Origin of the sequence: Pseudomonas sp. LS-2 (genome assembly GCF_003605735.1) — a bacterium.
Taxonomy (GTDB): Bacteria; Pseudomonadota; Gammaproteobacteria; order Pseudomonadales; family Pseudomonadaceae; genus Aquipseudomonas.
On the sequence record NZ_QXTJ01000008.1, the window covers coordinates 1 to 57,671 of the forward strand.

The following is a 57,671-nucleotide window of genomic DNA, read 5'->3' on the forward strand; positions in this document are numbered from 1 at the left end:
CGGCCCTGGCATTCCAGCTCGCCCATGCTTCTGGCCGAAAGCCCTGTCATTCCGGCTCGCCCATGCTTCTGGCCGAAAGCCCTGTCATTCCGGCTCGCCCATGCTTCTGGCCGAAGACCGTGGCATTCCGGCCCCCTATGCTTCTGGCCGAAGGCCGTGGGAGGCCAGCTTGCTGACGATCTGCCGCGCAGCGGTAGCAACCCGGCCAATGCGGTTGACCTGACCCACCGTGCCAAAGAGCCTCAGGACCGCTTCGCGGCCCATCGCTGCCGTCGTAACCTCCGAGAGCTCCCACGCCCTGCGGGCACAAGCGAGTTAGCGGCGTGATGCCTGTCTGCGCCTCTGGCCAAAGGCCGTAGCAGTCCGGCTTGCCGGCGGTAGCGATCTTCCGACCGTCACCGCCTGCAAGCCATGCTGCTACTGATTTTTTGCGTCCAGGCGCGGAACGGTCATACGTTGACCCACGAGTTGCTGTGCCCGGTCTTGGCGATACGGCCCAGTGGCAGGTAGGTACGCTGCGCCTGCTTATAGGTTTGCCAGTCGATGATCGCGGCTCTGTTGACGGTCGGGCAGGCCACAAGATTGATGGTCTGACGCAGCCTGTACAGCTCAGGTAGCGTGCGGTCGACCACGTCATTGAAGACGCCAGGGCCTGTCAGCCAGCTGAGTTGTCTGGCGAAACGTTCGAACCCGGCCTTGTCGAACTGGATATCGGGCTTGGTGCGGTAGAAGTCAGGGAGTTGCTCGAAGCGTCTGCGAATTTCAGCGGAGATCAGGTCCAGGGTCGGGTTGCCGGCGTGGCTGCCGATCATGTTGGTGTTGTACAACGCGTGCATCGACAGTGTTTCATTGGCCACAGGTGCGGCCACCAGCAGGCCGTTGGCGGTCGTATGCAATTCGGTCTCCTTGATGCTTTCACCGGGTATTCCGAAGTTCTGGCCGTCAATCTGGTGGGGATACTCACCGGTGGCGAGAAATGTGTCGTCTAGATCCATGTACAACCCGCCTTCGTGATGTAGAAGACGATAACGCAGGATGTCTACTGCCGAAGCGTAGGTGGTCGCTTGCCCGCCATTACCGGTCATTGCGGCCTGGTATTGATCGTAGTATTCGCTGTCCTGGAACACCTTGAAGAAGTCCTGATCCTCCAGCACCCGAACCTCCAGCGACGGCGCCCGCTCCCTCAGGTTCTGGATATTAAAGGCGTAGGCCTCCGGATTAGCGTTCGACAGGTACAAGCGGTACGCGTACTGACTGCCTTCCAGGTGTTCGGCATTGCGGGCGATGTTGCTTAGCAGTTCCGAACTGATCGTCTTGTCGCCCACCCAGATGTGCGTGACCACTCGGGGAATAGGGCTTGAAAGGCCGCCGCTGTGGGCGGTGAAGTCCACGGGTAGCTTCAGATCGATCCCCAGACCTCTGAGTGTCTGCATTCGCGCTTCATCGCTGACATGCGCGTTCACGTCACGCACGGGTACCAGATTAGTTTTTGGCGGTTGCGGCGCCGCGTAGTAGACAGGGTTCACTTCGTTCAAGTCGTCTTTCAGCAGAAAAGCGTTGCGTTCGACGTCGTAAACGACTTCAGCGAGATAGCCGTCCACGCTGGCTTGAAGCAGATCCGGGAAAGTTCTGTAGTTGGTCGTTCTGACAATGGCATCGGCAACCGCGCTGTCTCCTCCGGGTAACAGCCCGATCACATCGCTGTACTCAAAGCTTTCGGCAACCTCGGGTTCCGGCCAGTGGGGAGGATTCACCGGGCTCAGGGGATACCCAAGCTCGCCGTTTACCTCGCTGGGACTGACAAACCAGTTGCTTCGGGTACGAAATACCTCCGCGGTTTTCGACACGCCTTGTTCAACCGCCGGTAAGGCATTGAGCACACCGAATACCGCCTCCCCGACGCCAGCCGCCTTTTGTTCAAGGTTTTTGGAATTGATTGCCTGATCCAGTCCAAGGCCGAACTGTGCGACGCCACCGGCGGCGAACACCAGCGCAAGTTCTGGAGCCAGCAGAACCAGAGGCGCGAGCATGTTCATCGCTGAGTACACGTAGCCGCGCCACTTCGCCTTGGTGACGTCATGGTCAGTGGTAATGATGAAATCGGCGTCTTGATAGCTGCGGTCTTTCTGTCGGTTGGTCAGGGCAAGAAACAGATCCGCGTCAATCCAGGGGCTGTACTCGCTGGCTTTGTAGTTAACGTACTCACGTGCCGGCCACACGCCCACCGTGGTGAAGCCGGGTCGATTGCTGGACAGAAAGAAAGGTTTCGGGAAGCTGGCAAGACCTGAAAGCGCGGTGTCGACGCCGCTGTAGCTCAGGCCATTATCACGATCGGACAGGGCGAAATGTTCGCTCAATGCCTCGCGTTTGCGTGTATCCCGGCATTGAAGTGCGAACCAGTCCTGCATCAGCCCCTCATTGGCGAACTCGTGGAGCGGCGAGGCGTTGCCGGGGATGTAGAGCAGGGTAAGACCGCTTACGTCGTTGCTGATGCAGATCAAATCGGTACTGGCATAGCCGTAGACATTCAATGCCCTGACTTTGACAGAGCCGGATGTGCGCGGTTTTTCCAGACCCGCTGCCTGCCAGGCAAGACGCCGCCCGGCATCAGTCAGGCTGCCTTCACTGACCTGCTTGTTGCAGGCTGTAATGAAAGCGATCTTCACGGCGGTGCGGTAGGCGCTCAGGTTGGTTTCCCAGTAGCGGTCCAGCGCGGCTTTGTAAGGGGTGTGGAAGTTGAGGTCCCAGATGAACTGCTGGAAGTCCTCGGCGCGAATCGGCACATGGGTATCGGCGCTGTAACGTTGCGGCGTGGTCTGACGAAACAGCCCGTTGAAAATCGTATAGGCGGCGCCGTAATGGAACACGCCCGGGGTTTGCATGGCGTCGACCACCGTAATGGGCTCGGGCGGGAAACTTCCGGCCCACGGTGCACCCAATGCCGCGCCGACAACGTTGTTGTTGGACTCGCCTTGCCAGTTGGCGAGAACGGCCTGAGTCAATGTCATTTTCTGGGTCACAACGCCGACCCAATTGCCTTGGGCATCGCTCTGGTAATGCAGAGTGACTGCGTCGATGCGGTCGGGGTCGATCGTATTGCCGTGTTGGCTGGCCCATCGGCGGATGGCGTCGGCGGCCATGCGGTCGGGGCGGGGAAAGTCGATCAGTGTGTCGCGCACATGTCGTACGCCGGTTGCATTTACGTAGTTGCGGGCCATGTCGGTCACCTCGCTGGGTTGATGCGACAAGGTTGGCGGCTACGCCGTGCAGCGATGCGTTACATATGTATTGTTCTGATGATCGATCATCACGCGGTGTTTCTGTCAGTCCCGGCTGGGCGTGATATCCCGCTCCACCGGCTCAGGGTCCGGATCGAAACCCACCGGAAACTTGCCCTTCAGGTGCCACGCGAACGCGATGATTTCAGCGATGGTCAGGTACAGCTCCTGCGGGATGCTGTCGCCCAGTTCCATGCGCGCGAGCATTTTCACCAGTTCGGCGTTCTCGTAAATCGGGACCTTGTACTCCCGGGCTATCGCCAGAATGGCCTCGGCCAGCGCATCGTCGCCCTTGGCGGTGAGGGTGGGCGCTTGCTGGCCGTCGTAGCTCAGGGCAATGGCCTGTCGCGGGTTCTGATCGTGGTTGTTCATCAGGCGTTCTCGTCGATCCAGCGTTGTTCCAGCACGGTCCGCGAACCCTGGGCCGGTACGCCGCGATTGCATTCCAGTTCCTTCACGTTCAAACCGCAGGCCACCAGCCGGGCGCGCAGGTTATTCAGCTCACTGGAGATCAGTTCCGCCGCGCCTTCGCGCTCGGCCCACATCTGGCTGGAAAGGTTGCCCGCGATCAATTGCGCTTGTACCTGCAGCGGGCCCAGCGGCTCAAGATCGAAGGCCAGTTCGACGCGCCAGAGTTTTTCCTTTTCCTTGACCTCTTGGGTCGCGTTTTCTGGCGTCTGTTCGCGTTCGGGGGTGTCTTCGCGCTGAACCTTGACCTGCAACGGCACGATGTCGTGGGCGTTGCGCATGGGGATTTCCAGTTGCCAGGTGGTGACCTGCGTCCCGTCGGCGTTGGTGCGGGTCTGTTCCAGTCCACCGAGCTGATGGCTTTGCAGGCGCGAGATGGCACCTGCAGCCAGTTTCAGCAGGGTTTCCAGGTCGTCCTTGTTGTCCGGGCTGCCCAGGGTGCGCGCCGGTAATGGGAAGTTGATCGGCAGGCTCGGCGCAGCCACCAGGCCAAGCGTACCCAAGGCATTGCGGATCATGCTGGGCATTGCCCGCGCCAGGGTGTTGGCCGCAGCGGCCGCGTCATAGCTGGCATTGTTCGGCAGGCCGGGAAGGATCTGCGCGATGACCCGCAACAGGTTGGCCTTGAGGTCCGGGACCAGCGTCGGGTTTTCGCCCGCCAGCAGCCGCGACTCCATGAACAACCCGCTGGCGCTCAAGGCTTGCGCCACGCCTTTGGCGGTGGTCAGTTGCTGTACATCGGGCAAATCGGCGAACAGTTGATCGATGCTGGCGCGCAGCGACGGCGGCAGGTTATCGGGCGCATCCGTTGTGGGTGGCGACAGATTCTGCAGAGCGGTCAGCAGACTTTGCAGCGAGCCCTGACGGCTTTGCTGGGTCGACAGTTGCTGGGCAAGTGCCAGTTCGTCGAGACGATTGGGCAGGGCGATGAAATTCAGCGCCTGGCTATTTTGCACCTGCGCACTGAGCAGGCTGCCGACGCGCAACGGCTGGGGGCTCTCGATGGTCAGGCTGCTACCGGCCAGCGCCGTATTGAGCAGCATCACGATGGAGCGGTAAGCGGCGGGGGCGTTGCCAGACGATTGCCCGGTCAGTTGCGCGACATTCTGCGCCGCGACCTGAGTGGTCAGCACTTTGCCCTGAAGCAAAGTACCGGCAGGCAACTGGCGGGTATCGATGCTCGTCAGGCTGTTGGCGACGGCCTTTTGCAGGTCCTGCACGCTGATCGTCAGGGTATCGGCCGAGCCCTGGGCGACATTGACGTTGGTGCCTGGCGTCAGCGGCAGCGTGCTGCTGACGGGCAGGGTGGTCTGCTGGCCGTTGTTCATGGTCAGCCTGAGCAGCAGTTGAAAATCCTGGCCCAGTTGTTTGAGGCTGACGACTTCGGCGTTGGCGACTTGCCCCGAGCTCAGCAGGCCGTCACGGGGCTCCATCAACTTGAGCACCTCGCCCGGCGGCACGCCCGCGCGCAACAGGGCCGTGGCAGCTGCTACTGGAGAAAGATTGGGTATATCGCCTGTCATCGGATCCCGACTCGTTGAGGAGGTGCGCGGGGTCAGCCGCCGTGCCCGGCCTTACCACGAAAACTGCCCGTGTCAGCAGGCACGCGGCAACAGCGCCTATCTATGTATAATCCTGCGCCGACGTCATCGGCGGGCGACCGTTAAGCTGCATCAGTATAACGGCCGTCGCACCGCTGACTTGAACCGCCGTGCACACCTGCTATCCGAAAAGAAGGTCCCCATGTCGATCCCCGTTCTTGAAGCCGTGGCGCTTGCCTGCGAGCGTGACTGGCGCCTGCTGTTCGAGCATCTCGACCTGCGGCTCACGGCGGGCGACATGGTGCAGATCAGCGGCCCCAACGGCAGTGGCAAGACCAGCCTGCTACGCCTGTTGAGCGGCCTGATGCAGCCCACCGCCGGCCAGGTGCTCCTGGACGGCAAACCCCTCGGCGCACAGCGCAGCGAATTGGCGCACAATCTGTTGTGGATCGGCCATGCTGCGGGCATCAAGGATTTGCTTACCCCCGTTGAAAACCTCTCCTGGCTCTGCGCCCTGCACCACAGCGTGGAATCGGCCGACATCTGGCGAGCCCTCGAAGCGGTTGGACTGCGCGGTTTCGAGGATGTGCCGTGCCATACGCTGTCCGCCGGACAAAAGCGTCGCGTCGCGCTTGCCCGTCTTTACCTGCCGGGGCCGGCGCTGTGGATGCTCGATGAACCCTTTACCGCGCTGGACAAGCAGGGCGTCGCGCAACTCGAAGCGCACCTGGCCGATCACTGCGAAAACGGCGGCGCCGTGGTGTTGACCACCCACCACACGCTGAGCCGCACGCCGGCCGGTTACCGCGATCTGGATCTGGGGCAGTGGGCCGTATGAGTCATGTGTTTACCCTGTTGGTTGCCCGCGAAGCGCGTCTGTTGTTTCGTCGTCCCGCCGAGCTGCTCAACCCGCTGGTGTTCTTCGCGATCGTGATCGCGTTGTTTCCGTTGGCGGTAGGGCCCGAGGCGCAACTGCTGCAAACCCTGTCGCCGGGGCTGGTCTGGGTTGCAGCCCTGTTATCGGTGCTGTTGTCCCTCGACGGGCTTTTTCGCAGCGATTTTGAAGATGGTTCACTTGAACAATGGGTGCTTTCGTCGCACCCTTTGCCGCTGCTGGTGCTGGCCAAGGTGCTGGCACACTGGGCGTTCTCCGGTCTGGCGCTGGTTTTACTGGCCCCCGTACTGGCGTTGATGCTGGGTTTGCCGAGCGCCTGCCTGCCGGTTCTGTTGCTGTCGCTGTTGCTGGGAACGCCGGTGTTGAGCCTGCTCGGCGCGGTGGGCGCGGCGTTGACGGTGGGGCTCAAGCGCGGGGGGCTGCTGCTGGCGCTGTTGATTCTGCCGCTGTACATCCCGGTGCTGATTCTGGGCAGCGGAGCGCTTCAGGCTGCACTTCAGGGCATGCCCGCGACCGGCTATCTGCTTTGGCTTGGCAGCCTGACCACGCTGGCGATAACTCTGACACCTTTTGCAATTGCTGCTGGCCTGAAAATCAGCGTTGGCGAATAATCGGGTTCTGACCGATCGGACAGCTTTTTGTCGATCAGCGCCGGGTTGATAACGATTAAAGCCAGGACCTTCAGCGAATAGAAGCGCCTGACGTGAAATGAGCACCGTGATGAAAAGGCAACGTGATGAACACTAGCGCCAAGGCTAAGAGCGGTATCAGTTGGGCCTGGTTCCATAAACTGGGCTCGCCGAAATGGTTCTACGGGATCAGCGGCCGCCTGCTACCGTGGCTGAGTATCGCTGCCGCCTTGTTGATCGGTATCGGCGTGGTCTGGGGTCTGGCCTTCGCGCCCCCCGATTACCAGCAAGGCAACAGTTTCCGCATCATCTATATCCATGTTCCTTCTGCCATGCTGGCGCAGTCCTGTTACGTGATGCTGGCCGTATGCGGCGTGGTCGGGCTGGTCTGGAAAATGAAGATGGCCGACGTCGCCCTGCAATGCGCCGCGCCCATCGGCGCCTGGATGACCGCCGTGGCACTGGTGACGGGCGCCATCTGGGGCAAACCGACCTGGGGCTCGTGGTGGGTCTGGGATGCCCGACTGACGTCCATGCTGATTCTGCTTTTTCTGTACTTCGGTCTGATTGCGCTGGGCAACGCTATCAGTAACCGTGACAGCGCCGCCAAGGCCTGCGCGGTGCTGGCGATCGTCGGGGTGATCAACATCCCGATCATCAAGTATTCGGTGGAGTGGTGGAACACCCTGCATCAGGGGGCAACGTTCAGCCTGACCGAAAAGCCGGCGATGCCTGCCCAAATGTGGCTGCCGCTGCTGTTTACCGCGCTGGGGTTCTACTGTTTCTTCGGTGCGGTCCTGCTGGTGCGTATGCGCCTGGAAGTGCTCAAGCGCGAGTCCCGCGCCAGTTGGGTCAAGGACGAAGTGATGAAGAGCCTTGGGCAGATGCCTCGTACAGGAGCCGATAAATGAGCTTCGATTCGTTCGGCGACTTTCTGGCCATGGGCAAACACGGGCTGTTCGTCTGGACCGCCTATGGCATCTGCCTGAGTGTACTGGCCATTAACGTCGTGTCACCGCTGTTGGCGCGTCGGCGATACCTGCAACAAGAGGCGCGTCGTTTGCGCCGGGAGAGCAATACGTGAATCCGCTGCGAAAAAAGCGACTGTTGATCATCGTGGCGATTCTGGCCGGAGTCGGCATTGCCGTGAGTCTGGCCCTTAGCGCCCTCAAAGAGAACATCAATCTGTTTTACACCCCGACCCAGATCGCCAGTGGCGAGGCGCCCCAAGACACCCGCATTCGCGCCGGTGGCATGGTGGAGAAGGGCTCGCTGCAGCGCTCCGCCGATTCGCTGGACGTCACCTTCGTGGTCACCGATTTCAACAAGTCGGTGACCATTACCTACCGTGGCATCCTTCCCGACCTGTTCCGCGAAGGGCAGGGCATCGTCGCGCTGGGCAAGCTCAATGCCGATGGCGTTGTGGTGGCCGATGAGGTGCTCGCCAAGCACGATGAAAAATACATGCCGCCGGAAGTCACCAAAGCCTTGAAGGACAGCGGCCAGTCAGCGCCGGGTACGCCTTCGACGTCAGGCCCTCTCCCAGAGAAACAGGGGTAAACCATGATTCCCGAACTCGGCCATCTGGCCATGATCCTGGCCCTGTGCTTTGCCATCGTGCAGGCCATCGTCCCGCTGTTTGGCGCCTGGCGCGGCGATCGGCTGTGGATGGGCCTTGCCCAGCCTGCGGCTTGGGGACAATTCGCTTTTCTGCTGTTCGCCTTCGGCTGCCTGACCTACTCGTTCATGGTCGATGACTTCTCGGTGGGTTACATCGCCGAGAACTCCAACAGCGCCTTGCCGTGGTACTACAAGTTCAGCGCGGTGTGGGGCGCCCACGAAGGTTCGCTGCTGCTGTGGGCGCTGATTCTGGGCGGCTGGACGTTCGCCGTGTCGGTGTTCTCGCGGCAGTTGCCGCAGGTCATGCTGGCCCGTGTGCTGGCGGTGATGGGCATGATCAGCGTCGGCTTTCTGTTGTTCCTGATCCTCACCTCCAACCCGTTTGCCCGCATCCTGCCGCAGATCCCGCAGGACGGTCGTGACCTCAATCCATTGCTGCAGGACATCGGCCTGATCGTTCATCCGCCCATGCTGTACATGGGCTATGTCGGTTTCTCGGTGGCCTTTGCGTTCGCCATCGCCGCCTTGCTCGGCGGGCGTCTGGATGCGGCGTGGGCGCGCTGGTCGCGTCCGTGGACCATCGTTGCGTGGGCGTTTCTGGGCATCGGCATCACCCTGGGCTCCTGGTGGGCCTATTACGAATTGGGCTGGGGCGGCTGGTGGTTCTGGGACCCGGTGGAGAACGCCTCGTTCATGCCGTGGCTGGTGGGCACGGCGCTGATCCACTCGTTGGCAGTCACCGAGAAGCGCGGCGTGTTCAAGAGCTGGACCGTGTTGCTGGCCATCGCCGCGTTTTCCCTGAGCCTGCTGGGCACCTTCCTCGTGCGTTCCGGTGTGTTGACGTCGGTCCACGCATTCGCCTCCGATCCGGCGCGTGGCGTGTTCATCCTGATCTTTCTGCTGATGGTGGTGGGCGGCTCGCTGACCCTGTTCGCCATCCGCGCCCCGGTGGTAAAGAGCCACGTCGGGTTCAGTCTGTGGTCGCGAGAAACCCTGCTGCTGGGCAACAACCTGGTGCTGGTGGTCGCCGCTTCGATGATCTTGCTCGGCACTCTTTATCCCCTGGTGCTGGATGCATTGAGCGGGGCGAAGATGTCAGTGGGCCCGCCGTACTTCAACGCACTGTTCGTGCCGTTGATGGGCCTGCTCATGGCCGTAATGGCGGTGGGCGTGCTGGTGCGCTGGAAAGACACCCCGGTCAAGTGGCTGATGAGCATGCTGGCGCCGGTGCTGGTCGGCAGCGCGGTACTGGCGGTAATCGCCGGGTTTGCCATGGCCGATTTCCACTGGGCGGTGCTCGCAACGTTCATGCTGGCGGCCTGGGTGCTGCTGGCGGGCGTTCGGGACTTGCTGGACAAGACCCGCCACAAGGGCCTGCTCAAAGGCATGCGCACGTTGACCCGCAGTTACTGGGGCATGCAACTGGCTCACATCGGCATCGCCGTGGTGGCGCTGGGCGTCGTGTTGTCGAGTCAGAACAGCGCCGAGCGCGATCTGCGTCTGGCCCCCGGCGAGTCCGTCGAACTGGGCGGTTACCAGTTCGTGTTCGACGGCGCCAGGCACCTTCAAGGCCCCAATTTTACCTCTGACGAAGGCACCATCCGCGTGCTGGAAGACGGCCAGGAAGTGACCGTGCTCTACCCGGAAAAACGGCTGTACACCGTGCAGCGCTCGATGATGACCGAGGCGGGCATCGACGCCGGTTTCACCCGCGATCTGTACGTTGCTCTCGGCGAACCGCTGGACAACGGCGCCTGGGCCGTGCGTGTTCACGTCAAACCCTTCGTGCGCTGGATCTGGTTCGGTGGGCTGATTACTGCGTTAGGCGGTTTGCTGGCGGCGCTGGACAAGCGTTATCGGGTCAAGGTTCGAAGCAAGGTGCGTGATGCGCTGGGCCTGTCGGGAGCGGCGGTATGAAGCGTTGGGTGTTGTTGATTCCGCTGGCGCTGTTTCTCGGCATGGCGGCGTTTCTTTACAAAGGGCTGTACCTGGACCCGTCCGAATTGCCCTCGGCGCTGATCGATAAACCGTTTCCCGAGTTTTCCCTGCCAGCCGTGCAGGACGGCCAGCCGCTGACCCGTGCGAGCCTGCTGGGCAAACCGGCGTTGGTCAACGTGTGGGGCACCTGGTGTATCGCCTGTCGGGTCGAGCATCCGGTGCTGACCAGACTGGCGCAACAGGGTGTGGTCATCTACGGCGTCAACTACAAGGACGTCAACGCCGATGCCCTGAAGTGGCTCAAGGACTTTCACGATCCCTATCAGCTGAACATCAATGATGAAGCCGGGAGTCTGGGGCTCAACCTCGGTGTTTATGGCGCGCCGGAAACCTTCCTCATCGACAGCAAAGGCATCATTCGCTACAAGCACGTCGGCGTGATCGACGAGACGGTCTGGCGGGAAAAGCTGGCGGGGCTGTATCAAGGGCTGGTCGATGAGGGCAAACAATGAAGCGTTTCCTCGCCGCCGCTGCATTGATCATGAGCTGCGCTGGCATCGCTCACGCGGCCATCGACGCCTACACCTTCAAGGATGAAGCCGAGCGCGCGCGCTACACCGAACTGACCCGCGAACTGCGTTGCCCCAAATGCCAGAACCAGGACATTGCAGACTCCAACGCGCCGATCGCCGCCGACCTGCGCAAGGAGATCTATCGCATGCTCGGCGAAGGCAAGAGCAATCAGCAGATCATCGATTTCATGGTCGATCGCTACGGCGAGTTCGTGCGCTACAAGCCCGAGCTGAATGCGCACACCTGGTTGCTGTGGTTCGGCCCTGCCGGGCTGCTGCTTGGCGGTGTGTTGTTGATTGGCGTGATCGTTGTGCGTCGTCGCAGACAATCCGCTGAAGACGCCAATGTGCTTTCCGACGAGGAGCGTCAGCGCCTCGCCCACCTGCTGGATAAAAACCACGAATGATCGATTTCTGGCTAGCGGCCGGCCTGCTGTTGCTGGTGGCCCTGAGTTTCCTGCTGATCCCTCTGTTGCGCGGTCGTCGTGCCCAAAGCGAAGAAGATCGCACCGCCCTCAATGTTGCTCTGTATCAGGAGCGTCTCGCCGAGTTGCAGGCGCAACAGGAGGAGGGCGTGCTGTCCGCTGCGCAGATGGACAGCGGCCGTGCCGAAGCCGCCCGCGAGTTGCTGGCGGACACCGAGGGCGCCGCTCCTGAACGTGTCTCGCGACTGGGTAAGCCATTGCCATTGCTGGTGGCGGTGCTGGTGCCTGTGCTGGGCCTGGGGCTGTACTTGCATTTCGGCGCCAGCGACAAGGTCGAGCTGTCCCGGGAGTTCGCTCAGGCGCCGGGCTCGCTGGCGCAGATGACTGACCGTCTGGAGCGTGCGGTCAAGGCCCAGCCGGACTCGGCCGAGAGCATTTATTTCCTGGCGCGCACGTACATGGCCCAGGATCGTCCGGCCGACGCCGCTGCCATGTTCGAGCGCGCCGTCGCGTTGGCCGGGCGCCAGCCGGAGCTGCTGGGGCAGTGGGCACAGGCGCTGTACTTCGCCAGCAACAAGGCGTGGACGCCGCAGATTCAGGCGTTGTCCGACGAAGCACTGAAGCTCGACCCAAGAGAAGTCACCAGTTTGGGTTTGAAGGGCATCAACGCTTTTGAAAGTCAGCGTTTTCAGGAGGCGGTCGATTACTGGAAGCGGCTGCTGGCCGTGCTGCCACCGAACGATCCATCGCGCTCGGCGCTGGAAGGCGGCATCGCTCGCGCCAGTGACAAGCTGGTACAGAGCGGCGGCACGCTGCAGGAGGCCCCGGCGGCCGTGGCACAGGGAGCGCGTCTGAAGGTTCATGTGACGCTGTCCGATGCGCTCAAATCCAGAGTGCAGCCCAGTGACACGGTTTTCGTGTTCGCCCGCGCTGTGTCCGGCCCGCCTGCGCCGTTGGCAGTCAAGCGGGTGACCGTGGCCGATCTGCCGGTGGATGTGGAATTGACCGATGCCGACGCGATGATGCCGCAACTGAAACTGTCGAACTTTCCGGAAGTCCAACTCGTTGCTCGGGTATCCCGCGCAGGCCAGCCCACTTCTGGAGAATGGATCGGTCGCAGTCAGCCGTTACCGAGCAACGTGACCGCCCCTCAGGCCTTGACCATTGACAGTCCCGATCAGTAGCCCCGATCAGTAGCCCTGATCCGTGCCGGCATCTTTAGGAAGTTTGCGCTTATGTATCGCGTCGCACGATTTGCCTTGTTGAGTGTGGTAGTGGCCTTGAGCGCTGCCTGTGCGGTTCAGCGCCCCGGCCCGCAAAGCTCGGAGCCGATTCCGACCATCCCCGGTCCGTCGCCGACCCCGCAACCGGGGACCCCGCGGACCACGCCACAGACTCCGCCGTCGACGCCGATTCCAACCGGTCCGAAAACCTCTTCCCACTTCGCCCCGCCGCCGGGTGGCAACAGCCACTGGGACGCGAAACTGGGCGTGCATGTGCTGGATAACGTGCCGAACACGTTCTACCGTCAGCGCACCTATTACCGCTGGAACAACGGCTGGAGCTGGGCGACCTCGCCAGCGGGCCCTTGGCAGGAAACCGATTCGAGTGGCGTTCCGCCGGGGTTGAGCAGGCAGTTCGGGAATTGAACCGTTCTGCCTGACGGCCAAAATAACTACTTCGCCGGATAAATCTGATCAAACACCCCACCGTCATTGAAGTGGGTCTTCTGCACGGTGCGCCAGTCACCGAAGGTTTTCTCCACGTTGAGGAAGTCGACTTTCGGGAAGCGGTCGGTGAATTTGGCCAACACCGCCGGGTCCCGCGGGCGCAGGTAGTTATTGGCGGCGATTTCCTGGCCTTCCGGCGACCATAGGTATTTCAGGTAATCCTCGGCGAGTGTGCGGGTGCCTTTCTTGTCGACGACTTTGTCGACCAGACTCACCGGCGGCTCGGCTTCAGCGGAGACGCTTGGATAGACGACTTCGAACTGATCGCGGCCGAACTCGCGGGCGATCATTTCCGCTTCGTTTTCGAAGGTGATCAGCACGTCGCCGATCTGGTTGGTCATGAAGGTCGTGGTCGCGCCACGGCCGCCGGTGTCGAGCACGGGGACGTGAGCGAACAATTGGCCGACGAACTTCTTCGCGGCGGCTTCGTCGCCACCGTTCTTGAGCGTGTAGCCCCAGGCAGAGAGATAGGTGTAACGACCATTGCCCGAGGTTTTCGGGTTTGGCACGATCACTTCAACGCCATCCTTGATGAGGTCCGGCCAGTCTTTGAGCGCCTTCGGGTTGCCCTTGCGCACGATGAACACTGTTGCCGAAGTGAATGGCGCGCTGTTGTTCGGCAGGCGGGTGACCCAGTTGTCCGGGACCAGCTTGCCGTTGTCGGCCAAGGCGTTGATGTCGGTGGCCATGTTCATGGTGATCACGTCAGCCGGCAGACCGTCGATAACCGAGCGCGCCTGCTTGCTCGAACCGCCGAAGGACATCTGCACCGCGACGTTTTCCTTATGTTCGGCTTCCCAGTGCTTCTGGAAGGCGGCGTTGTAATCCTTATAGAAATCACGCATCACGTCGTAGGAGACATTGAGCAGGGTAGGTGCGGCGTGGGCGGCGCTGCCGAAGGCCAGTCCGGCAGCCAGCAGAGAGGCGGCGAAGAGTCTGTTCACTGCGAATTCCTTTGTTGTGTCGAAGAGTTGTTCTTATATAAATAGGGCTGGCTAATGGCCGGGACTATAACGAAAACCCTTATCCGCCCATAGATTAAAAACGCATGTGCTTATGACTTTTGCCCAGGCTCGACGGCCGAAATCGAATCGATTTTCGGGAACAGCGCATTGCCGCATCGCGAACAGAATGCCGCGCCATGCTCGTGGCTGTTCTTGGCGCAGACCGGGCAGTCATGCTGCAACTGATCGCCGCGCATGGCATTGGCCAGTTCCGCAGTGAATATCCCGGTCGGCACGGCGATGATCGAGTAACCGGTGATCATCACCAGGGACGACAGAATCTGCCCCACCGGCGTCTTCGGCACGATGTCGCCGAAGCCCACCGTGGTGAGCGTGACGATGGCCCAGTAGATGCCTTTGGGAATGCTGGTGAAACCGTGCTCCGGGCCTTCAATGACGTACATCAAGGTGCCGAACACGGTGACCAGGGTCGACACCGTCACCAGAAACACGATGATCTTCTGCCNTAGGGGCTGAGTTTCAGCACGCGGAAGATTCGCAGCATCCGCACCACACGCACGATCAGCAGGTATTGAGCGTCGCTGTAGTAGATCGCCAGAATGCCGGGCACGATGGCCAGAAGGTCGATCAACCCGTAAAAGCTGAACGCGTATTTCAGCGGTCTGGGTGAGCAGTACAGGCGCAGGATGTACTCGACGGCGAAGACGAAGGTGAAGCCCCATTCGATATAAGCAAGCAGGTCGGCGTAGTTGCGGTGGACGGCTTCGATGCTGTCGATGATCACCACTAGCAGGCTGGAGAGGATGATCAGCAGCAGGATCTTGTCGAAGCGTCGACCGGCCGTAGTGTCCGTCTGAAAGACGATGATGCGTAGCTGTTCGCGCCAGCCAGTGTTGCTGTCCATGGGGCAGTTCCGAATGCAAGGTCGGCAGAGCCTGTGACAAACCGCTCAGGAGCGCAACCGGTGATCGTCCACCGATTGCTGCAACAGGCGTCGGCTGGCCTGCACCAGCCAGCAGGCGAGAATGAATGGCGCGGTCAGCGTCGCCAGCCCCAGGCCCGAGAAGCCCGGTTGCAGCAGGATCGCCAAGACGATGGCGATGCCCGGCAGCCAGGGTTTGTAGCGCACGTGACTGAAGGCCAGCGCCGCCAGCGCGGGGTTATAACCTGACAGCCCAAGCAACGCCTGACTGGTTTCCTGTTGCCACACGGCGAAGGCGATTCCACTGACACAGCCCACTGCAGCCCACAGCGCGGCGGTGCGGTTGGAGATCAGCAGGCCGATGCCGATCAGTACGCCTGCGAGCGGGTGGTCCAGCAGAAACACCTGTCCCAACCCGAGCGGCAACGCCTGAATCAGATCTGAAGCAGCGGCAGGCGTGTTCGGCATGGGTGTGGCGAACAGCAGCAACACCCAACTGAACAGCACGAACGGCGCGGTGTAGGCCTTAAGGCACGAGGCCCGAGGCGCGCGTTGCAACCAGCCATGCATCAGCATCGCGCTCAAGCCACCGCAAGCGATGATCAGCAGGGGCAGCAGCGGCGACCATTCGAAGCGATAACAGATCAGCAACCCCAGCAACACGCCGTTGTAGCTATAGACGCCGGACTGACGCTCAGTCTTGGCATAACCGCGCCGTTGCGCCGTGAGCAAACCCGCGACCGCACCCAGCAGCGCACCGCCGAGGGACGAGGGCGCGCTGACGAGAATCGCCAACAGGCAGAACAGGCCGCACAGTGGATTGCGCTGCAGCAGAACCTGGCTGAATCCGTTGAGCAGCGCTTCGGCCCAGTCAGGGCAGGTGGAGGAGGGGGCAGATTTGAGGGTTTCCATACATGTATTCAATATATGTTTTTATTGTATACATAGTGGCTGAAGCCCGGTGTGCATTCAAGGGCTATACGCTGCTCGGCGGTACTCTCGTTCTGTAGCAGTCCGGCTTGCCGACGGTGGCGCTTTCAACGACGCTACCGCCGGCACGGCGAACTGCTTTGGGGATGTGGTCAGACCCTGAACTGTCTCAGCAACCCGTTCAGCTGTTCACTCAACCCTTTGAGCTGGCCACTTGCCGCGCTGGACTGCTCGGCCGCCACCGCCGTGCTCTGGGACAACTGCGCCGCCTGCGTGACGTTCTGGTTGATGTCTTCCACGACATGGGATTGCTGGAGCGTCGCGCTGGCAATCGAGGCATTCAGGCCGTTGAGGTTGCGCAGCGCCTGGCTGATCGACGTCAGACTTTGCCCGGCGAGGTTGGCCTGCTCGATGGTCAGTTGCGAGGAGCGGCTGCTGTCGCCGATCACTTTCACGGCAGCATCGGAATGGGTCTGCAAACGCTCGATCATCGCCTGAATTTCCGCCGTGGACTTCTGCGTGCGTTGAGCCAGCAAGCGAACCTCGTCGGCAACCACCGCAAAGCCTCGACCCTGATCTCCCGCGCGCGCCGCTTCGATGGCCGCGTTCAGCGCCAGCAGATTGGTCTGTTCGGCGATGGAGCTGATGACTTCGAGCACCCCGCCGATCTGCGTGCTTTCACTGGAGAGGGTGCGAATCACCTCCACTGCCTGATTGATGGTGCCGGACAGGTGATCGATCTGCTTCAGGCTGCTGTCGATGTTGGCCTGACCCTGTTGCGCCTGGGACTCGGCGTTGCGCATCTCGCTGGCGGCGTGTTCGGCATTCCTGGCAACGTCCTGCACGCCATACGTCACCTCGTTGACCGCTGTCGCCACCTGTTCCATCTGCAGCGACTGTTGCTGACTGCGTTCCTGCGCCTGAACGGCGTTGCTGCCCAGTTCGCTGGACGCCTGACCCAGCCCGACAGCCGAGCGTTGCAGCTCGGTCACCACCCGCCGCAGCTTGGCGGTGAAGGCATTGAAGTGCTGCGCCAGTTGAGTGATTTCGTCGTTGCCGTGGGTTTCCAGGCTGCGAGTCAGGTCGCTTTCGCCGCTGGCAATGTTGGCCATGGCCTCGACGGTGGTCTTCAGCGGACCGGCGATACTGCGCCCGATGACGATCAACAACAGGGCCATGACCAGAATGATCCCCGCACTGATCGACAGCGCCTTGATCACCTGCTGGCGGAACTCGGCCTGCACGTCATCCACGTATACCCCGGAACCGATGATCCAGCCCCATGGCGTGAACAGCGAGATGTAGGATGTTTTCTGGACCGCATCGCTGGCGCCCGGTTTTGGCCAGCGATAGTTGACCATCCCGGCACCCTTGGCCTTTGCCAGGGTGACCATCTCGTTGAAAACCTGAAAGCCGTCCGGGTCCTTGACGCCCGAAAGGTCCTGGCCCACCAGCTTGGGGTTGGCCGGGTGCATGATCATCACCGGGCGCAGGTCATTGATCCAGAAATAGTCGGTCTGGTTGTAGCGCAGGCCGCGGATGGCTTCCATCGCCTGCTGCTGTGCCTGTTCGCGGGTCAACGTGCCAGCGCTTTCCAGGCCATGGTAGTAGTCGAGCAGGCCGCTGGCGGTCTGCACCACATGCATGGTTTTTTGCGCCTTGGCGTCATAGAGGTCGTCATGGATTTGCTTAAGCATGGCCACAGCCAGCGTGAACAGCATCAACACAGCGACGATAAGGATCAGCCACAGACGCCGACTGATCGAGAGATTGCGCATATTCATAACGTCACTCCGTTCATTGTTCTTGTTATTGCGCCAAGCCGTTTCCACTACCGGCTTGCGAGACGACGTGTCCGTCCACCGCTCGATTGCGAAGACAGGTCGTCTTCAAGCATCTCGGCCCGGCGCGGACAAACGTGAGAGGGGTCACAAAAATTTTCGCAGCCAGCCGTCTGATAAGGCTGAAACGTCGTGTTGCCGCCTTGAAAGTGGCGTCAGATTTTTTACAGGTATAGCCAAAGGCTTACACGAAGTGGAGCATTTGACTCTAGGTTGGATCCCATTTGCGCAGTACATTGAATCCATCAACTGCAGCAACGGACGGCTGCAGGATCAGGGATGATCGACCATTGCCAGGAATGGCTACCGACAGGGAGTTGGATGGTGTTGCACAAACCCGCCTCGGCGGGTTTTTTAATGCCCGCAGAAAACGTTTTTAGCTTCCTGCGCCCCCCGCGTTACAACCGTTTCGACCAAATGTCATTACCCGATGGAATTTCCAGCGCTTGCGCCGTTCACAGTACCGACGATACCCGAGTCCAGGACAGGGCCGGCCGGGCAGGCAATGGGAAGAATTATTGTGGATGCAGCGCAAATGGCAGCAAACGGACAGCAAAAAGGACTCATTCTCGTGGTGGAGGACGAGTCGATCATTCGCGATTTTGTGTGCGAGATTCTAGGCGACGAGGGTTTTACGACCCATTCGCTGGAAAGCGCCGACGAGGCCGCGACGTTTCTCGACGGGCACGCCGACAGGGTTTCGTTGTTGCTGACCGACATTCTGATGCCCGGCACGCTGAACGGTGCCGACCTTGCGAACTTGTCTGGCAACAAATGGCCACAGATTCCGATTCTCATCATGTCTGGTCACGAGACCCCGGAAAGCTCAGGGGTCCAGCACCCTGTGACGTTCATCCGCAAGCCGTGGAGTTTCGGGCAGTTGCTGGACGGCGTCGACAAGGCGCTTCAAACCCGCAAGAGCACTGACTGACGCCAGCAGGCCTCAGCGATCAGGTTCACATCCTTTGAGCACCAGGCGAATGATGGTCTGGGCGGCGGCTTCGTAGTCAGCGTCGTCCAGCCTGGCCTTGCCGGTGACGGTGGAAATCTGCCAGTCGAAATCGGCGTAGGTCTGGGTCGCGGCCCAGATGCTGAACATCAGATGGTCGGGGTCCACCGGTGCGATCAGACCGTCGTCGATCCAGCCCTGAATGCAGTCGATATTGTGCCTGGCCTGACCGTTGAGCTGTTCGACCTGCTCGGGCGTCAGGTGCGGCGCGCCGTGCATGATCTCGCTGGCAAACACCTTGGAGGCGAAGGGCAGGTCGCGGGAGATGCGGATCTTGGAGCGGATGTAACCGCTCAAGACTTCTGAAGGTACCCCATCGCGATTGAACGGCGTCGACGCCTGCATGATCGGCTCGATGATACTTTCGAGCACCTCGCGGTAGAGGTTTTCCTTGGACTTGAAGTAGTAGTAGACGTTGGGCTTGGGCACACCCGCCTTGGCGGCGATGTCGCTGGTTTTGCTGGCGGCGAAGCCTTTGTCGGCGAATTCTTCACTGGCTGCGCGCAGGATCAGTTCTTTGTTGCGCTCGCGGATGCTGCTCATAAAGCTGAATTTCCTTGCCTGCTCGGCGGTGGCGAATGTTAGCACCGGCCTCGCGCAAGGCTCAAGATTGCCGCTGACGCGCACCCGGCCTATGCTCGGGTCAGTGTGTCCAACTCCGTGTCTATTAATCGAAAGGAACCTGGCCAATGGCAGGAAGCAGTCTTCTGGTGTTGATCGACGACATCGCCACCGTGCTCGACGACGTCTCGTTGATGACCAAGATGGCGGCGAAGAAAACCGCCGGGGTGCTGGGCGACGACCTGGCGCTCAACGCCCAGCAAGTCTCCGGTGTACGCGCCGAACGTGAGTTGCCGGTGGTGTGGGCGGTGGCTAAAGGCTCGTTCGTCAACAAGCTGATTCTGGTGCCCTCGGCGCTGGCGATCAGTGCATTCATTCCCTGGGCCGTCACGCCGTTGCTGATGCTGGGCGGTGCGTATCTGTGCTTCGAAGGCTTCGAAAAGCTGGCGCACAAATTCCTGCACAGCGCCGAAGAAGATCAGGCCGATCATGCCCAGCTCACCGAAGCCGTGGCGGACCCTGCGAGCGATCTGGTGGCCTTGGAAAAGGACAAGATCAAAGGCGCGGTGCGCACGGACTTCATCCTCTCGGCCGAGATCATCGCCATCACGCTGGGCACGGTCGCCGACGCCCCGCTGACGCAACAGGTCATCGTGCTGTCGGGCATCGCCATCGTCATGACCATCGGGGTCTACGGGCTGGTGGGCGCAATCGTCAAGCTCGATGACGGCGGCCTTTACCTGAGTGAACTCAAAGGCGAGGGCAGTCTGCGCCGCATGCAGCGGGCGTTCGGAAGAGGGGTGCTGAGGGCCGCGCCGTACATGATGAAAAGCCTGTCGGTCATTGGCACGGCGGCGATGTTTCTGGTTGGCGGCGGCATCCTGACCCACGGCCTGCCAGTGCTGCATCACGGGATCGAGACCATCACCGCTGCGACGGGCGGATTGTCCTGGATCATCCCGCCGTTACTCAACGCTGTGGTCGGGGTGATCGCCGGTGCTATTGTGTTGCTGGCCGTCACGGGAGCGGGAAAAATGTGGCGCCTTTTCAAGAAGGCCTGAACAGGTATTTTGCGGCGAGGTGTCAGCATGAACAGCCCTTTGTTTTCCAGCGTGGTCGCCTATGCCCAGCACTGCGAGCGGCAACTGGTGGAGATTCTTCATCGCAGACCGACGCTGGATCGGCAACAGGTCATGACCTGGGTCGATGAACAGAGCCATGCGATGAAAGATCGTGATCCACTGGACCTGCTGCGTTCGCTCAATGCGAAAGTCCGCGCTGGCAAGCCGTTGCCGTGGGAGAACCACCCTTAGACCAATGCCCTCGTCGTTGTAGCAGCACGGCTTGCCGGCGGCAGGCGATCTTGAGGACGTCACCGCCGGCCAGCCGGACTGCTACAGGGGGGGCTCAATTGTCGGCGTTTAGTTTGTAGGCCTTGGCGGACTTGCGGTTGTAGATCGGCATAAGCAGATCTCGCCGTGCTGCTGAAAGACATTGCGGCGTGGGTTGGCTGGCATCCCACGCCGCCAGATATCAGAAAAACACCTTCACCAACAAACTCGCCGTGTTCTGGTCAGTGTCGAAGTAACGGGTGTCGTTGATCCCGTACTTGTTGGTCCAGTAGTCGTATTCAATACCCACATACAACTGGCGGTCCGGCAGGTTCAGCGCTTTGCCCAGGTCGTATTTGATCTGTGGGTTGAAGTGCAGGTTGGAGTGATAGTCGCCTTTGGTGTTGGACTGTTTGTTGTCCACGACCCAGTCCATGAACCCGTCGATCAGGATGTCGGACTTGCCCACCGGAATGGTGTAAGACCAGACCGGGGTAATCTGCCAGGCGCCGTAACCTGCGCGATGACCATCGTTGTAGCGTTTGTAGAAGTTCAGCTGGAAGTAGTCGAAACCCGGAATCTTCAGGTCGAAGCCTGGACCGATCAGGTAGGACTCGACATCGCCTTCGCCGAATTCGTAAGTGGTCGCCAACAGCACGTCGGTGATAGGGCCGAGTTCGAATTTCTTGTCAAAGATCTTGCCCATGGACAGGCGTGGGGAGATTTCACCGTAGTTGGTCGCGTTACCCACGCCCGCATCTTTCTTGCCGTTGTAATTGATGTAGTCGAAGAAGATGAAGTTATCCCCGTATTTCCAGCCATCAGCATGTTCGAAAGTAAAGGTCTGCTGAATTTCCGGATTGACGGCAAAGTCCTTGCCATAGAGGTACGTCAGGCTGTTGCTCTGCCACTGCAGCAGATCGCCCGACATGGCCGGAGCGGCGGCAAGCAGGCTACCTGCGGCCATCAGGCTGGAAAGCATACGGTTCATTCGGTGACTCCCTAAGGTTTAAGGTCGTTGTTGCCCAGTGATCGACGCTCTGTTTCGGCGCCTTGTTTTGTACTGATTAACCTGTCCAATCGATCAGCTTTTAGTGGATAGCAAGAGCTGAGCCAACACCCTGAAAAAAGACGTAAAAGGCTCGTCGGCTGTTTTGAAAACAGTCGATTCGGTTAGTTATTCGTGCCTTTTCGAGGGCGCAGAGACTGATCGCTAATCTGTCGGGTCGGTCAGGATAAGTTAAGCGGTCGTCTTACCCTGTTTTCGAGCTGTTTCTGAGCGGCGGCGGAGGATACTGACTCGCGCAGCCGGTCTCAAGTGCTCTTTGACAGAGCACGCCAGTCGAAAACGGGGCAGTCTGACCGATCGGTCAGTCAGTGCGAGTGTGCCGGACCTGCCATGGCCGCGCGTTCGGCACCGCCCAGTACGTTGAACAGCAGGTTCAATAGCACCGCGCTCAGGGTCGCCATGGCGATGCCGCTGTGGGTGATCGGCTCCATCCAGTGTGGCAGCTGGCTGAAGAACTCCGGTCGGACCACCGGAATCAGCCCCATGCCGATGCTCACCGCGACCAGCAACTGATTGCGGCGGTCGGAGATGTCGGCTTCCTGGAGGATCTTGATCCCGGTGGCGGCGACCATGCCGAACATGGCAATCGCTGCGCCGCCGAGTACCGCTGGCGGAATCGACGCCACCAGATACGCCGCTTTGGGCAGCAGGCTGAGCAGGATCAGAAAGCCACCGGCGACGATGGTGACCGAACGGCAGCGCACACCGGTCATCTGCACCAGGCCGATGTTCTGCGCGAAGGAGGAGTGGGTGAAGGTGTTGAGGAAACCGGCAAGGAAAGAGGCCGCCGCATCGCACAACAAGCCCCGGCGAAGCATGCCGGGTGTCACTTCGCGGTCGGTGATCTTGCCCAGCGCCAGGAACATCCCCGTGGACTCGACGAAGATGATCACGACCACCAGACACATCGAAAGGATCGGCGCCAGGCTGAATTGCGGCATGCCGAAGTGCAGCGGCGTGACCACTTTCACCCAGTCGGCCTGGGCCAGACCGCTGAGGTCGACCATACCGATGAAGCCGGAAATGATGTAGCCCAGACCCATGCCGATCAGTACCGAAATGTTGACCCAGAAACCGCGCATGAAGCGGTTGATCAGCAGAATGGTCAGCAGCACCAGCGCCGCGATGGCGAGGTACAGCGGATCGCCGAAGCTCACCGCTTTACTGCCGCCACCGGCCCAGTTCACGGCCACCGGAAACAGCGACAGGCCGATGGAGGTGATCACGGTGCCGGTCACCAATGGCGGAAAGAAACGCACGATCTTCGACATGAAGGGCGCGATCAGCATGCCGAAGAAACCCGCAGCGATGGTCGCGCCGAAGATGCCCGGCAGACCGACGCCCGGCATGCCCGCCATGGCGACCATACTGCCGACGGCGGCAAAGCTGGCGCCCATCATGATGGGCATGCGGATACCCAGCGGACCGATGCCGAGCGATTGCACCACCGTGGCGATGCCCGCGACCAGCAGGTCGGCGTTGATGAGGAAGGCGATTTCTTCGCGAGAGAGGCCAGCGGCCTGGCCGATGATCAGCGGCACCGCAACGGCACCCCCGTACATCAACAGGACGTGTTGCAGGCCCACCAGAATCAGTTGCATCAGTGGCAGGGGCTGTCGTGGTGGCGCAGCAGGGATGCGCGCGTGAGTTGACTCGGACATGCAACACCTCGGATTTTGTTCTTGTTTTTTGAGTACGCCCGTTGCGGCTGGGCGGTGGAGCTTTTACATCAGGTAAACGCAGCCTTGTAGGAGCGCGCTTGCCCGCGAATTGCGGTGTGTCATTCGGCACAAATGGCACAGTTCGATAGCTATCGCGGGCAAGCGCGCTCCTACAGGAGCAAACCGCGGTCCGGAAAATCGGACCGGTCACATCAATTCGTCTGCGCCCCCTTATCAATCCACTGCCCCAACAGATCACGTTCCTGCTGGGTCATCTGGGTGATATTGCCCAGCGGCATGATCTGCGCGGTCACGGCCTGGGCCTGAATGCGCGGAGCCAGTTGCTGGATCTGTTGCGGGGTGTCGAACATGATCCCGCCCGGAGCGCTGCTGAACAGCGGGCTGGTCGGTTTGGCCGAATGGCAGACCGCGCAGCGTTCCTGAATCACGCTGTGCACCTTGCCGAAATCCACACCACCGGCATTACTGGCCTGAGCGGGCGCTGTCTCGGCGGGGGCGGCAGGGGTTTCGGGCTTGGGCTCGTCGGCACGATGGCCACCCACTGCCGTTGCGGGCAGCGGCTGATACTCGATCTTGGCGACTTCCGGGCCACGCGGCATTTGCGCAGGACCGGTCACGTACGCCAGGCAGATCATGCCCAGTGCGCCAACCGGCAATGCCCAAGCGTATTTGTGGCTGTTGTGACGGGTGTTGAAGTAGTGACGAACCAACACCGCACACACTGCAATCGCCGCCAGGATCAACCAGTTGTACTGACTGCCGTAGGTGCTCGGAAAGTGGTTGCTGATCATGATGAACAGCACCGGCAGGGTGAAGTAGTTGTTGTGACGTGAACGCAGCAGCCCTTTGGCTGGGAGCGTCGGATCAGGCGTGCGGTTCTCGGCAATCGCCGCGACCAGTGCACGTTGCGCCGGCATGATGATGCGGAACACGTTACCGACCATGATCGTGCCCAGAATCGCGCCAGTGTGCAGGTAAGCACCACGACCGCTGAACACTTGAGTGAAGCCGTAGCAGGCGCCGATGACCAGTACGAACAACACCAGACCCAACAGGCCAGGGCGCTTGCCCAGGGGCGAGTCGCAGAGTAGGTCATAGATGAACCAGCTGGCGATCAGCGAGCCAACGCCGATTGCGATGCCTTCGGCGCCGGTCAAGGTGCTGCCGGGCGCCAGCAGGTAAAGGGTAGGGTTGGAGTAGAACACGATGCACAGCAGTGCGACGCCCGACATCCAGGTCCAGTAGGCTTCCCACTTGAACCAGTGCAGGTTGTCCGGCATGGTCGGCGGGGCCAGCTTGTATTTTTCCAGGTGGTAGATACCGCCACCGTGGATCGCCCACAGATCACCGCTCAGACCGTCACGCGGGTTGGCGCGGTTGAGGTTGTTCTCCAACCAGACGAAGTAAAAGGATGCGCCGATCCAGGCGATCCCGACGATCATGTGAATCCAGCGCACGCCCAGATTCAGCCATTCCATCAGATGTGCAGCCACAGTCTTTACCGTTTGCCTGTCGTCACTAACGGACGCTTGGGCCCTTCTTATAGGTGGGGATCGAGAATCATCTTCTGACTCTCTTCGAAGAAATGCTCATCGCAGTTATTGCCACTGCCACTGCGATCAACCACCAGGAAGTCATCCCGCTTTTCGATCGTCAGCACCGGGTGGTGCCAGACGCCGCGATGGTAATTAACACCCTGCCTGCCATTGGAAATGAAGGCGCGAGTCAACTCTGGTTCAGGTGCATCGCCAAGTGGCGCGACCACGACCAGAAAAGGGTTGCCGAGCAGCGGAATGAAAGCCTGGCTGCCCAGCGGATGGCGCTCCAGCATGCTGACGGTCAACGGCATGTCCAGCGCGTCGGCGCGGAAAATGCTGATGATCGCCTTGTCGTCCGGCGTTGCCGTTTCAACGGTGGCCAGACGATGAAAGCGCATGGTCGAGCCGTTGTTGATCATGAAATGATCGCTGCCATCGGTTTCGATGACATCACCGAAAGGGGCGAAGGCTTCTTTGGTCAACGGCTCGATAATCAGTTTGCGCATGCGGGTTCTTCTTTCTCGAAATTCGTAAATGAAAACACTGCAATCTTGTTTTGGAGCAGATCTTGATCGTTCCCACGCTCTGCGTGGTAACGCATCCCTGGACGCTCTGCGTCCGCTCTTGATAGACGCGGAGCGTCCGGCAGAGCATTCCCACGCTGAGCGTGGGAACGATCAGCAACAGTTTTCCATAACAGCCAGTTACATCCGGGTTATTTGGCAACCTTGCCCAACACACGCAGACGGCTCACGCCACCATCCGGGAACACGTTCAGGCGGATGTGGGTGATCGGGCCGAGGGCCTTGATCTGCTCGACGAAGCTGTGCTCGGCGTGCATTTCCAGTTTCTGGCTCGGCAACAGTTCGCGCCAGAACAGGCTCTGGGTTTCGATCTGGCTGTCGGTGCCGCCTTTGACGAATGCGCCCTGGATCGAGCAGCTGTCCGGGTAGTTGCCTTTGAAGTGCAGGGTGTCGACGACGATCTGCTCGACTTCACCGGCATGACCCAGCGCGACGATGACCCAGTCGTTGCCAGGCGTGCGACGACGTGCGGTTTCCCAGCCGTCGCCCATGTTCACGCCGCGGCCCGGGTTGAGGATGTTGCTCATGCGGCCGAAGTGCTCGTCGGAGCAGGCCAGCGCGCGGCCGCCGTTCAGCGCTGCAGCCAGATCGACCTGTTCGTTGTCGCCCACCGAAGACCAGTCGCGATGCGGCACGCCGTACACGCGCAGACGCGCCACGCCGCCGTCCGGGTAAATGTTGAAACGCAGGTGGCTGTAGGCCTTGGTGTCGCTGATTTCATGGTAGTGATGGCTGTCGCCTTTCAGTTCGACAGCAGACAGCACTTCCGTCCACTCGGTGCTTTCGTCCGGCTCGCCCGAGGCCAGGAAGCAGGCTTCCAGCGAGGCGGATGGCGGGTAGTTGCCGGTGAAGAACGAGGTGTCGATGTCCACGCCCTTGATCGAACCGGCGACGCCGAGGCGGATCACCGCACTGTCATAACCTTCGAAGCGCTTGCGGCGCGATTCCCAACCGTCCATCCACTTGCCGTTGTCGTCGAACACGCCTTCTTTCCACACCGCCGGAGTTGGCTGGAACAGGCGGTTGGCATCGGCGAACCAGTCGTCGGTGACGGAAATGATCCGGGTGCCCAGACGGGCATCGGCCAGGTTGACGAATTTTTCGAAGGGTGCGGCGTAAGCTTTCATTATTTTGTCTGCCTCTGGTAATGGGCGTGGGGATGGTCAGGGCTCAAAGGGTTTGCAGGCGGAACATCGCGATCTTGTTGATTTCGGCCAGCGCGCAGGCGAATTCGGCATCTGCCGAGTTGTGAATGCGCGTCTCAAATGCCGCGAGGATCTGATGCCGGTTGCTGCCTTTTACCGCCATGATGAAGGGGAACGCGAACTTGGCCTTGTAGGCGTCGTTCAGCTCGGTGAAGCGTGCAAACTCGTCGCTCGTGCATTGGTGGATACCGGCGCCAGCCTGCTCGTTCGTGCTGGCTTCGGTCAGTTGGCCTTGCACGGCGGCTTTGCCGGCAAGATCCGGGTGAGCGTTGATCAGGGCCAGTTGCGTGGCGTGATCGGCGCTCAGCAGGATATCGCTCATACGCGCATGCAGTGCCTCGATGTCGTCGAGATCAGTGCCTTGGCCGAGGTCATAGGCTTTTTCGGCGACCCAAGGCGAATGCTCGTAGATGTCAGCGAAGGCTTTGACGAAGGCTTCGCGGCTCAGAGAAGAGGGTGTCAGGGTCTGGAAACGGCTCATTTCGCATCTCCCTTGAACGGGTGAACGTCATGCCAGTGGCGGGCAATTTCGACGCGGCGGGCGAACCATACCTGCTCATGGCCTTTGACGTATTCCAGGAAACGCTGCAGCGAAGCCAGACGCGCGGGACGGCCGATCAGACGGCAGTGCAGACCGATCGACAGCATTTTCGGCGCTTGCGCACCTTCGGCGTACAACACGTCGAACGCGTCTTTCAGGTAATCGAAAAAGTCGTCGCCCTTGTTGAAACCCTGAACCTGGGTGAAGCGCATGTCGTTGGTGTCCAGTGTGTACGGGATCACCAGGTGCGGCTTGCCGGTGGCGTTGTTCGGCTCCCAGTAGGGCAGGTCGTCGTCATAGGTGTCGCAGTCGTAGAGGAAACCGCCTTCTTCCATCACCAGGCGACGGGTGTTGGGGCCGGTGCGACCGGTGTACCAGCCCAGCGGACGTTCGCCGGTGAGCTCGGTGAGGATGCGGATCGCTTCGAGCATGTGCTCGCGCTCCTGCGCCTCGTCCATGTTCTGGTAGTCGATCCAGCGATAACCGTGGCTGCAGATCTCGTGACCGGCTTCGACCATCGCCCGGATCACATCCGGATGACGCTGGGCGGCCATGGCCACGGCGAAAATGGTCAGCGGGATATCGAATTGCCTGAACAGCTTGAGGATGCGCCACACGCCCGCACGGCTGCCGTATTCGTACAGCGACTCCATGCTCATGTTGCGCTGGCCTTGCAGAGGTTGCGCGGCGACCATCTCGGACAGGAACGCTTCGGATTCCTTGTCACCATGCAGAATGTTGCGCTCACCACCTTCCTCGTAGTTGAGTACGAACGACAGTGCGATCCGGGCATTGCCTGGCCAGTGTGGGTGGGGCGGGTTACTGCCGTAACCGATCAGGTCGCGTGGATAGTCGGCGCTCACTGCAATCTTCCTTATCTACGTGTTGTCTGTGGCAGTGGCCTTGGGTGAATCATCAGGCCGCCGCGGCGATGGGTAGATTGTATACAACTTTATTTGCGATTTGTAAGCCTGTTTTTTTGCTTTTCTCCTGCCGCACGTCGCTGCAAGAAACTTGCCTGAGTGGTCAGCTTATCTGGAAAAACCCCAATATTTTCCGCGATGCCCGCTGTTTTGGGCCTACGCTGCAACGTTTGGGAGCAGTGCGCTAAATTCTGATTTTTATTGTGTACAATTTTTTTGGAAAATGTCTTAATTGCTCATCGCTCGCCTTCCTCAACGCCCTGCAAGGCACTGAAAGAGTGCGAGCCCCGACTTCCAACCATCGAAAGAGGCACTGACACGCCATGGGACGACTGACTACACACGTGCTGGACGCCGCGCACGGCTGCCCCGGCAGCGCAATCCGCGTTGCTCTGTATCGGGTCGACGGCGAGCGTTTGGAGAAGATTGCCGAAGCGCTGACCAACAGCGACGGCCGTTGCGATGCCCCTTTGTTACAGGGCGATGATTACCGATCAGGTGTCTACCAGCTGCAATTCAGCGCCGGTGACTACTACCGCGCCAAAGGTGTGAAGCTGGGCGATCAGGCGTTTCTGGATGAGGTGGTGCTGCGTTTTGGTATCGACGCCAGTCAGGATCACTACCACGTGCCGCTGTTGATCTCGCCCTACAGCTATTCGACGTATCGCGGCAGCTAGTCACTCCGGCTACACTCGCTTCATTGCTTTGCCCCTGTTCCTCTTGCCCGCCCCACACTGCGGGCTTTTTTTTGCCTGCAATTCGGCACGCGATACATATGTGTGTAAGGCAGCGGCTGGATCTGTGGACACTCCAGCAGTCTCATTACCTGACGAAGAACTGCCATGTACACAAAAGACTTGCAGCCGCTTGACCTGATATCGAATGATCCCGTCGACCAGACCCTCTTCGAAGTCAGCGCATCGCTCCCCCGCTGGCTGAGCGGCGCAACTGAAAGCGTGCGCGATGAATACGGCCGGCAATTGGTCGCCTACCACGCCAGCGCCCGTGCACTTGAAACCCATCTGCAGCAGGTGCTTCCCTCGTTCGAAGAGTACGTTCGCACGCAGATGGGCAGTCGAATACGCAATGAGCTGGGTCTCGAGCTCGATCCAGACGTGGTGATGATTGATCTGCCTGAACGGGTGTGGCGCGATTACGACATCGATCCCCAGTTCGGCAGGGTCACAAACTACGCCGCGCCTTGGGTCGCCAGTGTCGAACGTGAGCAATTGAGCCTTTCTGAATTGGCACGACGCAACTTCCGCAGGGACGATGAGCAGATGGCCCGTAGGCTGGATTTCGCGGTGATTTCCATGGACGAGCCACAGACAGCGCCGGGGCTGACCGGAATCTGGTTGCAGCATGCAATCCCGGCGCTGGACGTCGCCCATGGCTACCTGACCCTGCTTGGAGAGGTCTTTGGCGTGCCGTCGATGGCTTCGGAGCAAGGGCTGCGGGATGCGGATCGTCTGCTGGAGCCTTATGAGCGACAAATCATGCTGCTCGGCATTTGCGAGCGTGCCCGCAGGCGCTTAAGCGAGGAGGGCTACAAGATGCTCATGCTCGCGGCACAGGCGCGTTCGCGCGCTGAAACCGACGCGTTGCATCTGCAGATGAACTGGCTGCAATTCAAGCCGGGCACGTCGGTCAGTGGCGAGGACGCAAGTCATACGCTGAGCGGGGCCTGCATGATTCGCCATCAGCACACTAATCGGACGCTGATCTACCTGCCAGACGCCCCGGCCGACCTGGGCCTGATCGAGGCACCAGACCCGGTGGTTGCTCGCGCCCGGTTGATCCAGGAGCTGGTCAGTCAACCCGCCCTGATCGCCTACCTCGCTGAACGCACTCTGGACAGTGCCAACCTCGCTCGGCATGTCAGCTATATCAATCAGGCACTGGCGCGAGGCTTCGACGGCTTTCTGCGTTTTGTCCCGGCGCATGACCTGCAACTGGCGGCGCAGGCATTGCACTGCCGCGCCTGGATCCTGCACCGCAAGGTCCGGGCCAGGGCTCGCACGCGTTTTGACCTCGCGCGGGAAGCCGACAAACAACAGAACGAAACATTGCTCATGTACTTCAGGGCGATGCTGGCATTTCTGCCCGGGATCGGCACCGCAATCAGCCTTCAGGATGGCTGGAACGATGGGCACACTGCGGCGCAGGCGTTCGCGCAAGGGCGTAGGGATGACGGCTTGCTCGCGGTGGGAGCGGCAGCATTGAGTGTGCTGGACGTGGTGTTTTCGGTGGTACCAGGAGTGGCGACCATTCGGGTGCTGACCAAAGCGGCCAACCGCGGGCTCAGAGCGGGCGCGACCGCTGCAGCGGGCAAGTATCTCATCACGCCTTTCGAGGGTTATGAGGTGCACAAGTCGCTGGCGGGTGCGCTCGCTCAGTCGGGCCCTGATATCGGCACGCTGAAGAAGGACGGTCAGCTGTGGATTCAACGCGAAAACCAGGTATATGCGGTTTACCGACGCGCTGGCGAACAAACGTTGAGGCTTAAGAAAACCGCTGCCCACGGCTACGAGCCGCCGGTGATGCTGGAAAACGGCGCGTGGGTCTATCACTCAAACGTCGGGCTCAAAGGGGGCGTGCGGTCAACGATCGCAGAAACAGTGATCGCCAATGCCCACAACGATCCGGCGTTCACGCGACGTCAGGCGCGCGAACTGCTCGACCAGTTTGTGTTCCCTCCCGATCGGCAGCGGCGCATGGAGCTCGATGTCGCCATTCACTTTCAACGGCACCAGGTCGTGCCGAACTGGGCAGAGGCTTATCGCCGACAGGATGAGTTGCCCGTCCCGGTTGCGGCAGCCCGGGCTGGCTCCGGCGCTACCAAACGCAAGGATGTGCCGGGGTCGGACAGCGCGACCAAGCGGCCTGCCGATCCTGATCCCGCGGTGTTGCCCGGCCCCTCAGAGGGACGGGACAGCTGGAAGCGCTGGGCGCGCACGCTCGCAGATCCAGAAAGCTTTACTCAGGTGAGCGTGCAACCGCCAATCTTTCGCGCAGTGAATGGACGAGGCGATGATTTCATTCAGATTCAAGGAGCGCGCTACGACATCTTGCCGCACGGGACGACCGAGCATCCCTCGATCGTGTTCTTGAAAAGTCCCGGGCTGGTCGATGAGAGCGTTGCCGGTTTGAACGAGATCATTGTACGCCGCCATTACGATCAGCCCTTGATGGTCGCTTTCGCGGACGGCAACTGGACGGTGCACGGCCCGCTTTTCAAGCGCCCGATTGCGCAATTGGTCGAGCAGGCACGTCCGGGCATGACACCCGCCAGCTACAGGGTCCTGGCGGAGAAGCTCTTCGAGAGTGGCGACGTGACTCATGCCGGGCTCACATCTTCGCGCCTGCTGGCGCTCAGAGCGACCCTCAATGCCTGGCAGCGTGGGGAGGCGGGTCCCCTGGCTCATCTGAACGATCCATTACTGATGCTCGAGGGCTCGTACATGACGCGCGTCGGCACAGTGAATCCTGGCATCAGCCTGAGCTACGGGCCTTCGCTTCAATCATTCAAACGTCTGGATTTCGAGGTCAGCGAAGCGTCGCTGGCCGCCCTGTTGGCGACCGCGAAGTCCGAGTCCAGGGCGGGTCTCGCGGGCAGAAAAGCCCTGCGCGACCTGATGTCGGCGGTCATGACCAGGACCGGTTATAGCCTGGTTTCGGAGGGCTCCGCCGCCTTGGAGTTTCGGTCGGTGCTCCTCTTTCAACGTGCTCAGCAACGAGAACTGTATATGTTGAATATGCGACGTTTTACCGAGGCGACCCCGACGCTTCCGGTGAGCAGCGCTGATAGTCCGGTGGCCATGTCCAATCGTTGGGTCGACGAGATGGTGGGGCAGATTAGTCAGCAGGCAACGCGTGATCAGGTCATGCAGGCCCGTGACCAGGGAAAGCTGGTGAAGTTGATGGGCGGTATCAAAATCACCAGTGGTGCGCAGGGCGGCACTCAGGTCTTCGTTCAACGCATTGCAGACGATTTTTGACTGAGCCCCTTTGCCCGACGCCCGAGCACGGGATGGCAATTCAATGACTCAGCAAGGCCGCCGCGCCAGCACCGCCGAACAAGCCGGCGCTGATGCGGTTGAACCAGCTCTGACCCTTGCCGGTGCGCAGATAGCGCGCCGCGCCTCGAGCGCTCAATCCGTAGAACAATTTGCAGGCGAGATCGAGCAGGGTCCAGGTGATAATCATCGTGACCAGTTGACCGAGGAAAGGCTGATCGGCTTTCAAGAACTGCGGAAGGAAGGCAGCGAAAAACAGGATGTCCTTCGGGTTGCTGCCGCCCAGCACGAAGGCACGCCAGAACAGCGGGGTGAAGCCGGGATGACTCAATGCAGCCGGCACCTCTGCGCCCGTGGCGGGTTGGCGGGATTGCTTCCAGCTCTGCCAGGCGAGGTAGAACAGGTACAGGCCACCGACGATTTTCAGGGCACTGAACAGTTGCTCCGACGCCATCAACAGCGCGCCCAGCCCCAGGGCCGAAGCGCTGAGCAGGCAGATCGAGGCGCAGACGCCGCCGAGAAATGCCGGGTATGAACGCAGCAGGCCGTAATTGAGACTGTTGCCGATCATCAACAGGGACAGAGGTCCCGGGATCAGAATCACTACCAGCGCAGCGCCGCTGAACAGCAGCCAGGTTTCCAGGGTCATGCGGGTTTCTCCTTATTTCCGTTACATGAAGCACTTGTAGCAGTCCGGCTTGCCGGCGGTAGCGGTAGGCCAGTGACAGTGATGTCGACTGATTCACCGAGACCGCCGGCAAGCCGGACTGCTACAAGGTTTTCGCCGTTACCGCTTTGATGACGGCGGGTTAAAGAAATACGAATTTGGCAATGAAGATCGCGCACAGCGCCCACAGGCTCACGGAAATTTCCTTGTGGCGGCCGGTGCACGCTTTCAACACCACATAAGTGATGAAACCCAGAGCAATCCCGTCGGCGACCGAGAAGGTCAGCGGCATCATGATCGCGGTCACGATGGCGGGAATCGCGTCAGTGGCTTCGTCCCACTCGATGTGCGCCATGCCGCCCATCATCAGCATCGCCACGTAGATCAGCGCACCTGCGGTGGCGTAAGCAGGGATCATGCCCGCCAGCGGCGCAAAGAACATCGCGGCGACGAACAAGACGCCCACGGTGACGGCGGTCAACCCGGTACGACCACCGGCGGCGACGCCCGAGGCACTTTCCACATAGCTGGTCACCGGCGGAACGCCGACCATTGCGCCGAACACACTCGAAGCACTGTCGGCCTTGAGCGCGCGGGACAGGTTTTCGATACGACCATCGTCGTTCACCAGACCGGCCCGTTGCGCCACGCCCATCAGGGTGCCAGCGGTGTCGAACATGTGCACGAAAAGGAACGCCAGCACCACGCTGATCATGCTGACGTTGAACACGCCCGCGATGTCCATGGCCATCCAGGTGGGCGCCAGGCTCGGCGGCATGGAGAAAATGCCGTCGTAATGCACCAGCCCCAGGCCCCAGCCCGCCAGCGTCACGGTGATGATGCTGATCAGGATCGCGCCGAACACGCGGTGGTAACTCAGCACGGCGATCATCAGGAAACAGATGGCCGCCAGCAACGGGCCAGGCTCGCGCAGCGAACCGAGCTTGATCAATGTCGCCGGGCTGTCGACCACAATGCCAGCGGTTTTCAGGCCGATCAGACCGAGGAACAGACCGACCCCTGCGCCCATGGCATAGCGCAGACTCACCGGAATGCTGTTGAGCAGCCATTCACGAACGCGCGAAAGGGTCAGGATCATGAAGATCACGCCCGAGATGAACACCGCGCCCAGTGCCGTCTGCCAGCTGTAACCCATGGTGCCGACCACGGTGTAGGTGAAGAACGCGTTCAGCCCCATGCCCGGCGCCAGACCCACCGGCCAGTTGGCGTATAGCCCCATCAGCAGGCAACCCAGCGCAGCGGCGATGCAGGTCGCCACGAACGCCGCGCCGTGATCGATGCCCGCGTCGGCCATGATGTTGGGGTTGACGAAGATGATGTAAGCCATGGTGATGAAAGTCGTCAGGCCCGCCAGCAGCTCGGTTCGGACGGTGGTGCCATGCAGGCTCAACTTGAAGATGCGTTCAAGCAGTCCGGTGCGTGACGGCCTGCTTTTGGAATAAGTGGCTTCGGGTTGGGTATCAGCCAGCGGCGTGGCTTCGGTTTTGCGACTTTCCACAGTGAGTTCCTCGGAACGTTTTTGTTGTTTTTTTCAGAGCCGGTAACTGCTCCGTGAGGCGAGACGACCCCTCAGGCTGATTTGTTGACTGCAAGGTCAGAAACGTGCACGAGCGAATTATGCTTTTGTATACAAATAATGCAAATAATGTTTTCGGTTTTGTCGTGAATATTTTCGTGATTGTGTGCATAACGCCGTGAGGGGCGGGGGCCTGTGCAGAGTTTGCACACTGTGTACAATGCGCCATTACTTTTACTGTGACTTTTGGGCGATATCTGCTATTGATTTGCTCATTACCGATCACGGTCACGGCCCCGCGCCGGTTTCAGTTCTTACGAGTGCCCATGAACGATCAGCTGCAACCCCTCAAGAAACAACCGCGCGCCGCCAAGGCTGGCCGCAGCGGCACCCAGGACGACATCGTCTACGCGCATATTTTCGAGGCGATTCTCGAACAACGGCTGGCGCCTGGCACCAAGCTGAGCGAAGAAGCCCTGGGCGAGATCTTCGGGGTCAGCCGCACCATCATTCGACGCGCCTTGTCGCGTCTGGCCCATGAAGGCGTCGTGCTGTTGCGCCCCAATCGTGGCGCGGTGGTCGCAAGCCCGAGCGTCGAGGANAGCTTGCCGTCGAGCACGCCACCGCCGAGCAGCTCAACGAACTGCGCAAGATGGTCAGCGATGAGCGTGACAGCTTTTCCAGAGGGGATCGCGGGGCGGGCATTCGTCTGTCGGGGGAGTTCCATCTCAAGCTCGCGGAAGCGGCGAAGAACGCCCCGCTGATCAGCTTTCAGCGCAGCCTGGTGTCGCAGACTTCATTGATCATCGCTCAGTACGAAAGCGGCAATCGCTCGCACTGTTCCTACGATGAGCACACCCAGTTGATCGACGCCATCGAGGCGCGGGACGCGGCCCTGGCGGTCAACCTGATGATGCATCACATGGATCACATCGACAGCAAGCTCAACCTCGACGAAGAAAGCGCATCGGACGACCTGCACGCGGTCTTCTCGCACCTGATGCTGCCCAAGAAAAAGCCGGGCCGCAGTACGGCGGTTTGATCGGTTTGTGATCGTTCCCACGCAGAGCGTGGGAACGATCATCATAAAATTCAAACCGGGCGCTGGCCTCAGCGCTTATGCACCAGAACCCCCGCCGAATAGGTCTCGCTGACCGTCCTGTCATCCCCCAGCGTCATTAACACGAACAACCGCTCTTCGATGCTGGTCGCCTGTTTCATGCGATAGGACAGCAGCGGGGTGGCGTTGAAATCGAGCACCACGAAGTCAGCTTCCGTGCCTTCCTGCAAGTTGCCGATCCTGTCTTCCAGCCGCAGTGCTCGTGCGCCGCCAAGAGTCGCCAGGTACAGCGACTTGAACGGGCTGAGCTTGGCGCCCTGCAACTGCATCACCTTGTACGCCTCGTTCAGCGTCTGCAGGATCGAGAAGCTGGTCCCGCCGCCGACATCCGTCCCCAGGCCCACATTGACCTTGTGCCGTTCCGCCATCGGCAGGTTGAACAGGCCACTGCCCAGGAAGAAGTTGGACGTCGGGCAGAAGGCGATGGCTGACCCGGTCTCTGCCAGTCGCTCACATTCCTGATCGCACAGATGCACCCCGTGGGCGAACACCGAGCGCTCGCCCAGCAGCTTGAAGTGGTCGTACACATCCAGGTAATTCTTGCGCTCCGGGAACAGTTCCTTGACCCACTCGACTTCCTTCAGGTTTTCACTGATATGGGTCTGCATGTACAGGTCCGGGTACTCCGTCAGCAGTTGTCCGGCCAGAGCCAGTTGCTCGGGCGTACTGGTCGGCGCGAAGCGCGGCGTGACCGCGTAGTGCAGACGGCCCTTGCCGTGCCAGCGCTCGATCAGCGCCTTGCTGTCGACGTAGCTGGACTCGGCGGTGTCCACCAGATAGTCCGGGGCATTGCGGTCCATCATCACCTTGCCGGCGATCATGCGCAGGTTGAGCTTCTCGGCCGCCGTGAAAAAGGCTTCCACCGACTCCTTGTGGCGACTGCCGAAGACCAGCGCGGTGGTGGTGCCGTTACGCAGCAGTTCCTTGATGAAAATGTCGGACACTTCAGCGGCGTGCGCCGGATCGGCGAACTGACGCTCGACCGGGAAGACATAGGTGTTCAGCCAGTCCAGTAACTGTTCGCCGTAGGAACCGACCATGCCGGTCTGAGGCAAGTGGATATGGGTGTCGATGAAGCCGGCCGTGATCAGGGCGTCCTTGTAGGCCACCACTTCCACATCGCCGGCAAGTTTGCCCAGCAGATCCTTTGCATGGCCGACGGCAGAGATCTTGCCGTTCTCGACCAGCATCAGGCCGTCTTCGAAATAGGCGTAGGAGGCGTCGACCCCGACTTCGGCAGGGTCGGCGATGCTGTGAACGATGGCGGCGCGGTAGGCTTTCTTTTCAATAGTCATGTTCGGGATTCGTTCTTCATGGATTCATTGAGCCTGACTGCGGCGTGAGACCGGCATCAGCCTGGCTATCGGTTCAGAGGTCGAGCCCTGCTCGCCAAAGTTCATGTTGTACGTGGCGATCACCTCTGCCGCGACCGAGACCGCAATTTCTATCGGCAGCTTGCCTTTCACTTCGGCCAGGCCCATGGGGCAGCGCATGCGCTGGACCAGTGCCGGGTCGAAGCCGCGATCACGCAGTCGATGTTCAAACTTGGCGCGTTTGGTTTTCGAGCCGATCAGGCCGAACCAGGTGAAGTCACCGCGCTTGAGAATGGCGGCGGTCAGTTCCAGGTCCAGCTGATGGTTGTGGGTCATGACGATGCAGTAGCTGCCGGGAGGCAGATTATCCACTTCGTCGACCACCTCGTCGTTGACGATTCTGGTCACGCCTTCGGGCAGATGCGCGGGAAATTCGGCTTCTCGCGAATCGATCCAGCGCACGCGGCACGGCAGGCTGGCGAGCAGCGGCACCAGCGCACGGCCGACGTGGCCAGCGCCGAACACGGCGATCTGCGCCTGCGGCTGACCCATGGGTTCGAAGAGCAAGACGTTCACGCCGCCGCAGCACTGACCTAGGCTGGCGCCGAGGCTGAAACGTTCGAGGCGGGTTTGCTGGCTGCCACCTTCGAGCATCTCACGGGCGATCTCCATGGCCTTGAATTCCAGATGGCCGCCGCCGATGGTGTCGTAAATCCGCTCCGCGCTGACCACCATCTTCGAGCCTGCATTGCGCGGCGTCGAGCCGCGCTCCTCGATGATGGTCACCAGCACGCAGGCTTCACCCCGGGTTTGCAACTCGGCGAGGGCGCTGATCCAGTTGTTCATGTGTTTCTCCTGATCGAGTCAGACGATCAAAAAACCGGCTCATCCATTGATCGAGCAATATCCGCTGTTTCTGTGAAGTACGGCCCTGTAGCAGTCCGGCTTGCCGGCGGTAGCGATCTCGCAGACGTCACCGCCGGCGAGCCGTGCTGCTACAGAGGTGCTTCGACGCCGCTAAACCGGTGAAACGGTCAGATCATGCGCCACGCCTTGCGCTTCCGTCGCTGGATGCTTGAGCTTGCGCATCTGCTCACAACCCCACAGCACACGCTCAGGCGTCGCAGGCGCGTCGATCCTGGGCTGGTGCCTGTAATCGCCCAGACTCGCCACCGCATCCTTGATCGCGCACCACGCCGCGATCCCCAGCATGAATGGCGGCTCACCCACGGCCTTGGAATGAAACACTGTGTCTTCCGGGTTCTTGCGGTTCTCCACCAGCTTCACCCGCAGGTCCGCAGGCATGTCTGCGACCGCCGGAATCTTGTAGCCGGCCGGGCCATTGGTCATTAGCTTGCCCTTGGCGTTCCACACCAGTTCTTCGGTGGTCAGCCAGCCCATGCCTTGAATGTAGCCGCCTTCGACCTGACCAATGTCGATGGCCGGGTTCAGCGAGGCGCCGACGTCGTGCAGGATGTCGGTGCGCAGCATCTTGTACTCGCCGGTCAGCGTGTCGACGACCACTTCAGTGCACGCCGCGCCGAACGCAAAGTAGTAGAACGGCCGACCACGGGCCTGACTGCGGTCGTAATAGATTTTCGGCGTTTTGTAATAACCGGTGCTCGACAGCGACACCTGGCCCATCCACGCCTGCTGCGCGAGGGTATCGAAGCTGATCACCTGCTCGCCGACGCGGACATGCCCGTTGCGGAACTCGACCTGCGATTCCTCACACGTGTAGTGCTTCGCCGCGAACTCTACCAGTCGTTGCTTGATGGTTTCCGCCGCGTTCTGCGCCGCTTTCCCATTGAGGTCGGCGCCGCTGGAGGCGGCTGTTGGCGAGGTGTTCGGCACCTTGTCGGTATTGGTCGCCGTGATCTGCACGCGGTCGATATCGACCTGGAACACCTCGGCCACCACCTGCGCCACTTTGATGTTCAGGCCCTGGCCCATCTCGGTGCCGCCGTGGTTCAGATGGATGCTGCCGTCGGTGTAGATGTGGATCAGCGCACCGGCCTGATTGAGGAAGCTGGCGGTGAAGGAAATGCCGAATTTCACGGGGGTCAACGCCAGGCCTTTCTTCAGAATCGGGCTGTTGGCGTTGTAGGCGATGATCGCTTTGCGACGCTCGGCGTACTGGCTGCTCTCTTCCAGTTCGGCGGTCATCTCTTCGAGCAGGTTGTGCTCGACGGTCTGATAGTAGTGCGTGACGTTACGGTCCGTCTTGCCATAGTAGTTGGCCTTGCGCACCGCCAGCGGGTCCTTGCCCAGATGCCGGGCGATGGCGTCCATCACTTCCTCGATGGCGACCATCCCTTGCGGGCCGCCGAAGCCGCGATAGGCGGTGTTCGACGCAGTGTTGGTCTTGCAGCGATGGCCGTTAATGGTGGCATCGCCCAGGTAGTACGAGTTGTCGGCGTGGAACATCGCGCGATCGACAATCGAAGCTGACAAGTCTGGCGAATAACCGCAGTTGCCTGCCAGCTCCAGCTGAATCCCACGCAGACGACCGTCATGGTCGAAGCCCACGTCGTACTCGACGTAGAAGGGGTGGCGCTTGCCGGTCATCATCATGTCTTCGACACGGGGCAGGCGCATCTTGGTCGGCTGACCGGTGATGCGCGCGATCACTGCGCACAAGCACGCAGGGCTCGCCGCCTGGGTTTCCTTGCCACCGAAACCACCGCCCATGCGGCGCATGTCCACGACGATTTTGTTCATCGACACATCGAGCACTTCGGCGACCAGCTTCTGCACTTCGGTCGGGTTCTGGGTCGAGCAGTAGACGATCATGCCGCCGTCTTCGGTCGGCATCACCGAAGAAATCTGCGTCTCCAGATAAAAGTGTTCCTGACCACCGATGTGCAGCGTGCCTTGAATCCGGTGCGGTGCGGTTTCCAGTGCGACGGCAGAGTCGCCGCGCTGGTGGGTGTGACTGTCGAGCACGAAATGCTTTTTGCGGTAGGCCTCGACCACGTCGAGCACGGGTTCCAGGTCTTCATATTCGATGATCGCCGCCATCGCCGCCTTGCGTGCGGTTTCCAGGTCGCGGGCCGCCACGGCAATCACCGGCTGACCGACGAACTCGACCTTGTCGATGGCCAGCAGCGGGTCACCCGGTAACAAGGGTCCGATGTCCTTGAGGCCCGGAATGTCTTCGTGAGTGATGGCAATGCGCACGCCTTCGAAGTTGTAGCACGGCGAAACATCGACGCTGACGATCCGCGCATGGGCCCGGTCGGACATCCGCGCATACACGTGCAACTGGTTGGGAAATTCCAGTCGATCATCGATGTAGATCGCTTCGCCCGACACATGCTTGTCGGCGCTGTCGTGCTTGACGCTGCGGCCGACGCCAGTGGTGAGGTCCTGCTGGAAAAGGGCGACCAGTTCTTCCTGAGTCTTTTGGGGAGCGTGATTAGACATATGCAGTCACCCGCGTCTCGATGTGTGGCGTTTGCAGCTCGATGAAGTATTTGCGCAGCAGGTTCTGCGCGCTCAGCAGGCGGTACTCCTTGGTGGCGCGGAAGTCCGACAGCGGTGTGAAGTCCTTTTCCAGCGCAGCACAGGCGCGCTCGACGGTGGCCGAGGTCCAGGGTTGGCCGATCAGGGCCTGCTCGCAATGGGCGGCGCGTTTCGGGATCGCTGCCATGCCGCCGAATGCAGCGCGGGCGTCGACGATGGCGCCATTTTCGACTTGAACGCGGAAGGCGGCGCAGACCGCAGAAATATCATCGTCCAGTCGTTTGGACACCTTATAGGCGCGGAAGGCCTGCTTCGCATTGGCCTTGGGCACGATGATCTTCTCGATGAACTCGCTTTCCTGACGGGCGGTTACGCGGTAATCGATGAAGTAATCCTCCAGCGACAAGGTGCGCGATGTCTCTCCCTTGCGCAGGACGATCTTCGCCCCCAGCGCGATCAGGAGGGGAGGCGAGTCACCAATCGGCGAAGCGTTGCCAATGTTGCCGCCCAGCGTGCCCTGATTGCGAATCTGCAGCGACGCAAAACGGTGCAACAACTCGCCGAAGTCCGGGTATTCGCTGCTCAGCGCCTCATAGCAGTCGGTGAGCGCCGTGGCGGCGCCGATTTCGATGCGATCGTCGAAGTGCTCGACCTTCTTCATTTCGGCGACGTTGCCAACGTAAATCATCACCGGCAGCGGGCGGTGGAACTGGGTGACTTCCAGCGCCAGATCAGTGCCGCCTGCCAGCAGTCGGGCCTGTGGATACGAATCATAGAGGTCGGCCAGATCCGCCACGGTCAGCGGCACCAGGCAACGCTTGTCGCCGCTGTTCAGCTCGGCGGTTTCTTGCGGGCTGATGGCCTTCAGGCGAGCGATGGTCTGAGCTTTACGGGTATCGAACTGATCGGGTTCGCGCTGGCTGCAGCACTGTTCGGCGGCTGCCAGGATCGGGCGATAGCCGGTGCAGCGGCAGAGGTTGCCGGCGAGGGCTTCATGGGCCTGCGACGAGTCGGCTTGCGTGCTGTTCTTCTGCAACGCGAACAACGACATCACAAAACCCGGCGTGCAGAAACCGCACTGCGAACCGTGGCATTCAACCATGGCCTTCTGCACGCTGTGCAACTGGCCTTGGTGCTTGAGGTCTTCGACGCTGATCAGCTGTTTGCCGTGCAGCGATGCAACGAACGTCAGGCACGAGTTGAGGCTGCGATAGCTCAAGTGATCCTGACCCTCGTCGTCGGTGCTCAGCTCGCCGACGACGACGGTACACGCGCCGCAGTCGCCGCTGGCGCAGCCTTCCTTGGTGCCGGATTTGTGCAAATGCTCACGCAGATAGTTGAGCACCGTCATGTTGGGGTCCAGAGCATGCTCGGTTTTCAGCTCTTGGTTCAGCAAAAACTGGATCACGGGTCGCGCCTCGTCTTCTTGTAATAGATAACTGCCGTTAAAGGTGTTACGGAATCTGTCATCGAACCTGTCGATGAATCTATCAGTTCTGACTATTGGGTCAATTAAAATCTGACCTTTAAGTCAAGAAAATGAGTTTTCTGTAAGCTGCCCGATTAACGGCACCATGGCCATGCAATGAATCGGTGTGGCGACCCTCAAAGTTTTGCTTATTTCGTGCCAGTTTCGGTGTATATGGCCCTGCGCCACGGGTATCCAGTGCGATACACTGCGCCGCTTGTGTGCAGCCATTGGATTTAAAGGAAAGAAATGACGTTCAAGGCACCGGACAGCCTCGCTGAGCAGATCGCTCATCACCTCGCCGAGCGGATTATTCGCGGAGAGCTAAAGCCAGGGGAGCGGATTCAGGAGCAGAAGGTCACTGCTGCACTCAATGTCAGCCGTGGGTCGGTGCGTGAGGCACTTTTGATCCTCGAACGCCGCCATCTGATCGTGATTCTGCCGCGCCGTGGCGCTCAGGTTTCCGTCCTCACCCCGCACAACGTTACCAGCCTCTGCGCATTGATGAGCGAGCTGTACATCCTGCTTGGTCTCTCGGTGGCGAAAAGCTGGAAGGAAGAACTCGACCTGGCGCCATTCCTGCAAATCCAGCAGCGTCTGATCGCCAGTTGTGAGCGCGGCGACGTGAAAACCTTCGTCGAAGACAGCTTCAACGTGATGCGCGCCACATTCCCGTTCGCCGACAACCCGTATCTGGAAGAGACCGTCGAGAACCTGCAGCCGTCCATGAGCCGCTTCTACTATCTGGCTCTTGAGCAGCGTCAGGCCGAGATGAGCGAGTACCTGACCCTGTTCGGCCAACTGCTCGAAGCGGTGCTGGCCCGCGATCTGACGCGCATCCGCGCCGTGCTGACCAGCTACGCCGAGCGCAGTTGCCAGTCGATCCTGTCTGCCCTGGCGGCCAGCTGATCCATGCGCCTCAAGTGCATCAGGCTGGCCGGGTTCAAATCGTTCGTCGACCCGACGACGGTGAATTTCCCCAGCAACATGGCGGCCGTTGTCGGCCCCAATGGATGCGGCAAATCCAACATCATCGACGCGGTGCGCTGGGTCATGGGCGAAAGCTCGGCCAAGAACCTGCGCGGCGAGTCGATGACCGACGTCATCTTCAACGGCTCCACCAGCCGCAAACCGGTGAGTCAGGCCAGCATCGAGCTGGTGTTCGACAACTCGGACAGCACCCTGGTCGGCGAGTACGCCAGCTACGCGGAAATTTCCATTCGCCGCAAAGTCACCCGCGACAGCCAGAACACCTATTACCTGAACGGCACCAAATGCCGTCGTCGCGACATCACCGACATCTTCCTTGGCACCGGCCTGGGCCCACGCAGCTACTCGATCATCGAGCAGGGCATGATCTCCAAGCTGATCGAAGCCAAGCCTGAAGATTTGCGCAACTTCATCGAAGAAGCGGCGGGTATTTCCAAATACAAGGAACGTCGTCGCGACACCGAGAACCGCATTCGTCGCACCCATGAAAACCTCGCCCGCCTGACGGATTTGCGCGAAGAGCTGGGTCGCCAACTGGAGCGGCTACAGCGTCAGGCCCAAGCCGCCGAGAAATATCAGGAATACAAAGCCGAAGAACGGCAGCTCAAGGCGCAGTTGTCGGCCCTGCGCTGGCAGGCCTTGAACGATCAGGTGGCGCAGCGCGAGTCGGTCATTGGCAATCAGGAAGTCAGCTTCGAGGCGCTGGTCGCCGATCAGCGCAGTGCCGACGCCGCCATCGAACGCCTGCGTGACGGCCACCACGATCTGTCTGAACGATTCAATGTGGTGCAAGGCCGCTTCTATTCGGTCGGCGGCGATATCGCACGGGTCGAACAAAGCATTCAGCACGGCCAGCAGCGTCTGCGTCAGTTACAGGACGATCTGCGTGAGGCCGAGCGCGCGCGGCAGGAAACCGAATCCCATCTGGGTCACGACCGGACCTTGCTCGCAACCCTCGGTGAAGAGCTGGAAATGCTCGAGCCCGAACAGGAAATGACGCTTGCCGCCGCCGAGGAATCCGCCGCCGCGCTGGAAGAGGCCGAAGCCTCGATGCACGACTGGCAAGAGAAGTGGGACGCCTTCAACCTGACTTCCGCCGAGCCCAGACGTCAGGCCGAAGTGCAGCAGTCGCGCATCCAGCAACTGGAAACCAGCCTGGAGCGCCTGGCCGAGCGCCAGCGTCGTCTGGGCGAAGAGCGGCAGTTGCTCGCGGCCGATCCTGAAGACGCCGCGATTCTGGAGCTCAGCGAAGAGCTCGCTGCCCGCGAGATGAGCTTCGAAGAGCTGACCGTCGAAGAAGAACAACTGATCGAGCGCCTGGAGCAGTTGCGTCTCGAACTGCAGCAGGCCGGCCAATCCCAGCAGCAGGCGCAGGGTGATTTGCAGCGTCTGAACGGACGTATCGCCTCGCTGGAAGCCTTGCAACAGGCTGCGCTCGATCCGGGCACCGGCACCGCCGAATGGCTGCGCGATCAACAGCTCAACGAGCGTCCGCGTTTGGCGGAAGGCTTGCGCGTCGAAGCCGGCTGGGAACTGGCGGTGGAAACCGTACTGGGCGCCGATCTGCACGCGGTGTTGGTAGACGATTTCAAAGGGCTCGATCTGGCAGGCTTCAGCCAGGGTGATCTGCGTCTGGTCACCCCGGCTGCGGACGTGACCCGCATCCCCGGCAGCCTGCTGGACAAGGTCGAAACCCATGTCGATCTGAGCAGTTGGCTGGGGCAGGTCAAACCGGTCGAGACCCTCGATGATGCCCTGTCGATGCGCAGCCAGCTGAGTGCCGGGCAAAGCCTGATCAGTCGCGACGGTTATTGGGTCGGCCGGGATTTTCTGCGCGTGCGCCGCGCCAGCGAAGCCGAAAGCGGCGTTCTGGCCCGTGGTCAGGAATTGCAGCGTCTGGAGCTGGAGCGCGAAGAGCGCGAAGCGACACTGGCTGCGCTGGAGGAAAAACTACTCACCCAGCGCGAGCAGCAGCGCATTCAGGAAGACAATCGCGAGCAACTGCGCCGCCGCTTGCAGGACGAAGCCCGTCAGCAAAGCGAACTCAAGGCGCAGTTGTCAGCCGCCAGGGCCAAGGTCGAACAACTGACGTTGCGCCGCACGCGTCTGGACGAGGAGCTGGCCGAGCTGGGTGAACAGCGCGCCATCGAGCAGGAAAGCCTCGGGGAATCCCGGCTGCAATTGCAGGACGCCCTCGACAGCATGGCGCTGGACACCGAGCAACGCGAGTCGCTGCTGGCCCAGCGCGACAGCCTGCGCGAGCGGCTGGACCGGGTTCGACAGGAGGCGCGTCAGCACAAGGACCACGGCAACCAGTTGGCCGTGCGTCTGAGCTCGCTGCGGGCGCAACACGACTCGACGCGTCAGGCGCTGGATCGGCTGGAGATGCAGTCCGAGCGCCTGACCGAAAAGCGCGAACAATTGAGTCTGGGGCTGGAGGAGGGCGAAGCGCCGCTGGAAGAGCTGCGCTTGAAGCTCGAAGAGTTGCTGGAAAAACGCATGGCCGTCGACGACGAAATGCGCACGGCGAAAAACGCGCTCGAAGACGCCGACCGTGAGCTGCGCGAAGCCGAAAAGCGGCGTACCCAGGCCGAACAGCAGTCCCAGCTGTTACGCGGACAGTTGGAGACGCAGCGCCTGGAGTGGCAATCGCTCACCGTGCGACGCAAGACCCTGCAGGAGCAATTGCACGAAGACGGCTACGATCTAAATGGCGTGTTGGCGACGCTTACCCCCGAGGCCAGCGAGAAAGACGCCGAAGAAGAGTTGGGTCGCATCGACGCGCGGATCCAGCGTCTGGGCGCCATCAACCTGGCCGCGATCGACGAGTATCAGCAGCAATCCGAGCGCAAGCGCTATCTGGACGCTCAGGATGCCGATCTGGTGGAGGCGCTGGACACGCTGGAAAACGTCATCCGCAAGATCGACAAAGAAACGCGCAATCGATTCAAAGAGACCTTTGATCAGATAAACAGCGGAATTCAGGCACTTTTTCCAAAAGTTTTCGGTGGCGGCAGCGCTTACTTGGAACTGACGGGCGAAGATTTACTCGATACAGGGGTGACGATCATGGCGCGTCCTCCGGGCAAGAAGAACAGCACGATTCATTTGCTGTCCGGCGGCGAAAAGGCCCTGACTGCACTGGCACTGGTTTTTGCCATTTTCAAGCTCAACCCGGCGCCGTTCTGCATGCTCGACGAAGTCGACGCACCACTGGACGATGCCAACGTGGGCCGCTATGCCCGACTGGTCAAGGAGATGTCGCAAACCGTGCAGTTCATCTACATCACCCACAACAAGATCGCCATGGAAATGGCCGATCAACTGATGGGCGTCACCATGCATGAGCCAGGGTGTTCGCGCCTTGTGGCGGTGGACGTAGAGGAGGCGATGGCGCTCGTGGACGCGTAGTGGACCGTCCTGCGGTCAGACAGATTGATGAGGGAAAGTGGCGTTTGACGGTGCAGTACAGGAACAACGGTCGCTCGGGTACAGATGCTCATGACATGCCAGATGTAACAGACGGTGTAAAGTTACCTTTGGTCGTGCTAGCTTAATGTCCACTTTTTCATTTTGCGTGGGTAAAAGGCCATTCAGAACATAGAGTTGGCGCCACGTTTTAAAGGGGTTTACGCCCTTAATTTTCAGAATTTTCATTAGAGGCACGGGATTACATGGAAATCGGTCTGCGAGAGTGGCTGATCGTCATCGGCATCATAGTCATTGCCGGTATTCTTTTTGACGGCTGGCGCCGGATGCGCGGCGGCAAAGGCAAGCTGAAATTCAGGCTGGACCGCAGCTTCTCCAACCTGCCGGACGACGAAGAAGGCTCGTCCGCCGAGGTATTGGGCCCTGCGCGCGTCCTCGACACCCAGAAAGAACCCCAGCTCGACGAGCAGGATTTGCCGACCATGAGCGCGGCCCGCGAACGGCCCGAGCGCCCGGAGCGTGAGTCGAAGCGTAAGCAGCGTAAGGACGAGCCTCAGCAGGGCGACCTGAATCTGGATGCCGACGGCCCGAGCCTGTTCGGTGCCCGCGACGATGATTTCCCGGACGACAAGCCGCCGCAGCGCATTACCGAAGACAAGGACCTGGCGCCGGTTGAAGAAGTATTGGTGATCAGCGTGATTTCCCGTGACGAAAGCGGTTTTAAGGGCCCTGCTTTGTTACAGAATATTCTGGAAAGCGGCCTGCGATTCGGCGAAATGGACATCTTCCACCGCCACGAGAGCATGGCCGGCAATGGCGAAGTGCTGTTCTCCATGGCAAACGCTGTCAAACCGGGCGTGTTCGATCTGGACGACATCGACCATTTCAGCACCCGCGCCGTGAGTTTCTTCCTTGGCCTGCCAGGCCCGCGTCATCCGAAGCAGGCATTCGACGTGATGGTGGCCGCAGCGCGCAAACTGGCGCACGAACTGAACGGCGAGCTCAAGGACGATCAGCGCAGCGTAATGACCGCGCAGACCATCGAGCACTACCGCCAGCGCATCGTCGAGTTCGAACGTCGCGCGCTGACTCAGCGTCGTTGATTGAACAAACGACGCAGCTTTCAATTGTAGGAGCGCGCTTGCCCGCGATGGCTTTCTGTCAGTCGACAGATGCGTTTATGGCTCACCTCTATCGCGGGCAAGCGCGCTCCTACGGGCTAATGCAATATCAGATGAGCAGCTTCGGCTGCTCTTTTGCTTTTCGAGAGAACACCGTATGAACGCCGTCGAACAACGAATCCTGGAACTGCGCGCAGAGCTGGACCTGCACAACTACCGCTACCACGTCCTCGACGAGCCGAGCATCCCGGATGTCGAGTACGACCGCCTGTTCCACGAACTCAAGGCGCTGGAAGCGGAAAACCCGCATCTGGTCACGCCGGATTCGCCGACCCAGCGAGTCGGCAGCGCGGCGCTGTCGGCGTTCACTCAAGTGCGCCACGAAATCCCCATGCTCAGCCTGGGCAACGCCTTCGAAGAAACCGACATGCGCGAATTCGACCGCCGTGTCACCGAAGGGCTTGATCTGCCCGCAGGCGATCTGTTCGCAAGCGGCGCGAAGGTCGAGTACAGCTGCGAGCCCAAGCTCGATGGCCTGGCTGTAAGCCTGCTGTATCAGAAGGGCGCGCTGGTCCGTGGCGCCACTCGCGGCGATGGCACCACTGGCGAAGACATCAGCGTCAATGTGCGCACCGTGCGCAATATCCCGCTCAAACTGCACGGTGAAGGCTGGCCGGAAACCCTCGAAGTGCGCGGCGAAGTGTTCATGTCCAAGGCTGGTTTCGACCGTCTCAACGAGAGCCAGCTGGAAATCGGCGGCAAGACGTTCGCCAACCCGCGCAATGCTGCTGCCGGCAGCCTGCGTCAGCTCGATTCGAAGATCACCGCCAACCGTCCGCTGGAATTCTGCTGCTACGGCATCGGCCAGGTGTCCCACGACATCTCCGACACCCACATTGGCAACCTCAAGCAATTGAAGGAGTGGGGCATGCCCATCAGCCGCGAGCTGAAAGTGGCGGCCGGCATCGACGACTGCCTCAAGTATTACCACGACATCGGCGAGCGTCGTCTGTCGCTGCCGTATGAAATCGACGGCGTTGTGTTCAAGGTCAACAGCATCGCCGCGCAGCGTGAATTGGGTTTTCGTGCCCGCGAACCGCGCTGGGCCATCGCCCACAAATTCCCGGCAATGGAAGAGCTCACTGAATTGCTCGACGTGGAATTCCAGGTCGGCCGTACCGGCGCCGTGACCCCGGTTGCGCGTCTGAAGCCGGTCAAGGTCGCCGGCGTGACCGTCGCCAACGCCACGCTGCACAACATGGATGAAGTGGCGCGTCTGGGCTTGATGATCGGTGACACCGTGATCATCCGCCGCGCAGGCGACGTGATTCCGCAGGTGGTGCAGGTGGTGCTGGAGCGCCGTCCGAAGGATGCGCGCAAGGTCGAGATTCCGCAGACGTGTCCGGTGTGTGGCTCGCAGGTCGAGCGCACCCAACTGATCAAGCGCAGCAAGGGCAAGGAAACCGTCAGCGAGGGCGCGGTCTATCGCTGCGTCGGGCGTCTGGCCTGTGGCGCGCAGCTCAAACAAGCGATCATTCATTACGTGTCCCGGCGTGCGATGGACATCGAAGGGCTGGGGGACAAGACCATCGAGCAACTCGTTGACGAGAAGCTCATCGGCTCACCGGCCGACCTCTACAAACTTGAGTACGAGCAGATCATCGATCTGGAAGGCTTCGCCGACGTCTCCAGCAAGAAACTTCTGAAAGCCATCGAGGACAGCAAGAAGCCGACCCTGGCGCGCTTCATCTACGCGCTGGGCATTCCCGATGTCGGTGAGGAAACCGCCAAGGTGCTGGCGCGCTCGCTGGGTTCGCTGGAAAAGGTCAAGGTCGCCCTGCCGGAAGTGCTGACCTACCTGCCGGACATCGGTCTGGAAGTCGCTCACGAGATTCACAGTTTCTTTGAAGACGATCACAACCAGAACGTCATCGGCGCCTTGTTGGGTGAGTGCAAGATGGAACTGCAGGACACTGGTGACCTTGGGGCTGAATTCGCGGCCAGCGCAACGTTGGGCGGGATGCTCGACAAGTTGAACATTCCGTCGGTGGGGCCAGGCGCTGCGCAGAAGCTGGCGGACAAGTTCGGTACGCTGGAAGGGGTGGTCAAGGCCGACTGGCTGGATATGCGTCAGACCCTGCCTGAGAAACAGGCGCAAGCTGTCAGAGCATTCTTCGATATCGAGGACAACGCCGAGCGCGCCCTGAAGATCGAGCAGCAGCTGAAAGACTTTGGCATGCACTGGCAGAGCGAGAAGAAGGTGGTCGAAGGACTGCCTCTGACAGGGCAGACCTGGGTCCTGACCGGCTCGCTGGAGTTGATGAGCCGCGACATCGCCAAGGAAAAGCTCGAAAGCCTTGGCGCCAAGGTATCAGGCTCGGTATCGGCCAAGACCCACACCGTCGTCGCAGGGCCCGGTGCCGGTTCCAAATTGACCAAGGCCAACGAGCTTGGGCTCAACGTGCTGGATGAAGAGGCGTTTGTCGCGTTCCTCAAGCAGCACGACGTCACCGTCGACTGAAAAAATCCGCTGTAGGAGCGCGCTTGCCCGCGATGCGGCGAGTCGGGCACAGATGCATTCGCAGGCAGAACGCTATCGCGAGCAAGCTCACTCCTACAGATATTGCGCTGTTTTCGGCACAGAGTCCGCTCGCAAAAAAAATATCTGGAACCCCCGCAACCCCCAACGATCTAGTGCTTGCAGCCATTCAGGAGATCGCCATGTTCCAGTTCTTCGAACAACTCAGCTCACGGATTTCGGCGCCCTTCGTCGGTGAGAGCAAGCGCAACAGCAAGGTCTGGCAGTGTCACTGCGGACAATCGGTGTTCTTCCGCAACAGCCAGTGTCTGGCCTGTTCCGCAGCCTTGGGCTATCTCCCTGAACAGAGCAAGATCGCAGCGCTGGAGCCGGGCCCGGATATCAACACCTGGCGCCTGAGCGACGACCCGCAGGCTGGCCTTTATAGGCGATGCGCCAACCTCGACACACCGGCTGCCTGCAACTGGCTGTTTCCGGCGCACAACACCGCAGACTTCTGCGTCGCCTGTAGCCTCAACAGGACGATCCCCGACCTTTCCGTTCCCGAAAACCCTGACCGCTGGCGCAAGATCGAAATCGCCAAGCGCAGGCTGGTGGCGCAGCTGATCACGCTGGGTCTGCAGGTCATCCCCAAGAGCGTCGACGAAGAACGCGGGCTGGCCTTTGAATTCCTCGGTGTCGATCTGGAAGGCAAGCTGCCCACGACCGGCCACGCCAACGGCCTGATCACCCTCAACGTCGACGAAGCCGACGATGCGATTCGAGAGAAAGTGCGCGTGCAGATGCATGAACCCTACCGCACGCTGCTCGGACATTTCCGTCACGAAGTCGGGCATTACTACTGGGACCGTCTGATCGCCAACACTTACTGGCAGGACGGCTTCCGCAACCTGTTCGGTGACGACCGCGCGAGCTATGCCGAAGCCCTCGATCATCATTACCAGAACGGCGCTCCCGCTGACTGGCAGCAGCACTACGTCAGCGCCTACGCCACCATGCACCCGTGGGAAGACTGGGCCGAAACCTGGGCCCATTACCTGCACATGATGGACGCTGTCGACACCGCGCTGAGTCTGGGCATGAGCGCCCGCGACATGGACCTTGACTATCAGCCTTTCGAGCTCAATACCCTCTACGATCCCCAGCATCCGGGCGGTCCGGCCTTCCTTGCCTTCGTCAACGCCTGGATCGAGCTGGCGGGGATGCTCAACGAACTGTCACGGGCCATGGGGCAGCCGGATTTCTACCCGTTCGTCCTGCCACCTGCGGTGATCACCAAGCTGCATTTCATTCATCTGGTCATTCAGGGCGCGGGCGGCAAGGCAGATGAAGTGCTGCAGGTGCAGTGAGCCATTCAATTGAAGGGTGATGACAGATGTTCTGCAACTTTGCTGCAGAGCACCTGTCATTGCCGCCGGTCTGCGAGTGCCTGCACGGTGGTGAATCCAGTGCTACTTTGCCTAAAAATATCGTTTTGATACTACTGGCATAGAGCAGTTGCACAGGGATTCGCAGATGGCCAATAGCGCTCCATTTCCTCTCAACGAAGCTTCTCGACTTTCGCGCATCACCCACATGGGGCTTCTCGATTCAGCCGCAGACGAAGTGTTGGATCACATCGTCGACATGGTGGCTCACTACTTCCAGGTGCCCATCGCGCTGGTGTCCATCGTCAGCGAGCATCGACAGTGGTTTCGTGCCGGAACCGGCATGGACGAGCGCGAGACCCCTCGGGAGATTTCCTTCTGCGCCTATTCGATTCTGACTCAGGAAGTCTTTCAGGTGCCTGACGCGCGCCTGGACTCTCGTTTTCAGGACAACCCGCTGGTCGAAGGCGAGCCGCATATCCGTTTTTACGCTGGCGTGCCGCTGGTGACTGCCGACGGTCTGGCTCTCGGCACTCTGTGCATCATCGACAATAAACCCCGCGCCGCGCTCGATCTGCGGGACATCACCATGCTCGAGATGTATGGGCAGTTGGTCATGAAACGCCTCAACAACCTGCGCAAAGCCAGTTACGTCGATCAACCCACCGGCCTGTTCAATCGCCTGCGTCTGGAGGAGGACATCCTCGCTCTCACCGATCGCGACGAGCACGCACTGGTCGCGCTGGACATGGTCAATCCGGTGTTTCTCGACAGCATCATCAAGGCGCTCGGCTACAGCTTCGCCCAGGACCTGGTGCGCTGCATGATCGACAGTTGCCGCGAGCAACTGCCTGCCGACACCGCCTTGTACAAGGTCAGCCCGACGCGCATCGCCTTACTGATGCGGCACACCGGACCGGAGCAGGCCGAGCAGCTGTTTAGAAGGCTCATCAAACACTTCCAGACGCCACTGGTGTGTCGCAACATTCCGATCCAGATGGACGTCGGCATTGGTGTGCTGCCATTAGGGCTGGGGCGCTGTGACGAAAAGGACTGGATTCGCCTCGTCGTCAGCGCGGCTGATGAGGCCCGGGGCAAGGCCACAGGCTGGCGCTGGTACGAACCGCATCTGGATTTTGCCCAGCAACGCGCATTCCTGTTGCTGGCTTCGCTGGCCGACGCCGTGCGCAGCGCCGATCAACTGTCGCTGGTGTTTCAGCCACGGCTTGAAGTCAGCACCGGGCGCATTGTCACGGTTGAAGCGCTGCTGCGCTGGCAGCATCCGGTACTGGGGCCGATCAGCCCTGCCGAATTCATCCCGCTGGCCGAAAAGACCGCGTTGATTCGCTCACTCAGCCTCTGGGTGCTGCGAAAATCCGTCGAGCAGGCACGGACCTGGCAACAGCAGGGATACGCGTTCAAGGTGGCTATGAACGTCTCGGCCATTGACCTGGCCAATTCGCAATTCAGCGATGCGCTGTTCGATCAACTGGCGATCAGCGGGCTGGACCCTGGCCGCTTTGAACTCGAATTCACCGAAAGCGCCCTGTGCGACAACCCTGACATCACTCGCCAGCAACTCGAACGCCTGCGGGCGCTGAACGTCGACATCGCCATCGATGATTTCGGCACCGGTTACAGCAACTGGACCTACCTGCGTCAATTGCCAGCGACCACGGTCAAACTCGACAAATCGCTGGTCGAGCATGTCGATTCCAACGAGAAGGACCGCCGTCTGGTCGAGGCCATCGTCGACCTCGCCCGGCGTCTGGGCTATCGGGTGGTGGCGGAGGGCGCGGAGACCGAGCAGGTCTACGAAATCCTCTGTCAGCTCGGCTGTCATGAGGTGCAGGGTTTTTTGGTGGCCCGGCCCATGACCGTCAGCGCGCTGGAGCACTGGATGAATGGCGAGCACAACGCAAAGGTCAAGCAGCTCCGGTCGCTGGGGCGCTGACGACGCTCGCAGGCACGGATGGTCTGTAGCGGTCCGGCTTGCCGGCGCAAACGTTCTCCCAATGACCACCGCCCTGACGACCTGCAACGCTGTCTCGTCAAATAAGTTTTAGAACCATCCGCCGCTCGAACCCGGTCGCGGAGCGATCCGCGTCCCCTTCGTCTTGCCAGCCCAGCGCCCGATACAGCGAGTGAGCCGCCAGGTTTTCAGCGGCTACCGCTAGCATCAGCTGATTGACCTCGGGCCACAGCGCTCGGACCACGCCCGGCAACATCTGCATGCAGCGCTTGCCAAGCCCCAGCCGTTGAAACCGACGATCAACCATCAGCGCGTGCAACGTAGCGGTTTGCCCACTCGCCCAGCGTGGCAGCAGCGACCTGCGCTTGAGCAGAAAAAAACCTCTCGGTACGTCGTCCACCACCAACGCAAAACCCTGAATATCGCAGACGGGGCGGGCGGTGAGCGCATGCAGCGCGCCATAAACGTCCCCCACGAGGGGCTTGTGCTCTGCCAACAGCTCGATATCCAGCAACTGGCCCCGCTGCGGGGTCGAGAGCTGTTCATGTCTTATCAATAGGAGGTCCATGGGCGACACCATGCCGCGTCACCGGGCGCCAGTGCAAGTGACTGAGCCCTATCAAATTTTTTATCTGAAACCAGAGGTTGTAACTTCGCGCCAGACCGGTACAATGGCGCGGCTCGCCGACTGGCGAGTGTCGTTATGGTGACCCCATCGGTCCCCCCGCAACGATTACCCGTGAACCTGGTCAGAGCCGGAAGGCAGCAGCCACAGCGGGAACATTGTGTGCCGGGGTGTGGCTGGTGGGGTTGCCTCCATATCTCAAGCTCGCTAATTCTCGGCGATCTTCCCGTAAAAAATTCCTGCTTCTCCGCACTCGGCTCATCGTTCCGATGCTTCGTTCGACACTTCGGTCAAAGCCCCGCCCCTCGCTCGCTCGATTGCGAACTGCTTCCCCTCAACCGTGCGCTGCGCCACCACACATCCATCCGTGACCGAAACGTTCACAAATCCCCGATCCCTGAGATAGAGCAACGCGGTGAAGTCCAGCGGATTGACTCTGCACGTCGCGCCATCGGTGATGGTGTGGAGCAGTCGGATGGCTAAGGATTCAAGCCGCATGAAAAGCGCCTCTGGTGACATCATTGATGATGGCGATTTGTCACCAAGTTGCGATCATGAGTTCCATTTATTTGTAGGGTTTCCGCGGAGGGGCATGAACGATGGCGTTTACGCCCTGGCTGTCTCAACTTCCTGTTCCGGGTCGCCACGTTTTCTTCCCTCAGGCGTCAGACACGCCCCCAGCACTTCCAGCAACGCGCGCACTTTCGGCAGGTTCTGCCGGCTCTTCAGCCAGATCAGATTGATCGGCAGGCTCTGTACGGCCAGGTGCGGGAGGACTTCGATCAACTCGCCGCTTTGCAGGTGACGTTCCACCAGCCAGGTGGGCAACTGGGTGATGCCCAGACCCGCGAGTGCGGCAATGAGTTGGCCTTCGCCGTCGCCGATGGCGATCCGGCCGGGCATGACGTGGCGATCGATGTTGCCTTGTTCGCCGGCCATCGACCAGGGCGTTACGCTGCCGTTGTCGTGTCCGTAGAGTATGCACGCATGTCGTTCGAGTGCTTGGGCGCTGGTCGGCGTCCCGTGTACGGCCAGATAGTCCGGCGTTGCACAGAAGACCAGTCGCTGCGCGCCTAGAAAGCGGTGGCCCAGTAGCGCGGGCCAGGCATCCGGGGTGCCAATGCGCACGACGATATCGATGCCTTGGTCCACGAGGTCGATGAAGCGGTCGGAGAAGGTAATGTGCGGCAGCAGCAGGGGGTGTTCACGCAGAAAATCCAGCATCAGCGGCAGGACATGCAGACGTCCGAACGAGGCGGGCAGGTCCAGGCGTACTTTGCCGTGAGGCCCGGCGTTTTCGGTTTTCAGTGATTGCTCGGCTTCTTCCAGGCACCCCAGCACCTCGGCGCAGGTCCGGAAATACTGAGTGCCGGCGTCGGTCAGCGCCAGTCGGCGCGTGGTGCGGTTGAACAGCCGCGTGCCCAGTCGCTGCTCCAGCCGGGCGATGCTCTTGCTGACCGCCGAGTTGGTCAGGTTCAGGCGCTTGGCGGCGGCGGAAAAGCTGCCGACGTTGGCGACGCAGACGAATACATCGATGCCTTTGAGGTTATCTGACGGGATCATGGCGGTCTCATTGGTGACGTGGATTCACATCACTTCGTAGTGAATGGCTTAAATGTTACCAAAATTCTCCAATAACCTATGGGCAACGTTGAACGGTTCACTGAGCCGCTCGCCATTCTCATTCTGGAGACCGATTAGATGATCAACCTGTTTGCCCCGTATGAACTCAAGGGCCTGCCCCTGACCAACCGTATCGTCATGGCGCCGATGACCCGTTCACGGGCCCCGGAAGATATTGCGACCGAGCAGATTGCGTTGCATTACACCCAGCGTGGCACGGCAGGTCTGATTGTGTCCGAAGGCACCCCGATTTCCCGCGAAGGTCAGGGCTATCTGTTCAATCCGGGTATCTTCACCGCGGAGCAGATCAAGGGCTGGAAGCTGGTGACCGATTCGGTTCGCAGCGTCGGCGGCCGGATGTTTGCTCAGTTGTGGCATGTGGGGCGCGTGTCTCACACCTCGATTCAGGATGACGGCAAGGCGCCGGTAAGCTCTACGGACAAGCCGGCGCAAGGGGCGATTGCCTTCGGTTACACCGAAAACGGCGAACCCGGTTTCGTCGCGACCTCGACCCCTCGCGCGCTGCAAACCGAGGAAGTCGCCCGTGTCGTCGAAGACTTCGCCCAAGCCGCTGCCAACGCCATCGCGGCGGGGTTCGACGGGGTGGAAATCCACGGGGCGAATGGGTATCTGATCGAGCAGTTCCTTAATCCGCTGGTCAACGACCGCACAGACCGTTATTCAGCCAAGACCCTGGAAGATCGCTTGCGCTTCGTGTTCGAGGTGGTCGATGCAGTGGTCGCCCGAATCGGCGCCGAACGGGTGGGGATTCGTATCTCACCGTATGGCCAGTTGTTCGACATGCCGATCTATCCGGAAATCGACGAAACCTATTCGGCCCTCTGTGCCGGTATGGGCCAGCGCGGTATCGCTTACGTCCACGTGATGGATCAGACTCACTTCTTCCTGGCGGCGCAAGGTTCGGAGGCACAGGAGCAGGCGCTGCGTGAACTGCTCAAGCACTGCAGAGCGCAATTGGCCGATACCGCGCTGATTCTGGCAGGGGACATGACGCTGGAACGTGCGCAGGATCTGGTGGATGCCGGTCTGATCGACCTGGCCGGTTTCGGTCAGCCTTTCATCGCCAACCCCGACCTGGTCGCCCGCTTGAAAAACGGCTGGCCGCTGACGACGCCGGACCGCGACACCTACTACGGCGGCGGTACCAAAGGCTACGTGGACTACCCGCCGTACGAACCGGCCTGATTGCTAGCGGTTGCGTCGTCAGCAGAGCCTGCCCGTGAGCGGCAGGCTCTGATGTGTCAGATTCAGATAGAAGGCGCAGCATCGGCGCCAAGCAAGGCGGCCACTGCTCGTCCGACCCCATGGCCTTCTCGAATCAGCGCAGCGAACCTTTCCATCATCTGCGGGCCGGTGTCGCTGATCAACGCATTGCACAGCAACTGTCGCACTGACTCATTGCGAGGCACCTCGTCTTCGCCGCCGTTTTCCTCAGGCAGCAACAGGGCCAGCCGTTCCAGCACTTCAAGCCCCGGCGTGTCTTCATCGATCCCGAACAGTTCGTTGAACAACATGCCCAGGGTCCCGGCTGGCTGATAGTCGGGCCGGTCCCACTTGCGAACGATGCTGCCTTCCTTCTCGATTTTCTCAAGCGTTCGTCGAATCTTTCCGGGAATGGTCGCGGTTGCGCGGGTTGCGGTGTAGTACACCAGCCGCGCCAGGCTGGCAGCATCCTTGACGTTCTTCCAGATGACGAACCAGATCTGCGACACGCTGTGGGTCTTGAGCCCGTTGCGCAGCGTGCTTCTGATTTCACTGAGCTGTTGTTCATCCAGTTCGTGATCGAACGACCGGCATTTGTCCAGCAGGTAGCACACGGCGTCTGCGGACGCGAAGTCGAGCCAGAGACTGAAAAGCGCGCTGGGGTCCGTATATTCCCGGGTGAGCAAGACCTGCATCGCTTCCTCGCTGCGCCCGAAATGTGTGTCCGGTGCCAGCGCATAGGCGATCTGGTGGGTGTTGACCATCAAGTGCCCGTCGCGCAGGAAGTAGGTGCCAGGCGCTGCGCTCGGCGGGTCTTCACGAACGATGCCCTTGCCTTTGAGCTTGTCGATGAGCAAGCCGACATCCATCGGGGCCAATGCCTTGCAGTCGCCGACAGTGAAGGCTGAACTGGTCAGACGCGGAGAAATCGCAAAGTCCAGTGCGATGATCAGCAGCACCTCATCGTCGCTCAATGCCCATAGTCGATGGGGTCGCAG

General features: G+C 60.5%; 49 protein-coding genes, 1 other RNA gene and 2 pseudogenes (1 of these 52 running past the window's edge). 25 read left to right on the forward strand and 27 right to left on the reverse strand.

The features are described 5' to 3' along the window. Positions 1-449: 449 nt before the first annotated feature. The 3 genes from D3M70_RS04360 to D3M70_RS04370 form a co-directional block, all read right to left on the reverse strand. Positions 450-3,218: a dermonecrotic toxin domain-containing protein gene (locus D3M70_RS04360; protein ID WP_120124648.1), complete on the reverse strand. Its 2,769-nt coding sequence runs from the start codon at positions 3,216-3,218 to the stop codon at positions 450-452. A gap of 105 nt (positions 3,219-3,323) precedes the next feature. Further along, positions 3,324-3,650, reverse strand: a complete 327-nt coding sequence (locus D3M70_RS04365; RefSeq protein WP_120124649.1) for an EscU/YscU/HrcU family type III secretion system export apparatus switch protein — start codon at positions 3,648-3,650, stop codon at positions 3,324-3,326. Next, positions 3,650-5,269 (reverse strand): flagellar hook-length control protein FliK, encoded by a 1,620-nt coding sequence (locus D3M70_RS04370; RefSeq protein WP_120124651.1) that lies wholly within the window; start codon positions 5,267-5,269, stop codon positions 3,650-3,652. The genes D3M70_RS04365 and D3M70_RS04370 overlap by 1 nt, the downstream gene beginning before the upstream one ends. Before the next feature lie 220 nt (positions 5,270-5,489). Here D3M70_RS04370 and ccmA point away from each other — a divergent pair, with 220 nt between their 5' ends. From ccmA to D3M70_RS04420, 10 genes are all read left to right on the forward strand, one after another. Then, positions 5,490-6,125 carry a cytochrome c biogenesis heme-transporting ATPase CcmA gene (gene ccmA, locus D3M70_RS04375; protein ID WP_120124652.1) on the forward strand — a complete coding sequence of 212 codons (636 nt, stop codon included), beginning with the start codon at positions 5,490-5,492 and terminating at the stop codon, positions 6,123-6,125. Further along, positions 6,122-6,793, forward strand: a complete 672-nt coding sequence (gene ccmB / locus D3M70_RS04380) for a heme exporter protein CcmB (RefSeq protein WP_120124654.1) — start codon at positions 6,122-6,124, stop codon at positions 6,791-6,793. The genes ccmA and ccmB overlap by 4 nt, the downstream gene beginning before the upstream one ends. A 125-nt stretch (positions 6,794-6,918) precedes the next feature. Next, positions 6,919-7,722, forward strand: a complete 804-nt coding sequence (locus tag D3M70_RS04385) for a heme ABC transporter permease (protein WP_165869732.1) — start codon at positions 6,919-6,921, stop codon at positions 7,720-7,722. After that, on the forward strand, positions 7,719-7,895 hold the full coding sequence (gene ccmD, locus D3M70_RS04390; protein ID WP_120124655.1) for a heme exporter protein CcmD: 177 nt from the start codon (positions 7,719-7,721) through the stop codon (positions 7,893-7,895). Before D3M70_RS04385 ends, ccmD begins: the two co-directional genes overlap by 4 nt. Continuing rightward, positions 7,892-8,371 carry a cytochrome c maturation protein CcmE gene (gene ccmE / locus D3M70_RS04395; RefSeq protein ID WP_120124657.1) on the forward strand — a complete coding sequence of 160 codons (480 nt, stop codon included), beginning with the start codon at positions 7,892-7,894 and terminating at the stop codon, positions 8,369-8,371. The genes ccmD and ccmE overlap by 4 nt, the downstream gene beginning before the upstream one ends. Positions 8,372-8,374: 3 nt before the next feature. After that, positions 8,375-10,348, forward strand: coding sequence for a heme lyase CcmF/NrfE family subunit (locus D3M70_RS04400; RefSeq protein ID WP_120124659.1), 1,974 nt, complete (start codon positions 8,375-8,377; stop codon positions 10,346-10,348). Beyond that, a complete protein-coding gene (locus tag D3M70_RS04405) occupies positions 10,345-10,881 on the forward strand; it encodes a DsbE family thiol:disulfide interchange protein (RefSeq protein ID WP_120124660.1) in 537 nt (178 codons plus the stop codon). The genes D3M70_RS04400 and D3M70_RS04405 overlap by 4 nt, the downstream gene beginning before the upstream one ends. After that, complete coding sequence (locus tag D3M70_RS04410; RefSeq protein ID WP_120124662.1) at positions 10,878-11,348, forward strand: cytochrome c-type biogenesis protein; 471 nt, start codon at positions 10,878-10,880, stop codon at positions 11,346-11,348. The genes D3M70_RS04405 and D3M70_RS04410 overlap by 4 nt, the downstream gene beginning before the upstream one ends. Then, on the forward strand, positions 11,345-12,550 hold the full coding sequence (ccmI, locus tag D3M70_RS04415; RefSeq protein ID WP_120124664.1) for a c-type cytochrome biogenesis protein CcmI: 1,206 nt from the start codon (positions 11,345-11,347) through the stop codon (positions 12,548-12,550). The genes D3M70_RS04410 and ccmI overlap by 4 nt, the downstream gene beginning before the upstream one ends. A 51-nt stretch (positions 12,551-12,601) precedes the next feature. Then, positions 12,602-13,015, forward strand: coding sequence for a hypothetical protein (locus D3M70_RS04420; RefSeq protein WP_120124665.1), 414 nt, complete (start codon positions 12,602-12,604; stop codon positions 13,013-13,015). A 26-nt stretch (positions 13,016-13,041) separates the two neighbouring features. Here the strand turns inward: D3M70_RS04420 and D3M70_RS04425 are convergent, their stop codons facing one another. The 5 genes and pseudogenes from D3M70_RS04425 to D3M70_RS04440 all read right to left on the reverse strand — a co-directional run bounded on the left by D3M70_RS04425 (position 13,042) and on the right by D3M70_RS04440 (position 17,697). Then, on the reverse strand, positions 13,042-14,040 hold the full coding sequence (locus D3M70_RS04425; protein ID WP_120124667.1) for a sulfate ABC transporter substrate-binding protein: 999 nt from the start codon (positions 14,038-14,040) through the stop codon (positions 13,042-13,044). 110 nt (positions 14,041-14,150) lie between these two features. Then, positions 14,151-14,566: potassium channel family protein (locus tag D3M70_RS32620; RefSeq protein ID WP_256659702.1), on the reverse strand; the 416-nt coding region annotated here is incomplete at its 5' end. Between the two features lies 1 nt (position 14,567). Further along, positions 14,568-14,965 (reverse strand): annotated as a pseudogene (locus tag D3M70_RS32625) (ion transporter); the annotation flags it as partial. Positions 14,966-15,010: 45 nt separating this feature from the next. After that, positions 15,011-15,895: an urea transporter gene (locus D3M70_RS04435; RefSeq protein ID WP_120124669.1), complete on the reverse strand. Its 885-nt coding sequence runs from the start codon at positions 15,893-15,895 to the stop codon at positions 15,011-15,013. Positions 15,896-16,065: 170 nt separating this feature from the next. Further along, complete coding sequence (locus D3M70_RS04440; RefSeq protein WP_120124670.1) at positions 16,066-17,697, reverse strand: methyl-accepting chemotaxis protein; 1,632 nt, start codon at positions 17,695-17,697, stop codon at positions 16,066-16,068. A 592-nt stretch (positions 17,698-18,289) separates the two neighbouring features. Here D3M70_RS04440 and D3M70_RS04445 point away from each other — a divergent pair. Continuing rightward, the gene (locus tag D3M70_RS04445; RefSeq protein ID WP_120124672.1) at positions 18,290-18,685 is read left to right on the forward strand and encodes a response regulator; all 396 of its coding nucleotides are present in this window, start codon (positions 18,290-18,292) and stop codon (positions 18,683-18,685) included. Positions 18,686-18,697: 12 nt separating this feature from the next. Here D3M70_RS04445 and D3M70_RS04450 read toward each other — a convergent pair whose 3' ends face one another. Further along, positions 18,698-19,306: a TetR/AcrR family transcriptional regulator gene (locus D3M70_RS04450; protein ID WP_120124673.1), complete on the reverse strand. Its 609-nt coding sequence runs from the start codon at positions 19,304-19,306 to the stop codon at positions 18,698-18,700. 146 nt (positions 19,307-19,452) lie between these two features. On the opposite strand from D3M70_RS04450, the gene D3M70_RS04455 reads away from it, so the two are divergent. Together D3M70_RS04455 and D3M70_RS04460 are read left to right on the forward strand one after the other, a co-directional pair. Beyond that, the gene (locus tag D3M70_RS04455; protein ID WP_120124675.1) at positions 19,453-20,385 is read left to right on the forward strand and encodes a DUF808 domain-containing protein; all 933 of its coding nucleotides are present in this window, start codon (positions 19,453-19,455) and stop codon (positions 20,383-20,385) included. A 27-nt stretch (positions 20,386-20,412) separates the two neighbouring features. Continuing rightward, positions 20,413-20,637 (forward strand): hypothetical protein, encoded by a 225-nt coding sequence (locus D3M70_RS04460; protein WP_256659703.1) that lies wholly within the window; start codon positions 20,413-20,415, stop codon positions 20,635-20,637. 220 nt (positions 20,638-20,857) lie between these two features. Here the strand turns inward: D3M70_RS04460 and D3M70_RS04465 are convergent, their stop codons facing one another. The 7 genes from D3M70_RS04465 to puuE form a co-directional block, all read right to left on the reverse strand. Further along, entirely contained in the window at positions 20,858-21,646 is a 789-nt protein-coding gene (locus D3M70_RS04465; protein WP_120124677.1) for a hypothetical protein, read from the reverse strand. A gap of 383 nt (positions 21,647-22,029) precedes the next feature. Further along, positions 22,030-23,385, reverse strand: a complete 1,356-nt coding sequence (locus D3M70_RS04470) for a nucleobase:cation symporter-2 family protein (protein WP_120124678.1) — start codon at positions 23,383-23,385, stop codon at positions 22,030-22,032. A gap of 212 nt (positions 23,386-23,597) precedes the next feature. After that, the gene (locus tag D3M70_RS04475; RefSeq protein ID WP_120124680.1) at positions 23,598-24,899 is read right to left on the reverse strand and encodes a urate hydroxylase PuuD; all 1,302 of its coding nucleotides are present in this window, start codon (positions 24,897-24,899) and stop codon (positions 23,598-23,600) included. Positions 24,900-24,946: 47 nt separating this feature from the next. Continuing rightward, positions 24,947-25,450 (reverse strand): ureidoglycolate lyase, encoded by a 504-nt coding sequence (locus D3M70_RS04480; protein ID WP_120124682.1) that lies wholly within the window; start codon positions 25,448-25,450, stop codon positions 24,947-24,949. A gap of 209 nt (positions 25,451-25,659) precedes the next feature. Continuing rightward, positions 25,660-26,655, reverse strand: a complete 996-nt coding sequence (gene alc / locus D3M70_RS04485) for an allantoicase (protein ID WP_120124683.1) — start codon at positions 26,653-26,655, stop codon at positions 25,660-25,662. 43 nt (positions 26,656-26,698) lie between these two features. After that, the gene (uraD, locus tag D3M70_RS04490; RefSeq protein ID WP_120124685.1) at positions 26,699-27,214 is read right to left on the reverse strand and encodes a 2-oxo-4-hydroxy-4-carboxy-5-ureidoimidazoline decarboxylase; all 516 of its coding nucleotides are present in this window, start codon (positions 27,212-27,214) and stop codon (positions 26,699-26,701) included. Continuing rightward, positions 27,211-28,137 carry an allantoinase PuuE gene (gene puuE / locus D3M70_RS04495; protein ID WP_120124687.1) on the reverse strand — a complete coding sequence of 309 codons (927 nt, stop codon included), beginning with the start codon at positions 28,135-28,137 and terminating at the stop codon, positions 27,211-27,213. Before puuE ends, uraD begins: the two co-directional genes overlap by 4 nt. 383 nt (positions 28,138-28,520) lie before the next feature. On the opposite strand from puuE, the gene uraH reads away from it, so the two are divergent. Together uraH and D3M70_RS04505 are read left to right on the forward strand one after the other, a co-directional pair. Beyond that, on the forward strand, positions 28,521-28,874 hold the full coding sequence (gene uraH / locus D3M70_RS04500) for a hydroxyisourate hydrolase (RefSeq protein ID WP_120124688.1): 354 nt from the start codon (positions 28,521-28,523) through the stop codon (positions 28,872-28,874). A 165-nt stretch (positions 28,875-29,039) separates the two neighbouring features. Then, entirely contained in the window at positions 29,040-32,195 is a 3,156-nt protein-coding gene (locus D3M70_RS04505) for a dermonecrotic toxin domain-containing protein (RefSeq protein ID WP_120124690.1), read from the forward strand. A 40-nt stretch (positions 32,196-32,235) separates the two neighbouring features. Here the strand turns inward: D3M70_RS04505 and D3M70_RS04510 are convergent, their stop codons facing one another. Both D3M70_RS04510 and D3M70_RS04515 read right to left on the reverse strand, forming a co-directional pair. Next, positions 32,236-32,862 (reverse strand): LysE family translocator, encoded by a 627-nt coding sequence (locus D3M70_RS04510; RefSeq protein ID WP_120124691.1) that lies wholly within the window; start codon positions 32,860-32,862, stop codon positions 32,236-32,238. A 160-nt stretch (positions 32,863-33,022) separates the two neighbouring features. Beyond that, positions 33,023-34,369 (reverse strand): NCS2 family permease, encoded by a 1,347-nt coding sequence (locus tag D3M70_RS04515; protein ID WP_120124952.1) that lies wholly within the window; start codon positions 34,367-34,369, stop codon positions 33,023-33,025. A gap of 374 nt (positions 34,370-34,743) precedes the next feature. Here D3M70_RS04515 and D3M70_RS32630 point away from each other — a divergent pair. Both D3M70_RS32630 and D3M70_RS32635 read left to right on the forward strand, forming a co-directional pair. Continuing rightward, on the forward strand, positions 34,744-35,018 hold a 275-nt coding region (locus D3M70_RS32630), incomplete at its 3' end, for a GntR family transcriptional regulator (protein ID WP_375232924.1). A 1-nt stretch (position 35,019) separates the two neighbouring features. Continuing rightward, a pseudogene (locus D3M70_RS32635) lies at positions 35,020-35,459 on the forward strand (GntR family transcriptional regulator); the annotation flags it as partial. Between the two features lie 68 nt (positions 35,460-35,527). Here the strand turns inward: D3M70_RS32635 and guaD are convergent. The 4 genes from guaD to xdhA form a co-directional block, all read right to left on the reverse strand. Continuing rightward, the gene (guaD, locus tag D3M70_RS04525) at positions 35,528-36,832 is read right to left on the reverse strand and encodes a guanine deaminase (RefSeq protein ID WP_120124693.1); all 1,305 of its coding nucleotides are present in this window, start codon (positions 36,830-36,832) and stop codon (positions 35,528-35,530) included. A 24-nt stretch (positions 36,833-36,856) separates the two neighbouring features. Beyond that, a complete protein-coding gene (gene xdhC / locus D3M70_RS04530) occupies positions 36,857-37,696 on the reverse strand; it encodes a xanthine dehydrogenase accessory protein XdhC (RefSeq protein ID WP_120124694.1) in 840 nt (279 codons plus the stop codon). A gap of 171 nt (positions 37,697-37,867) precedes the next feature. Beyond that, positions 37,868-40,276, reverse strand: a complete 2,409-nt coding sequence (xdhB, locus tag D3M70_RS04535; protein ID WP_120124695.1) for a xanthine dehydrogenase molybdopterin binding subunit — start codon at positions 40,274-40,276, stop codon at positions 37,868-37,870. Beyond that, positions 40,269-41,723, reverse strand: coding sequence for a xanthine dehydrogenase small subunit (gene xdhA / locus D3M70_RS04540; RefSeq protein ID WP_120124697.1), 1,455 nt, complete (start codon positions 41,721-41,723; stop codon positions 40,269-40,271). Before xdhA ends, xdhB begins: the two co-directional genes overlap by 8 nt. 309 nt (positions 41,724-42,032) lie before the next feature. On the opposite strand from xdhA, the gene D3M70_RS04545 reads away from it, so the two are divergent. From D3M70_RS04545 to D3M70_RS04570, 6 genes are all read left to right on the forward strand, one after another. Continuing rightward, positions 42,033-42,692 (forward strand): GntR family transcriptional regulator, encoded by a 660-nt coding sequence (locus D3M70_RS04545; protein WP_120124698.1) that lies wholly within the window; start codon positions 42,033-42,035, stop codon positions 42,690-42,692. Between the two features lie 3 nt (positions 42,693-42,695). Continuing rightward, a complete protein-coding gene (gene smc, locus D3M70_RS04550; RefSeq protein WP_120124700.1) occupies positions 42,696-46,184 on the forward strand; it encodes a chromosome segregation protein SMC in 3,489 nt (1,162 codons plus the stop codon). 263 nt (positions 46,185-46,447) lie between these two features. Further along, positions 46,448-47,305: a cell division protein ZipA gene (gene zipA / locus D3M70_RS04555; RefSeq protein WP_120124702.1), complete on the forward strand. Its 858-nt coding sequence runs from the start codon at positions 46,448-46,450 to the stop codon at positions 47,303-47,305. Between the two features lie 175 nt (positions 47,306-47,480). Beyond that, a complete protein-coding gene (ligA, locus tag D3M70_RS04560) occupies positions 47,481-49,844 on the forward strand; it encodes an NAD-dependent DNA ligase LigA (protein ID WP_120124703.1) in 2,364 nt (787 codons plus the stop codon). A gap of 200 nt (positions 49,845-50,044) precedes the next feature. Beyond that, positions 50,045-51,211, forward strand: coding sequence for a putative zinc-binding metallopeptidase (locus D3M70_RS04565; protein WP_120124705.1), 1,167 nt, complete (start codon positions 50,045-50,047; stop codon positions 51,209-51,211). A gap of 166 nt (positions 51,212-51,377) precedes the next feature. Next, positions 51,378-53,183: a bifunctional diguanylate cyclase/phosphodiesterase gene (locus D3M70_RS04570; protein ID WP_120124707.1), complete on the forward strand. Its 1,806-nt coding sequence runs from the start codon at positions 51,378-51,380 to the stop codon at positions 53,181-53,183. Positions 53,184-53,280: 97 nt separating this feature from the next. Here the strand turns inward: D3M70_RS04570 and D3M70_RS04575 are convergent, their stop codons facing one another. Further along, complete coding sequence (locus D3M70_RS04575; protein ID WP_165869733.1) at positions 53,281-53,769, reverse strand: N-acetyltransferase; 489 nt, start codon at positions 53,767-53,769, stop codon at positions 53,281-53,283. 145 nt (positions 53,770-53,914) lie between these two features. Between D3M70_RS04575 and ffs the strand changes: the two genes are divergently transcribed. After that, an RNA gene (gene ffs / locus D3M70_RS04580) (signal recognition particle sRNA small type) lies at positions 53,915-54,011 on the forward strand. 73 nt (positions 54,012-54,084) lie between these two features. On the opposite strand, the gene D3M70_RS04585 is transcribed toward ffs, so the two are convergent. Next, positions 54,085-54,324, reverse strand: a complete 240-nt coding sequence (locus D3M70_RS04585; protein ID WP_133306432.1) for a hypothetical protein — start codon at positions 54,322-54,324, stop codon at positions 54,085-54,087. A gap of 108 nt (positions 54,325-54,432) precedes the next feature. Further along, entirely contained in the window at positions 54,433-55,389 is a 957-nt protein-coding gene (locus D3M70_RS04590; RefSeq protein ID WP_120124711.1) for a LysR family transcriptional regulator, read from the reverse strand. Positions 55,390-55,527: 138 nt separating this feature from the next. Between D3M70_RS04590 and D3M70_RS04595 the strand changes: the two genes are divergently transcribed. Next, on the forward strand, positions 55,528-56,655 hold the full coding sequence (locus D3M70_RS04595; protein WP_165869734.1) for an alkene reductase: 1,128 nt from the start codon (positions 55,528-55,530) through the stop codon (positions 56,653-56,655). Positions 56,656-56,717: 62 nt separating this feature from the next. On the opposite strand, the gene D3M70_RS04600 is transcribed toward D3M70_RS04595, so the two are convergent. Together D3M70_RS04600 and D3M70_RS31655 are read right to left on the reverse strand one after the other, a co-directional pair. Further along, on the reverse strand, positions 56,718-57,647 hold the full coding sequence (locus tag D3M70_RS04600; RefSeq protein WP_120124713.1) for a hypothetical protein: 930 nt from the start codon (positions 57,645-57,647) through the stop codon (positions 56,718-56,720). After that, on the reverse strand, positions 57,644-57,671 hold the 3' portion of the coding sequence (locus D3M70_RS31655) for a hypothetical protein (RefSeq protein WP_133306433.1). The gene runs 602 nt beyond the window's last position; the window shows 28 of its 630 coding nt (coding positions 603-630); the start codon falls outside the window, past its right edge; the stop codon is at positions 57,644-57,646. The genes D3M70_RS04600 and D3M70_RS31655 overlap by 4 nt, the downstream gene beginning before the upstream one ends.

Coding starts and splice junctions, on each gene's coding strand:
- ccmI (WP_120124664.1), top strand. CDS start 11,345: ATGATCGATTTCTGGCTAGCGGCCGGCCTGCTGTTGCTGGTGGCCCTG.
- ccmD (WP_120124655.1), top strand. CDS start 7,719: ATGAGCTTCGATTCGTTCGGCGACTTTCTGGCCATGGGCAAACACGGG.
- D3M70_RS04365 (WP_120124649.1), bottom strand. CDS start 3,650: ATGAACAACCACGATCAGAACCCGCGACAGGCCATTGCCCTGAGCTAC.
- D3M70_RS04370 (WP_120124651.1), bottom strand. CDS start 5,269: ATGACAGGCGATATACCCAATCTTTCTCCAGTAGCAGCTGCCACGGCC.
- xdhB (WP_120124695.1), bottom strand. CDS start 40,276: ATGTCTAATCACGCTCCCCAAAAGACTCAGGAAGAACTGGTCGCCCTT.
- guaD (WP_120124693.1), bottom strand. CDS start 36,832: ATGACTATTGAAAAGAAAGCCTACCGCGCCGCCATCGTTCACAGCATC.
- xdhC (WP_120124694.1), bottom strand. CDS start 37,696: ATGAACAACTGGATCAGCGCCCTCGCCGAGTTGCAAACCCGGGGTGAA.
- D3M70_RS04385 (WP_165869732.1), top strand. CDS start 6,919: ATGAACACTAGCGCCAAGGCTAAGAGCGGTATCAGTTGGGCCTGGTTC.
- D3M70_RS04470 (WP_120124678.1), bottom strand. CDS start 23,385: ATGTCCGAGTCAACTCACGCGCGCATCCCTGCTGCGCCACCACGACAG.
- D3M70_RS04420 (WP_120124665.1), top strand. CDS start 12,602: ATGTATCGCGTCGCACGATTTGCCTTGTTGAGTGTGGTAGTGGCCTTG.
- D3M70_RS04510 (WP_120124691.1), bottom strand. CDS start 32,862: ATGACCCTGGAAACCTGGCTGCTGTTCAGCGGCGCTGCGCTGGTAGTG.
- D3M70_RS04505 (WP_120124690.1), top strand. CDS start 29,040: ATGTACACAAAAGACTTGCAGCCGCTTGACCTGATATCGAATGATCCC.
- D3M70_RS04570 (WP_120124707.1), top strand. CDS start 51,378: ATGGCCAATAGCGCTCCATTTCCTCTCAACGAAGCTTCTCGACTTTCG.
- ccmA (WP_120124652.1), top strand. CDS start 5,490: ATGTCGATCCCCGTTCTTGAAGCCGTGGCGCTTGCCTGCGAGCGTGAC.
- D3M70_RS04440 (WP_120124670.1), bottom strand. CDS start 17,697: ATGAATATGCGCAATCTCTCGATCAGTCGGCGTCTGTGGCTGATCCTT.
- alc (WP_120124683.1), bottom strand. CDS start 26,655: ATGAAAGCTTACGCCGCACCCTTCGAAAAATTCGTCAACCTGGCCGAT.
- D3M70_RS04435 (WP_120124669.1), bottom strand. CDS start 15,895: ATGGAAACCCTCAAATCTGCCCCCTCCTCCACCTGCCCTGACTGGGCC.
- uraD (WP_120124685.1), bottom strand. CDS start 27,214: ATGAGCCGTTTCCAGACCCTGACACCCTCTTCTCTGAGCCGCGAAGCC.
- ccmB (WP_120124654.1), top strand. CDS start 6,122: ATGAGTCATGTGTTTACCCTGTTGGTTGCCCGCGAAGCGCGTCTGTTG.
- D3M70_RS04545 (WP_120124698.1), top strand. CDS start 42,033: ATGACGTTCAAGGCACCGGACAGCCTCGCTGAGCAGATCGCTCATCAC.
- D3M70_RS04405 (WP_120124660.1), top strand. CDS start 10,345: ATGAAGCGTTGGGTGTTGTTGATTCCGCTGGCGCTGTTTCTCGGCATG.
- D3M70_RS04585 (WP_133306432.1), bottom strand. CDS start 54,324: ATGCGGCTTGAATCCTTAGCCATCCGACTGCTCCACACCATCACCGAT.
- D3M70_RS04460 (WP_256659703.1), top strand. CDS start 20,413: ATGAACAGCCCTTTGTTTTCCAGCGTGGTCGCCTATGCCCAGCACTGC.
- zipA (WP_120124702.1), top strand. CDS start 46,448: ATGGAAATCGGTCTGCGAGAGTGGCTGATCGTCATCGGCATCATAGTC.
- D3M70_RS04410 (WP_120124662.1), top strand. CDS start 10,878: ATGAAGCGTTTCCTCGCCGCCGCTGCATTGATCATGAGCTGCGCTGGC.
- D3M70_RS04480 (WP_120124682.1), bottom strand. CDS start 25,450: ATGCGCAAACTGATTATCGAGCCGTTGACCAAAGAAGCCTTCGCCCCT.
- D3M70_RS04445 (WP_120124672.1), top strand. CDS start 18,290: ATGGCAGCAAACGGACAGCAAAAAGGACTCATTCTCGTGGTGGAGGAC.
- uraH (WP_120124688.1), top strand. CDS start 28,521: ATGGGACGACTGACTACACACGTGCTGGACGCCGCGCACGGCTGCCCC.
- D3M70_RS04450 (WP_120124673.1), bottom strand. CDS start 19,306: ATGAGCAGCATCCGCGAGCGCAACAAAGAACTGATCCTGCGCGCAGCC.
- smc (WP_120124700.1), top strand. CDS start 42,696: ATGCGCCTCAAGTGCATCAGGCTGGCCGGGTTCAAATCGTTCGTCGAC.
- D3M70_RS04575 (WP_165869733.1), bottom strand. CDS start 53,769: ATGGACCTCCTATTGATAAGACATGAACAGCTCTCGACCCCGCAGCGG.
- ligA (WP_120124703.1), top strand. CDS start 47,481: ATGAACGCCGTCGAACAACGAATCCTGGAACTGCGCGCAGAGCTGGAC.
- D3M70_RS04400 (WP_120124659.1), top strand. CDS start 8,375: ATGATTCCCGAACTCGGCCATCTGGCCATGATCCTGGCCCTGTGCTTT.
- D3M70_RS04590 (WP_120124711.1), bottom strand. CDS start 55,389: ATGATCCCGTCAGATAACCTCAAAGGCATCGATGTATTCGTCTGCGTC.
- D3M70_RS04360 (WP_120124648.1), bottom strand. CDS start 3,218: ATGGCCCGCAACTACGTAAATGCAACCGGCGTACGACATGTGCGCGAC.
- D3M70_RS04565 (WP_120124705.1), top strand. CDS start 50,045: ATGTTCCAGTTCTTCGAACAACTCAGCTCACGGATTTCGGCGCCCTTC.
- D3M70_RS04455 (WP_120124675.1), top strand. CDS start 19,453: ATGGCAGGAAGCAGTCTTCTGGTGTTGATCGACGACATCGCCACCGTG.
- D3M70_RS04595 (WP_165869734.1), top strand. CDS start 55,528: ATGATCAACCTGTTTGCCCCGTATGAACTCAAGGGCCTGCCCCTGACC.
- D3M70_RS04465 (WP_120124677.1), bottom strand. CDS start 21,646: ATGAACCGTATGCTTTCCAGCCTGATGGCCGCAGGTAGCCTGCTTGCC.